Here is a 57671-nt window from a genome sequence, read left to right on the forward strand (position 1 = left end):
CGCAACTTCTTCACTTGCCGCTGGTTGAGGTTCTTCAGCAACTTCATTTAATAGCGCATCGATATCGTCTGGATCGGCAACTTCTTCACTTGCCGCTGGCTGAGTTTCTTCAGCAACTTCATTTAATAACGCATCGATATCGTCTGGATCCGCAACTTCTTCACTTGCCGCTGGTTGAGGTTCTTCAGCAACTTCATTTATTAGCGCATCGATATCGTCTGGGTCGGCAACTTCTTCATTTGCCGCTGGTTGAGGTTCTTCAGCAACTTCATTTAGTAGTGCATCGATATCATCTGGATCGGCAACTTCTTCACTTGCCGCTGGTTGAGTTTCTTCAGCAACTTCATTTAATAGCGCATCGATATCGTCTGGATCGGCAACTTCTTCACTTGCCTCTGGTTGAACTCGTCCTTCAACAACATCGTCAACCTCGTTGAGCAATGCATCAATATCATCATCACTGTTTGTTGGAGTTTCTTCTGGCGTTGAGTCTGTCTCGATACCACTTAATAAATCGTCCAACATATCTTGACCAAGCTCACCACCATCTAATGGTTCACCTTCATCATCTGCTGTTTGATCAAGTATGTCGTCAAGATCATCGTCTGCTAATTGTGTGTTATCGTCTAGTGGCTCATCACCTAAATCATCTAAGGAGATGTCTTCAAGATCGTCTAGATCGTCATCCAAATGAATAACATCGTCATCAAGTAATTCATCATCAAGATCGTCAAGGTCATCAGAGAACAATTCGTCACCGCCAAGTTCTGAATCATCTAATTCACTTAAATCGTCATCTTCGGTTAGATCAATTGCCAACTCATCATCTAACGATAACTCGCCGTCTAGTGAAAGATCATCTGTAGGCGTTTCAGGAACAGCTACTTCCGGTGTTTGCTCAGCTACAGGTGCTTTTTCCTCTGGCTCTGTCGCTGGTTCTGATTTCTTGCGTCGCATTAAAAAGAACGCGATTAAACCAACAAGCAATGATGCTGGGACGACGGAAACGAGTATGGTAAACCATAGGCTTGAAGTAAAACTGTTTGCCTCTAATGCTGCTTTTTCCTTTTCAAGCAAAAGCTCTTGCTCACGCGCGTTTTCTTTGTCGAGTAACTCTTGTAATGTTTTTTTGATATCACTATCAGATTGCGCGTTAGTTTCTTCAACATTCGCAACATCTTGTTGCATATTGTTAAGCTGTTCATCTAGTTTCGTTAAACGATTTTTCAGGTTTTCATTTTCTTGCAAAATCGCCTGTAAACCATCAATGGAATCTAAGACATCATTTTGAATCGTCTCTAATCGTTGTTCTTGATTCTTGCCAATATCTTCTAACTGTTGATTTATTTCAGTTTTGGCTTGCTCTAAATCCTTCTTTTGGACAACATTTGCCGGTACCGATTTGTTAGCAGCAACTTTCGGTTTACTCTTAACTTTCTTTTCCCAAATCGTATCATCACTATCTGATTTTGCTTGGGCTTGGACAGGATCAATAGCGGCTATTTCGTCATAGCTCGGCACCTTTAAATACTGGCCATTAACTAAATGATTTAAATTATTTTCTTTGAAAGCCTGAGGGTTCTTTAGATAAAGCGCTTGCATAACTTGATACACGGAAAATCGTGGATCTGGACGAACCATAAGGGCAACTTTCCATAATGTATCAGCATTCGTAATGGGACCATATTGCTTAATTGGAGAGGTATCTGTAGATTTTGGACCACGTATCTGAACCCCTGCTTCTTGCGATGCAACTGTGAAAGTTCCAAACGTGAATAAGCTGGCCATTAGCAGCAGCAATAAACGCAAACTAAATGTACGATGCATTAAGGCTTTCCTAACTCTTATTATATTCGCCAAATAATTGGCTTTATTGGTAAAATTTTAAACTAGCTGAAAATAAAGCAAAGCTTATACCACTTTGGAAACAACTATATCTAAAAAAAAGAAACCTGTTAAGCACAGCCTAACAGGTTTCTTGTTGTTTCTCACCGTCTTTTATGACGGCAAGCAAGCCTTAATTGTCGAATTTACTTATGATAAATACTCACGAATAAGTAGTTCGGCAATCTGAATACTGTTAGTTGCTGCACCCTTTCTAACGTTATCGGCAACAATCCACATATTTAAACCATTATTATGACTAATATCTTCACGGATACGTCCAACAAAGGTGTCATCGTTACCACTTGCTTCACCAATTTGTGTAGGGAAGTCTTCATCGTTTTCACAAACTACAAGGCCAGGAGCCTGTTTTAATAGCTCTTTTACTTCTTCAGCACTGATTGGCGAGCTTGTTTCTAAATGAATCGCTTCACCATGGCCAAAAAATACAGGAACACGAACTGCAGTTGGGTTTACAAGTACATTTTCGTCACCCAAAATTTTCTTCGTTTCCCAGACCATTTTCATTTCTTCTTTGGTGTAACCATTATCTAGGAATACATCAATTTGAGGGATTACATTAAATGCGATCTGACGAGAAAATGCTTTTGGTTCAATTGGCTTACCCGACAACAAATCAGCACATTGCTTGGCTAATTCATCCATGGCAGCTTTACCTGCACCCGACACCGACTGGTAAGTCGATACATTAACGCGCTCAATACCAACGGCATCATAAATCGGCTTCAAAGCGACCATCATTTGAATCGTTGAGCAATTCGGGTTGGCAATAATATTGCGATTACGGTACTCAGCTAATGCGTGAGGATTAACTTCTGGCACAACTAATGGGATGTCTGGGTCATAACGAAACTCAGATGTATTATCAATAACGATACAACCAGCGTCACCAGCTAATGGTGCGTATTGTTTCGACGTAGCTCCGCCCGCTGAAAAGAAACCTATTTGTGCAAGACTCCAGTCAAAGTTATCTGCATCAAGTACTTCAATGCTTTCACCATTGAACTCGATGAATTCACCAGCTGAGCGCGCACTTGCTAACGGATAGAGTTTATTAATCGGAAAATCACGTTGCTCTAGTATTTCAATAATCGTTTTACCAACTAAGCCTGTAGCCCCTAATACACAGACATCAAATTTTTGTGCCATTTATTCTTCCTCTTCTTGCACGTTCTGACTAAACCCGAGACGATACAGCGAATCATACTCGGAATTAATTGGCGTAGTTAATGACAATGATGAAAACTCCCTGCGAGCGGGGTAAGTTTTTCTAATATGATCAAAACCACGCGAATGAATTTGGTGACGGAAAATTGCATCATCACGCCTGACATCGTAAACCATTTTTACCACAGGGTTTAGCAAAATTTCACTCATTGGCTGATTTATTTTTACACACCCAAACATTGGCTCTGGCAAAAAAGTATTTAGTGTCTTTGAGCATGCTTTTCCAACATGTTGACATAATGCCTGATACAACATTTCACTGCCACGAGCTTTTCCTTCTAAGCTATAACCAGCAATATGTGCCGTCGCAATATCAGCGTAACCAATCAAATCGTGAAGAATATGAGGCTCATTTTCCCAAACATCGAGTACTAATTGGAATTTTGCACCGGCTTTCTTAATAGCAAGCAAGGCTTCGTTATCAATAACTTCGCCTCGACAAGCATTAATCAATATCTGGTTATCACGCAGGTTTTCTAACCGTAATTTATCGAGTAAGTGATAGGTTGCATGCTCACCCGTCATCGTTTTTGGCACATGCAGAGAAATCACATCACAATCTAATACTTCTTCAAGGCTGTGGAATGTGCGCGTATCACCATTATGTTCTAGTATCGGATCACATAACTTATAGTTGATACCAAGTGCTGATAATTTTTCACTAAGTCGACTGCCCGTGTTACCTGCGCCAATGATGCCGACTGTTTTATCAAATATTGAAAACTGACCCTTTTCAGACAAAACGATAAGAGAGCTGATAACATATTCAGCAACAGAAATAGCGTTACAGCCTGGCGCTGAGGTAAAGTAAATACCTCTGCTTGCAAGGTAGTCTTTATCAATATGGTCAAATCCTATCGTTGCTGAGCCAACAAAACTGAGCTTTTTATTGTGTTTTAACAGTTCATGGTTCACCTGCGTAATGGATCTCACCAATAAAACATCTGCATCGGCAACTACATCTGCAGTGACATCTCTGCCAGCAAAAGGAACAACTTCACCAAACTCTTCGAAAAACTCGCGAGCAAATGGCATATTTTCATCAAAATAAATTTTCAAACTGAGCTCTTAGACAAAAAAATAGGGTCAACGTAAATTTTACGCTGACCCTATCTCATTTTAAAAGAAATATTACTGATTTATGTTTATCAGTTATTTGTATTTTTGCATTACTAACGTTGAGTTAGTGCCACCAAAACCAAAGCTATTTGACATTACTGTGTTTAATTCAGCTTCACGTGGCGCTGTAACAATGTCCAAGCCTTGTGCTTGCTCATCCAGCGTATCAACGTTAATTGACGGTGCAATAAAGTTATTTTCCATCATCAAGATAGAGTAAATAGCTTCATGAACACCAGCAGCACCTAGTGCATGGCCTGACATAGCTTTAGTTGCACTAATCGCTGGAGAGTTGCCACCAAACACCTCTTGGATAGCGCCAAGTTCTTTAACGTCGCCTACTGGCGTTGAAGTACCGTGAGTGTTTAAGTAATCAATAGGAGCATCTACATCTTGCATTGCAAGCTTCATACAACGTACAGCGCCTTCACCAGATGGCGCTACCATGTCATAACCGTCAGACGTCGCACCGTAACCAACGATTTCAGCGTAAATGTGAGCACCACGCGCTAGTGCGTGTTCAAGTTCTTCAACAACAACCATACCGCCACCGCCAGAGATAACAAAACCATCACGGTCCGCATCATAAGTACGCGAGGCTTTTGCTGGAGTCTCATTGTATTTTGTTGATAAAGCACCCATGCCATCAAACATCATAGCTAATGACCAATCAACTTCTTCACCACCACCAGCGAAAACAACATCTTGTTTGCCTAGTTGGATTAACTCTGCAGCGTGACCAATACAGTGAGCACTTGTTGCACATGCCGAGCTAATAGAATAGTTAACACCTAAAATTTTAAAAGGTGTCGCTAAACAAGCAGAAATTGTGCTCGACATTGTTTTTGGTACAGCGTATGGACCAACACGTTTAACACCCTTCTCACGCAACGTATCAGCGGAAGCAATAACATTTGCTGATGATGCACCACCAGAACCAGCAACAATACCTGTACGAATGTTTGATACCTGCTCTGGCGATAATTTCGAATCTTTAATCGCTTGTTCCATTGCGATGTATGCGTAACCAGAAGCGTCACCCATAAAACGCATCGCTTTGCGATCAATATGATCTTTTAATTCAATATCAGGCTTGCCCCATACTTGGCTACGAAGACCTTTTTCTTCAAAACTCTCTGAGCGAGAAATACCTGAGCGACCTTCTTTCAAAGACGCTAATACTTCTTCGGTATCATTACCTAAACTTGAAACAATACCTAAACCTGTTATAACGACACGTTTCATTTATCTTGACCATCTAATTATTAAAATCGGCGATATGATAGCGAATTTCGCATAAAAACTGGTCTATCCAGTGTACACTTGTACACTGAATAACCAATTTAATCACCATGAAAATGTGAATTGGTAAAATAACATACTTTTTTACCAATAACTTACCCACTTAAAATTTTTCAAATGATTTTGACATGAAATTTTTTCATTAAGAATAATTTGTCGCCGTCACACGCAATTTATTGATGAGTGAGGTACAATTATCGCCATTAAAAACTCCAATGCCATGATCGCATGACAAAAAACCAAAACGTTAATCTAGACAATTCAGATCAACTTTCTGCCAACAAGCGCGTTATATTTCAAGAAGATGGATCTCCATTTTCACAACATTTCGATGACATCTACTTTGATACTCAAGCGGGCTATGGCCAGAGCGAAGACGTATTTGTCAAAGGCAACAATATTAGCGAAAGACTTGATCTAAACCTAGAGCCACTCGTTATAGGGGAAACTGGCTTCGGCACAGGGCTTAATTTTTTTATTACGTTGGCATATTACGAAAAAGCATTAGAGAAACATAAAGAAAAATTACTGCCACTGACGTTTATTAGCGTTGAAAAGTACCCGCTTAGCGGACAACAAATAAAACAATCGTTAGCTCAATGGACTGAATTTGATAGCTATGTAGAGGAATTTTGTCACCAATATAATGAGGTGGACTTTAGTGTACCTCTTGTAAAGCTGAGCTTTTTAAACGGACAAGTAACATTGATACTGGTATTCAATGATGCAAGTGACGGGTTAAGTACTCTTACGATAGCTAAAGGTAATGAAAATCAAAAGTTAATTGCACATATCCCTGCCATAAACGCATGGTATCTAGACGGGTTTTCACCTGCCAAAAACCCAGAAATGTGGAGCCCAAGGTTATTCAACCAACTAGCTCGTCTTTCCAAAGATGATGCAACTTTAGCCACCTTTACTGTCGCTGGTTTCGTTAAACGAGGCTTAGTGGCGGAAGGATTTAGATTACAAAAGAAAGCCACAACGGGAAGAAAAAACAAAAGTCTGGTAGCTAAATTTCAGCAGCCTCCTACCAAGGGAAAAGGCTATTTACTTAGACCTAAAAATGTCAAACCAACACGTGTGGCTATTATAGGTTCAGGCATCGCAGCAGCTTGTGTTGCATATAAACTCGTTCAGGAAAACGTCAAAGTCACGCTCTATTGCCAAGATGAAGAGCTGGCTAACGGAGGTTCAAGCAATGCGATAGGTGCAGTCTATCCATTACTTCACCAAGACAGAGATGATATTAGCGATTTCTATCATAAAGCATTTGTGACAGCGTTAGATTTTTATCATGAAATAATTAAACAAGGTGTCAGCTTTTCACACGACTGGTGTGGTGTACTTGACTTAGCATTTAAACCTGCGCTGGTAAAACGCCTAGATAAATTTGACGAAATAAACGCCTGGCCAAGCGATATTATCCATACCGTTAGCGCACAAGAAGCAAGTAAATTAGCAAGCATGCCATTGACACATGGAGGCTTGTTTATGCCACGCGCCGGATGGGTAGCACCACAAGAGTTAGTGAGGGCATTGTTTAATAAAGCACAAAGTACCGGCTACTTAAAAATAAAAACGTCATGCCAAATCACTGAACTTGAGCCGTCTAACGATGGCCATTGGTATTTGCACCATGAAAAAAAGATTGATAAAGCAACAACGGTTATCATGTGTGGAGGAGCTCAAACACCACTCATTGCGCCGTTTGATGAATTACCGGTCTACCCTGTGCGCGGCCAAGTATCATCAATGAAAACAAACCCAGAAATAGAGAAGCTCAACACGGTTATCTGTCACAAAGGCTACTTAACGCCACAGAACCAAGGACTTCATTGTATCGGCGCTACCTTCGACAAAGACGACTCAGATACATCTACGCGAGCACAAGATGATGAATACAATATGGCGATGTATCATCAATCGCTCGAACAATTTCCTAAATGGCAAAGTCAGGACATTGCGCGCTCGAAAGCAAGACTTCGTTGCATGTCTCCTGACCATATGCCTATGGCTGGCCCAATGCCAAAAACACAAGCGTATTACTCTTTATACCAACACCTTGAAAAGGACAAAAACTGGAAGGTAGATACGCCTGCGCCATACCATGAAAACCTCTACGTGCTCTCAGGGTTGGGCGCTCGTGGTTTGTGTTCTGCGCCACTTATGGCAGACATCATCACTGCAGATATTTGTGGAACACCCTACCCTGTAAATAGCAAAATGCTATATAACCTAGCGCCTAATCGCTTTATTTTAAAAGACATTATTAAAGGCAAATTCAAATCGAATAAAAAGTAATAAAAAAGGTTGGTAAATTTACCAACCTTTTTTATTACTTAAACATCTCTTGTAGTGATATCCAATAATTATTAACTATGGTTTGATCTTGAGGAGTAAGCTCAGTTTTATTTTCTGCAAGTGCTTTAGTAACTCGCTCAGCTAGTGCCTTTGAAGGTGTTTGCTGCTCATCACCAAAGTTGACAGCTTCTAACGCTATAAAGCCTTTGATGTAACTCGACGCAAACAAGATGTCTGCATCGGCATCGTTAAAAACAAGCTCATCAAAATGTTGGTACAACTCTGCAAGGGTATTCATAAATATACTTCTCTTTGATTATTCAGGGCTTGCTACTGGATATAGCACTTGATCATTGTACCCTGTGGTAATTTTCATTAGCCCGCTTAATTCTTGGTCTAAAGTCTGATCACCCGTATCGGCAATCAATGGTCTTTGCTCAAGCGCTGCTAGCTTTGTTTTGGTCGCGATGACAATAATATTTTCTTTGCCAATTTTTCTAATGATTCTTGGACTAAGTTGTTGATTACCGCGACCAAAGATATGGCCTTGACCGCCAATCAAGGTAATCACAAGTTTTACAGGTTGCTCACCATCTTGATCATCATAATTTTCGAGCACTTGCCATAACTGAGGTTCAGTTATATCACTGGCGATTAGCGCTTGTTCTTGCACTAAATCTACGCCAAGCAGCGTGTTATCTAAGCCTAGCTCTTCCATTAGGAAAGCGGTGGTAGAGCCAGAGCCGATAACATATAGCTGCTCTTCCATTTGATTTATAACGTCAGCAGCAATATCTTGGAGTACCAATTCATCGGACTCTTTTCCGCCAGATTTAACCGCTTGGACGTAGCGCAACTCACACGGCACGCTCATTTCACCATAACGTTTAGCCTTTACAACACCTTCACGAAATAGACTCTCGTCAATGTCCATTACATCTGCATCAGTTAATGTAACCAGCTCATTTGTCACCATTTTCTCTATGACACGCCCAGCCGCTTTTGGGGTAACCGCATAAACACCTGAATGTATTTTACAACCCGCAGGGATGCCTAAGACAGGAAAACTATCACCAACCTGACTACACACATTCCTGGCTGTTCCATCACCACCGGCAAAGAGTAAAATATCGATACCCTCATCAATTAGAGATTGTACTGCACTTTCCGTATCTTGAGCCGTAGTCACGCAGTCTGCTGACTTATAAACGACCTTGGTGTCAAACCCTAGTATTTTAGCTGTGCTTTCGCCCATCTCTTCGTTAGCGGTAAATACAGTAATTTTATCTAGATATGGCGATAATACTGATAAAGCTTGCTTTGCTCGATCATTTGATTTTGCCGTTGCGCCAAGTGCCATTGCCTGCGCAGCAATACCATCGCCATCGCTACCTTTTAGTGCCACACTGCCGCCTATTCCAGCAATAGGATTAACTAAAAAGCCTAATTTAAACTTCTGCATTATCTACCTCTAGGTCTTTTGTCATTTGCATGTGCACTAATTTATCCTGCTCAAACGGTGTCAGGAACTGTTCAAGTGTTAATGGCAGTTTGGTTTGGTAAAAACTCGCCAAAGCCTGAATAAACATCTCACCTCGCTCAGGGAAGCCATTCGCTAAGAAACTTTTGACTTGTTCAAATACCTTTAGCTTGAAGGCATTGGCATTCGGTTCAACATCACCGTTGAGGTTATCGACAGACACGTTGAACGATTTTTGGGCTGCAATACAAAACGCCCATTCAAGTGCCTGTGGCTTGATCTCGACCGATTCAAATAGGGCCTGCTGTGCTTGCGTGCGACCATCAGGCTCATACCAATACCCAAAGTCCACTTGTTTTCGTCGCGCTTCACCAGCAATACACCAATGAGAAATCTCATGCAAACCACTGGCAAAATAACCATGAGCAAAAACCACTTGGTTGTATGGGCAGTCAGTGCTTTCAGGTAAATAAATCGGTTCATCATCCCCTTTAATCAAACGAGTATTAAAACTTGAGAAAAAAATTTGATCAAATATCTTAATTAAATCCTGATATTGATGCATATGATGATTACGAGTGTTGAAAATTTGGCGCTATATTAACGAAAAACGGCGATGGTTGCATCGCCGATTTAATATTTATTTGCGCTTTAACTAACTTTATTCGTCTTTACTTTCGGGTAACGATTTAACTGATGACTTAATAATTAAGTACCCTAAAATACCCGAAATCAAAGAGCCAATAATTATCCCTAATCTATCTTGGAAAATAAGATTATCGCCCGTTTGTTCAAAGGCTAGCGATCCGATAAATAAACTCATCGTAAAACCAACGCCACACAGCAGTGAGGAGCCATACAACAAACGCCAGTTCATAGCGTCAGGTAATTTGGCAAACCCTAATTTAATCATTACCCAGCAAAAGCCAAATACGCCAATTTGTTTACCTACAAATAAACCTAAAATGATGCCAAGTGGCACTGGTGACAATACGGCATCAAGGCCAACACCCGATAAATTAATACCTGCATTGGCAAAAGCAAAGATTGGCAAGATAATGAAAGCGACCATTTCATGTAAATTGTGTTCAAGTGACTTTAACGGTGAGGGTTCATCTTGCTTACCATTAATCGGAATAAATAGAGCAAGAGCAACACCAGCTAACGTTGCATGCACACCTGACTTCAACACGGCAACCCAAAGCACCACGCCAAAGAACAAGTAAGGAGAAGTACTTGTCACCCCTCGTTTGTTCATACCAAATAAAATAACTAAGACGACTGCCGCAATGACAAGCGAAGTGATAGATAACTGTTCTGTATAAAACAGCGCGATAACGATAATCGCTCCTAAATCATCAAAAATAGCAAGTGATGTCAAAAATACTTTTAACTGAAGAGGTACGCGCGAGCCTATGATAGATAAAATACCTAACGCAAAGGCAATATCTGTGGCGGTTGGTATAGCCCAGCCATTAATCGCTTGTGGGTCTTGGTAGTTTAGTAATGCATAAATAGACGCTGGCACAACCATACCACCGACAGCACCAATTGCTGGTAACGTAATTTGACCAGGTTGTGATAAGTCGCCTTCTAAAAACTCTCGTTTAAGCTCTAGTCCTACTAGCAAGAAAAACATTGCCATCAAGCCGTCATTTATCCATAGCAGCAATGGTTTAGCGATTTCAAAATTACCAACTGCTACTTTTACAGGAACATCTAGTAAAAGATCGTAATAGATGTTGAGCGGTGAATTAGCAATAATCATCGCTAACACAGCAGCAAACATTAATAAAATACCACTGGCTGCTTCCAGCTTTAAAAATGACTGTAAGGTTTTTAATGCCATTTGATCCTTCCGTTGTTAATTATTATTGTCAAACATATTCAAGACATAATATGTCATTCTATCGTGAATTATCTGTTAAATATAGTGCTTGGACTCGAATTAATACAAAATATAAATCGGAAAAGTTCACATTTAGCGAAAATAATTCATCTATTTATGGTTAGATAGTCGTATAAAGGTTATTATCAAAGCCTAACATGGAGAAATAACAAGAATATGAAAAAGTTAGACGATATTGATTTACGCATTTTAACCATTCTTTTTGCCGATGCAGACATTACTAACAAAGAGCTAGCGGCTCAAATAGGCATTGCACCATCAACATGTTTAGAGCGTGTTAAACGCATGAAACAAAGTGGTGTGATAAAAAATGCTTTCGTCGACATCAACTTCAAAACCTTGGGTGGCAATATTGAAGCCATTGCAGCGATCAGACTACAGCCATATTCAGAGCAAATCGTTAATCAACTACGAGATGACTTGCTAAAACTTCCTGAAATAGTAAGTTTGTATCATATGGGCGGGAGTTACGATTATTTTATCCATATGTCAGTTAAAGATTCAGAGCATTTGCGTCGTTTTGTCTTCGAAGCCATTACTTCACGTGATGAAGTGCAGACTGTAGAAACATCACTCGTATTCGAACATAGTCGAAGTGGTGTGTTACCTAACTTTAGTGAAGAATGAACAGCAAGTTTAGTAAATGAAAAGCGCCTATTAGGCGCTTTTTTGTATCTACTTTTTCTCGAAGGTAATTGCTGTCGCCCAGCGGTTTTTAAAGCCCGGCCAAGGTTCATTTAGCTTACCATCAGCGCCTTTAATTTGTACGGCGTTTGTTCTTTTTGGTAACAATGCACATGCGCTAGATTCTTCTTTTACGTAACAATCTAAAAATGTTAAGGAGAAATGTTCATTCATTCTCGTAAGCTGTTCATTGTTCCATGCTGGCTCAAAATAGTGGCCTAAGTCGGCTTCATTTTCGTAAGCGACTTGAGGCGCAGGATGTGGTGCAATATTATGTCGCGCCCCTTGATACGTGAGTAAATAGTTCTCAACAGACGAGGTTTGCTCCCAGAGCTTTTTAACGCCGTGTTCATAACCTGAGATGTCATCATGATCGCCAGAAACGTATAAGGTTGGTATGCGAATTTGGCTAACATCATGCGCATTGATTTCCTGACCCCAAGGAGCAAAAGCAATCATCGCCTTCCAGCGTTCATCCATTTTGGTCAAACCGCCGTTACAAAAGTTAAATACAGGGAGTAATGCATTAGCTGCTTGTTCTGGAAAGCCTAAGCGTTGAAGCCCTTCACTAGACACTTGATAACAGCCACCAACCGTATTAATTGCGCCATAGCCCCCCATTGAATAACCGATAACGCTCGACTTGTTAGCATCGACATTTTTACCAAGAAAGCTTTTCGATGAGGCAAAATAATCTAAAACAAACTGCTGGTCTTTCGAACGATTGATTAAAGTACTTACAAAACCACTTGTCGGAGAATTAACAAAATCAATTTCTCCGGTCGTAGAATCAGTATGATCGATACCAACAACAACATACCCATGACTGGCTAAGTGCTCACCGAGATAAAACATAATTGTGCGATCACCAGTATAACCATGAGATAAAACAACTAATGGGTTACCCTGCTCGACATTTGCTGGAGTAGCATCGCGATACGCTTCACCTTGCAACAAAAAAGGTTTATGAAGACGAGTAACTCCGGCATAACTAGCCAGTTGATCGTTATTATTCACTTTCGCCGGATACCACACTTCCAACGTCAGCTCTCGAGTACTAAGCGATTTAAAGTCTTTTAAATTCAAGCTCTGATCATTGCTAACTTTAATGGTTTTAACACCAACAGGCATATCACCCCAAATGGCATTCTCTGGCATAACTGAAGATTGTGAAGTAAATAATTGTTCTGGTACTAAAACACTTTCTGGGTTCGCATTTACGGTCATAGACGTTAATGACATCGCCAGTAAAGCAGGCTTAATGATTATTCTCATAGTTTGTTAACTTATTATCTTGTTATTATTTGTATGATTAATAATAACAATAAGTTTTCAAATGGCAATCAGATCACTGAACAAAAAAAAGCCCCGCTTATGCGGGGCTTTAATATTTAGAAACTGCCAATAAAGTTCAATATGAAAAATTATGACTTGAGGTCGTCAAAGAATTTTTTGACACCGTCGAAAAAGCCTGTTTCACGAGGGCTGTGCTTAGCAGTGCTCTTACCCATTTTCTCGTCTAATTGACGCAATAGGTCAGCTTGGTCGCCTGATAAGTTAACAGGAGTCTCAACCACAACTTTACACATTAAGTCACCTGTTGAGCTTGAGCGTACAGACTTAACTCCTTTACCACGTAAACGGAACATTTTACCCGTTTGTGTTTCTTTAGGAATTTTAAGTTTAACCTTACCGCCTAAAGTCGGTACTTCAATCTCGCCACCTAATGCTGCTGTAGTAAAACTAATTGGCACTTCACAGTACAAGTGATTTTCATCGCGTACGAAAATTGGGTGCTCTTTAACATTTACTTGAACGTACAAGTCACCTGCTGGTGCGCCGTGTTCACCTGCTTCACCTTCACCTGTTAAACGAATTCTGTCACCAGTATCAACACCAGCCGGGATTTTCGCATTAAGAGTTTTAGTTTTCTGAACACGCCCTTCGCCGTGACATGAGTTACACGGGTCCGAAATAACCTTACCTTTACCATTACATGTAGGACAGGTTTGTTGAACAGCAAACAAGCCTTGACGCATTTGCACCTGGCCATGACCATGACATGTAGGACATGTTTTAGCTGAGGTACCTTTCTTAGCACCTGTGCCGTCACACGGTTCACAAGCTACGTATGTTGGTACTTTAATTTCAACCGACTTACCTTTTACAGCGTCTTCTAAGCTCATTTCTAAGTTGTAACGCAAGTCGCTACCACGACGGGCACGTGAGCCACCGCCGCCGCCACGACGACCACCACCAAAGATGTCACCGAATACGTCACCGAAAATATCACCGAAATCTTGACCGCCACCGAAGCCGCCGCCACCCATACCGCCTTGTTCAAAGGCAGCGTGGCCGTATTGGTCATAAGCGGCGCGCTTTTGCTCATCGCCTAAGACTTCATAAGCTTCTTTTACTTGCTTGAACGTTTCTTCTTTCTCTTTATCACCTTGAGTACGATCAGGGTGATACTTCATCGCTAAACGCTTATAAGCTTTTTTAATTTCACGGTCTGAAGCACCTTTTTGTACTCCAAGCGTTTCGTAATAATCACGTTTTGACATAGATATTTCTTACTTCACTTAAAAATGATGGATATCAATTTGGTTAAATATTTACGCTAAATAGCTAAACAAATTAAATCGATTCTTTATATCGTTTGACATAATAAAGCGCCGAAACCGACGCTTTATCAAAATTCCTGTATCTAAAGCTTTATGCACAAGGGCTTAAAACTTTAAGCTAGAGGGCTATAGTTCAAGGCGAAGGCGCGGAGCGTGGTTTACCACGTGAGCACCTTCAACGCTGAAATTTAACTCTCTAGCGATAAGGTTTAAGTTCGACTTATTTGTCGTCCTTTACTTCTTCAAATTCTGCGTCAACAACATCGTCGCCAGCAGGAGCTGCATCAGCTTCAGGAGCTGCACCTTCAGGAGCTGCACCACCTTGCGCTTGTGCTTTAGCTTGAGCAATTTCCATTAACTTAGCAGATGCTTCAATTAATGCTTGTTGCTTAGCGTCGATAGCGTCTTTGTCGTCACCTTTAATCGCTTCTTCTAATTCAGCAATTGCAGCTTCGATTTTCTCTTTGTCTTCAGCTGGTAAATCGTCACCTGCTTCAGTGATTTGAGTCTTAGTTGCGTGAACCATGCCATCAGCTTGGTTACGTGCAGTAACTAACTCTTCGAACTTAGCATCAGCATCAGCATTCGCTTCTGCGTCACGTACCATTTGCTCTACTTCATCATCTGATAAGCCTGAAGATGCTTTAATTGTGATCTTCTGCTCTTTACCAGTGTTCTTGTCTTTCGCAGACACGTGTAAGATACCATCAGCATCGATATCGAATGTTACTTCGATTTGTGGCATGCCACGTGGCGCTGGATCAATACCTTCTAAGTTGAACTGACCTAACGACTTGTTCGCCGCTGCTTGCTTACGCTCACCTTGGATAACGTGAACCGTTACTGCAGCTTGGTTATCTTCAGCTGTTGAGAACGTTTGTGATTGCTTAGTTGGAATCGTCGTGTTCTTCTCGATAACTTTAGTCATTACGCCACCCATTGTCTCAATACCTAGAGATAATGGCGTTACGTCTAATAATAATACGTCTGTTACGTCACCAGATAATACACCTGCTTGTACAGCGGCACCTGAAGCAACAGCTTCATCTGGGTTTACGTCTTTACGTGGCTCTTTACCGAAGAAGTCAGTCACTACTTGCTGAACTAATGGCATACGTGTTTGACCACCAACTAAGATAACGTCTGTTACGTCTGAAGTTGATAAGTCAGCATCAGCTAGTGCAGTTTTTAACGGCTCTAATGTTGCTTTAACCATGTCTTCAACTAGTGCTTCTAATTTCGCACGAGTCACTTTGATGTTCATGTGCTTTGGACCAGTCGCATCAGCAGTTACGTATGGTAAGTTAACATCTGTTTGTTGTGCAGAAGATAACTCACATTTTGCTTTCTCAGCAGCTTCTTTAACACGTTGCATTGCAAGTGGGTCGTTTTTAAGGTCAAGACCTTGTTCTTTCTTGAACTCATCTACTAAGTAGTTGATTAAGCGGTTGTCAAAGTCTTCACCACCTAAGTGCGTGTCACCGTTTGTCGCTAATACTTCAAACGTGTGCTCGCCGTCCATCTCATCAATTTCGATGATTGAAATATCGAACGTACCACCACCTAAATCATATACAGCAACAACTTTGTCGCCTTTTTGCTTGTCCATACCGTATGCTAATGCAGCAGCAGTTGGCTCATTGATGATACGCTTAACTTCTAAACCAGCGATACGGCCAGCATCTTTTGTTGCTTGACGTTGTGAGTCATTGAAGTATGCAGGAACAGTGATTACCGCTTCAGTTACTTCTTCACCTAAGAAGTCTTCTGCAGTTTTCTTCATCTTCTTCAATACTTCAGCAGAAACCTGTGGTGGCGCCATTTTTTCGCCTTTAGCTTCTACCCATGCATCGCCGTTGTCTGCCTTAGCAATACCAAATGGCATGATGTCGATATCACGTTGAACTTCTTTATCTTCGAAACGACGACCAATTAAACGCTTAATTGCGAATAATGTATTTTTTGGGTTTGTCACCGCTTGGCGTTTTGCCGGCTGACCTACTAATGTTTCGCCTTCTTCTGTGTAAGCGATAATTGAAGGAGTTGTACGGTCGCCTTCTGCGTTTTCAATTACACGTACGTTGTCGCCGTCTAAAACAGCAACACAAGAGTTAGTTGTCCCTAGGTCAATACCAATAATTTTGCCCATCTTGAGGATCTCCGAATTTCTTTAAAAAAGTTAAATTGCTTAGTTGATTTAGTAAGTGGGGATTGGCCAAATGCTTTTCAACAATTTTTTTAAAAATTTTGTAATTTTTCGTAAATCTATTGTGCTTTTCATACCACTGTTACGTAAATTACAGGTTTGCCTTGCAATCAAGGCATTAAAAAACCGAGCGATGCTCGGCTTTTTTCAATACAATCTTATTAAGCCAGAAGACTGAATAAGTTAAGCTTGTGTATCTACAGCTGGTGCTTTAGATACCATTACCATTGCAGGACGAATTAAACGACCGTTTAATTCGTAACCTTTTTGCATTACTGCGATGACTGTATTTGGTGCTACGCCCGGTACTTCTTGCATTGACATTGCTTGATGTAATTCAGGGTTAAATGGTTGGTCTTGTGGATCAACAGCGCTGATGCCAGACTTCTCTAAAGATGACAATAAGCCTTGATAGGTAAGTTCCACACCTTCATACATTGCTTTTTGCGCTTCATCGTCTTTATCAATGCTTTGCAAGGCGCGCTCTAAGTTATCAACCGTTGTTAACATTTCACCAGCAAATTTTTCCAATGCAAATTTACGTGCTTTTTCCACGTCTTGCGCAGCTCGGCGACGAATATTATCGACTTCAGCTTTTGCTCGAATCACGCTATCTTTTTGATCTGCAACAGTGCTTTGCGCTGTCGCTAATGCTAATTCAAGCTCGTTAATTTTTTCTTGTTCAGGGCTTAATACTTCGCCTTCAACTTGACCTTCAACAGCTTGTTCTTCAACAACCTGTTCAGTTTCATTTACTACTTCTTCGTTTGCAACGTCTTGTGCTGCTTCGTTTTGCGTTGACTCGTTAGTCATGGATAACTCCAAGAAAAATATTGTTAGCGCTAATTATGGGGATCAGAATTTGGGTTTCAAGCAAGATTTTAAATTATTTTTCTCGACAAGTCTGCTTTACAAGCGATTGAATTGGAGCGACACTGCTCACATTAGGCAACTAATTGATCCACATGTAAAAGATGACAGCACAATATAAAACTATCGGCCTGATTGGTAAACCTCATCACGAAGGCGCAGAAAAAACTATTAATAGTTTATATGAGTTTTTAACCGAAGAAGGCTACCAAGTCCTGATTGAAGAGTCGGTAGCAAATACTATTGCGTTGGAAAATATTGTCACAGCATCACTTGTAGATATTGGCGAACGCGCTGATTTAGCGATTGTGGTTGGGGGCGACGGCTATATGCTTGGCGCGGCACGTGTTCTTTCGTGTTATAACATTGGTGTTATTGGTGTTAACCGAGGTAATTTAGGCTTTCTTACTGATTTATCTCCAGACAACCTTATTGAACCACTTAAGAAAATTTTAGCGGGTAAATCATATTCTGAACAACGCTTTTTGATTGAAGCAGAAGTCTATCGACATGGTAAATTAAAAAGCTCTAATTCGGCCATGAACGAAGCCGTATTGCACGCTGGTAAAGTTGCCAATATGATTGAATTTGAAGTCTATATAGATAACAAGTTTATGTTCAGCCAACGATCTGATGGTCTGATTATATCTACACCTACAGGCTCAACCGCCTATTCAATGTCTGCTGGTGGGCCAATATTAACACCAAACCTAAATGCCCTATCGCTCGTGCCAATGTTTCCTCATACCTTAACATCACGTCCAATTGTTGTTGATGGTGACAGTGAATTAAAGCTTATTCTTGCAAACGAAAATTACGAAAACTTACAAGTGAGCTGTGACGGACATGTCATTCTTGCTGTCATGCCGGGCGATGAAGTTCATATTCGTAAAAGTCCAAACACGCTACGTTTAATCCATCCAATAGACCACGATTATCTCAAGGTACTTCGTTCAAAGTTAAGTTGGGGTAATAAGCTTTATTAACAATAGGTTATTATAAACTTGCTCATTTTTTGATAACAAATTAACTAAACACTATTGCCAAAAAACAAATTACTGTATAAATTATCAGTATATTTATTTAACTATTGGTGTTTGTATCTATGTTGACCCAATTAACCATTGCAAATTTTGCTATCGTTAAACAATTAGAATTAGACTGGCGCTCAGGCATGACAACGATTACCGGCGAAACAGGTGCTGGTAAATCGATTGCTATTGATGCCTTAGGTTTGTGTTTGGGTGACAGAGCCACAACTAATGTTGTTCGCCCAAACACCCCAAAAGCAGACTTAAGCGCTACTTTTGATATTAAGGGTAATTTAGCTGCAAATAATTGGTTAACTCAACATGATTTGTTGAGCGATGATGAATGCATTTTACGCCGAGTTATTTCAAGTGAAGGACGCTCCAAGGCATACATTAATGGTTCGCCTGTACCATTAACGCAATTACGTGAAATTGGCAGGTTATTAATCAATATCCATGGGCAACATGATCATCAACTCATCGTTAAAGCATCAGAACAACGAAAATTGCTTGACGATTACGCCAAACACCACAATCTTCTTGATGACACAGCCTATTACGCCAAGAAATGGTCTGCGTTAAATAGCGAACTCAATGAACTGAAAACGAGCCAAGCCCAGCGCGAAGCAGAGCAACAATTGCTTCAATATCAGGTAAAAGAATTAGACGAGTTTGCAATATGTGAAGGCGAATTTGAAACACTTGAAAACGATTACAAGAAGTTTAGTAACTCACAAAACATCTTAGAAGATAGCTTATTTGTGCTTGAGGGGACTAGTGAGAATGATCAGTTCAATGTACTCGATACCCTTAGACACTGCGTAGATAGGCTATCTCAGTATGCCGACATTGATGCTGATATTTCAAACATCTCTAAAACATATCAAGATGCGTTGATTCAGTTAGAAGATGCCTGCCAAGACTTGAGACATTTTCATGATAGGTTAGAGCTCGATCCTGAGCAGTTCCAAATCATTGAAGAACGTTATTCAAATGCGATAAACCTTGCACGTAAACACCAAGTAGCACCGGAAGATTTGCATATCAAACACTGTGAGTTACAACAAGCTTTAGCAAATATTTCAAGTGACGATTCACGCCAAGAGCAAATCTATACAGAATTGGATCAAACAAAAGCTGACTATGAAGAAGCCGCTAAGCTATTACATGAATCAAGGCAGCAAGCAGCAACTGAGCTAAGTGGCTTAATTACGCATAGTATCCAAGAATTAAACATGCCTCACGGAGAGTTTAAAGTAGAGGTGAGCAACAAAGAAAGCGCTTCATTAAACGCGCAAGGTAGTGATGACATTGTGTTCTTGGTAAGTATAAACCCAGGACAGGCACTCGAAGCAATGCACAAAGTAGCATCAGGTGGTGAATTATCTCGTATTAGTTTAGCCATGCAAGTTATTTTGGCCGACAAAGTAACTTCACCTGCACTCATTTTTGACGAAGTAGATGTCGGTATTAGTGGTCCAACAGCGTCAATGGTTGGCGAGAAGTTAAAGCAACTTGCCAATAACACTCAAGTTATATGTGTGACTCACTTGCCGCAGGTCGCCTGTAAAGGACACCAGCAGTACTTTGTTGCTAAGTTAACGGATGGTGAGCATACCGAAACAACAGTAACTGAACTATGTGAACAAGCACGAGTCAAAGAAATTGCCCGTCTACTCGCGGGCGATAAGATATCTGAGCATAGTTTGGCCAACGCAACTGAGCTACTCGCAAGTTAAACCAGCGTTAGCTAGCCTTGTAGTAAAAAAGTTTTGTAACCTGCAGCATGCTTGGGTATGATGCCAAGCTAAATAATAAAGGATAAGACGTATTCATGCTGTTAAGAGTATCAATTATTGCGCTTTCATTATCACTAAGCGCTTGTTCTAATTGGATTTATCGTATTGACATTCCACAGGGTAACTACCTAGAACAAAAAGCAATCGACCAATTGCAAGTGGGCATGACAAAAGAGCAAGTTAAATTTGTATTAGGTAGTCCAGTGATTGTTGATACCTTCAAGCCTGATATATGGCACTATGTATACGAGTTTAACTCAGGAAAAGATAAAGACTTAAACTTCAAGAAGAAGTTTATTTTAACCTTCGAAGATGAAAAACTAAAATCAGCTGAAGGTGACTTTGAAGTTCCAGAGTCATTTTATACACCAATTCAAAATGACGCATAGAATTAGCAAATAAAAAAAACGACGCTCATGCGTCGTTTTTTTATGTCTGTATACAAATAATGATTAATCTTTACTTCCACCACGAAGCGGGTTAACTCTACCACCCGTTACTTTATCTGCTCGACCATCAGCCTTTGCTTTTTCAGCGCGACGTTTCCTCACTTCTTTAGGATCTGCAATCAAAGGTCGGTATATTTCTATTCGGTCGAGATCATTTACTGGCTCTGAAAGCTTCACACTTCTATTCCAGATACCAACTTTATTGACCTTCAAATCAATTTCAGGAAAGATTTGTAAAATCCCTGATTCGTTAATCGCCTGTTCAACATCGATTCCTGGCTCCACCGTGACCGTTAATAGTTCTTGTTTGGTCGGCGTACCATAGACAACTTCAACCTGAATATTTGTCGTTTCCACTTAGCTGTATACCTCTTTTGCTCTTTTTGTAAAAGCATGAACCATATTGTTAGTGATATGATTGAATATCTTACCAAATGCGATATCCATTACTTTACTAGAAAACTCATACTCTAAATCAAGGCTCACTTTACACGCATCTTCCGTAAGCTTTTCTAATCGCCAATAACCTACCAGATTAGTAAATGGTCCATCGACTAATTCGAGTTTTACCACTTCATTTTTAGTCAACGTATTTTGCGTCGTAAACCACTTCTTTATGCCTCCTTTGGAGATCATCAAAGAAGCCGTCATTGAATCATCAGTCTGCTCTAACAACTTACTATCAGCACAGTCTGGTACAAATTGCGGATAAGATAAGACATCATTAATCAAGTTATACATTTGCTCAGCACTAAACATGACTAATGCACTGCGATTTACCTTTGGCATTTAATTCCCCTAACACGATTAAGCCCTTATCATACCAAAGCTACTGATAAAGCTCATTATCTATCTTACTTTGCGCGCCCAAAAGATAAAAACAAACACAGGAAGATTCATCAGTATCCCGTACATTAATGGGATAGTTGCTAATTCAGGCATTTGAAGCACAGTATGAGCCACCATCATTGCCGTACCTGCATTTTGCACACCAACCTCTAGACATATTGTTTTGATATCGGAACGTTGAGTGAGCAGTTGCTTAGCAATCAGCAAAGAACAAGTTAAAGCACTACATACCAATAGCATAACGGCAAGTGTACCTATGCCTACTTTTTGCGTGAATAAGTTGATATTCGCTAAAATCAAACCAATAACCACTAAAAGCATTAAAGCGCTAGAGGCTAGTTTAACGTTGGCAATGCGATTTTCAGTAAGACTAGGCAATAGTTGTTTGATGCACATCCCCAATATTACTGGCACTAAAGTGACCAATATAAGTTGGGCCATCATTAAACCAACAGGTAAATCAAAGCCTTGCTGTTGTTGCTCCCAAAAGCTGACGAAAAATATGAATATAACAGGCAAAGTGAAAGGCACAATTAAGCTTGTTATCGCCGTTAGCGAAATACTTAATGCCACATTACCTTTTGCTAAATAACTAAAAAAGTTTGACGTAGCACCGCCTGGGCATAGAGATAAGAGAAATAGACCTGCCGCCTCTACAAACGAAAGCTGACAAATGTAGATAATGGCTATCGCGAGTACAGGCAAAAATAGTAGTTGAAGTCCCAATCCTAGAATTACCGCTTTTGGATAATGAACGATCCGCTTAAAATCATCCAATGATAGGCTCATTCCCATCGAAAACATCACAAATGCCAAAGACAAGGGCAACAAAGCTTGTGGTATAGATTCGAACATGACTAACTCAATGGCGGAAAACTAGCATTTTAAAGAAAAGCATTGTAATTAGGTACCTGTAAGGTGTTATTTTCTTTATCATAAACAGCAAGTTTTTATCAATTGTAATAAACAAGGTGTAACGAATGTTGAGTATTTGGTGGCAAGCTTCTCGCCCTAAAACACTACTTGCCAGTATTAGCCCAGTTACATTAGGGGCGTTATCAGCGTTACCAATTTACAATCTCAACATTGCTATTTTTATTACCACATTATTTTGCGCACTGTCTTTACAAGTGGCCGTGAATTTTGCCAACGATTACTTTGATGCCAAATCGGGTGTCGATACTGATCGGCGGTTGGGCCCAGTTCGCGCAGTTCAGGCCGGATTGATACCAGAAAGTAAAATGAAAACAGCACTCATACTTATGACGTGTTTAGCCATTGCCTCTGGATTATTCTTAGTTTACCAAGGAGGCTGTTTTTTTTTATTGCTAGGGGTGCTTAGTGTATTGGGAGTTTTTCTCTACAGTGCAGGGCCAGCTCCCATTGCTTCAGCTGGTTTAGGCGAAGTTGTTGTTTTCATATTTTTTGGATTGATCGCATTACTTGGTAGCCACTATTTACAGAGCAACACAATAACGCCATATGCCTGGATTTTCGCGATCAACACTGGCCTATTCGCGAGTGCTGTTATGCTAGCCAACAATATTAGAGACATTCCAACAGATCGAGCGGCCAATAAGCTCACGCTTGCCTGTAGGATTGGTGATCCAAGGTCACGCAATTTATTGATTAGCTTTATAACCTTGCCATTTATTATTCATTGCCTGTTGACGCCAATTAGCATGTTGATGGTGCTGCCAATAATGATTTGTTTAGTTCCTGCAATACTTATTGTTAAAAACACGAAAATATATGATGGCAGACAGCTAAATAAGTTGCTTGGTCAAATAGCCACGCTCAACTTTATATACTGTATTTCGTCGAGTGTTTTTTGGCAGTTACACCTATCACAATAAGTGACTAGTCAAAGCTGTTAAATTATTTACGTTTTATTTCAATTAGACGATTTAATTCAAAAACATTTCACCGTATAATTCGGCCACTATGGCAAAGAAAAAATCAAAAAAATCGAATAGCAACACGATCGCGCTGAATAAAAAAGCTCGCCACAACTATAGCCTGACAGATAAGTTTGAAGCAGGGATGAGTTTACAAGGTTGGGAAATAAAGAGTATTCGCGATGGTAAAGTCAATATCTCAGATTGCTACGTTCACATCAAAGACAGAGAAGCATATTTAGTTGGCGCGGAAATAATGCCACTAAAAATGGCTTCATCTCACGTGGTGTGCGATCCAACACGTGCACGTAAATTATTATTAAACCGCCGCGAACTAGATAGAATAGCTGGCGCTGTTGAGCGTGAAGGATACTCACTTATTGCTACATCCATGTACTGGAAGCAATGCTGGGTTAAGCTTGAGTTTTACCTAGGTAAAGGTAAAAAAGCGCATGATAAACGTGCTGATGTTAAAGATAGAGAATGGGCAGTTGATAAAGGCCGCCTCATGAAAAACAAAAATCTTAATCGAGATTAATATCTGTCTTGATACTGTCGCAGAGCTCCCCCCTCTCTGCGACAACATCTATGCTTCCACGATTACTTATTCTGTAACAACATAAACAAATGAGCTGCACTCCAGCTAAAATTAGTTGCTCCTTGCATTTGACCTGTTTGCGGATTGTAATTTTCCCTGATGGGATCAGCAGTTAATAGACCACTTGCATTAGTCAAAAACTTATTTATTAACACATTGGCATCATCTTCATAGCCGTAATTGTTCATTGCTTCGATAGCAAAGTAAAACTGATCAAGCCAGACCCTGCCACGCCAATAAATATCAGGATCGTATGCAGGGCTCATTTTGGATAACGTAGGAATTGGTACTTTGGTATTGAACTCTTGCTTATTCATAATGTGTGTCACAACCTTTTTTGCACGTTCGGTTGATGCCACATTAGCCCATAACGGTGCCCATCCCTCGGGCCCTTTCCCTCGATGAACTAACAGTTGCCCATGACAAACACCTGTACGTTTTTTTTCGGTTGAGAGTTTCAAATCATAGTAGAACTCGGTCAACTCGTCATAAAAACACTGTTCGATTTTCTTAGCTAACTCATCCGCATCAGCTATGTACGCTTTTGCCTGAGCTTGTTTTCCAATTGCACGGTACATTTTTGCAATAAGTCGTTTTTCAAGCACCAGATAACTATTGAGCTCGACAGATTCTTGTGCAATCGAAAAACCCAAGATATTACCTTCTATGTCGGTATTTTCTATAAACTCGACATGCCAGTCACGTTTTGCTTTGCGTATATCGCCTTGATAATAACGATGACTATATGCTGATAATTGTTCGTTGGATATAAAACCAAAACGAGCCGCATTATCCATACCTGATTCCCAACCTGTGCCATGCTGAACCCCAATATCAATCGCCAAATAATCTATGCTATGGATGACTTCTTTGTAGCTCGAGATGCCAGTACATTGATACCAGTTGTCTTGCAATGATTTGCATTGAGACTTCAATTGACTGGGTAAGCTATGTTCAACCTGAAGATTGAACACCATATTATTGTGGTTATCGTTATGGAAGCGATGAAGTGTTGCGCCATATTCCACAAGACCATTCTTATTATGGTCTCGATTTCGATACCACCATTGGTGGTAGTTAACCAGTTTTGGCAACATTTCCTTGAGATATTGCTGACTGTTGTTCGCTTTAAATACTTTCCATACAGCCCAACTCGCTAGGGGTGGTTTAGTATTGCGCTCGTTCCAATTACCTCCATCGCCACCACGATCACTGTCTTTATTGTAAAAAATAGCATCAATAACCATGCCCGCATCTTGAGGGCGAATGTTATCATCAACCTGAACCTGATAATCAAACATGCTATTAATCACATTTTTAGCTAAGTCGGTATCAATATCTGCCAACGCAGCGGCATGCTTCCAACTATCCCAGGCCCAAAAACCGTTAAACCACCTGGCTGTGACAGAGGGAGAGACACCGTGGCTCTTAATGGCACCAGCAGGGCTTCGCCAGTTACCAATTAAGGTTTCAATAGATTTTACCTGGATTACTGAATAAGGTGTGTGTGCCCTATTCACTGCGTCTAAATAATGCCGCCAACGCTGCTCACTTTGCTTCCAAAATGACTTAGGCTGCTTAAGTATTTTTGATAATGAAGCCTGTGAGGCAATTTTTTCGGTCGCATTATGAAAATAGCTATGAGCGGTGAACAGCTCAACTGTTGCTTTAGGCGCGATTTTTATGGAATGTTCACTGCGGTATTGACTTTGGTTATCTTCAATATGAGTCTTTGAAGGTACATTGCGCTGTATCGTATAACTTGCGCCATCGCTAAATAATAGGTTCCACTTATCTCGAATCTCAGGTAGCACAACAGAAACACCACTATTGTCCTTGCTGAGCCTTGGCTGCCATTTTGTAAACTTATCTGTAATTAATTCAGATTCTTGCCAGTGTTGGTTTAGCGCACCATGCCAAACTAACGTTAATGGCAAAGATGCTGTCGATAAGTTTTGAATATTCGTTTTGACTAAAGCAAATCGCTCACCAACAAATCTTAACCTTAATTCAACAAGTAGATCTTCGCGACGATACTGTTGGACAAGCTCTCCTGGCAATGCATAGATTTCTCGATTAAAACTGCGCCAGTCAATGATTGAATTGTTTTGTGAATTAATAAGCAAGAGCTGCTCAAATTGTTTAGCAATGAAAACACCGTACTCTTGCGCGATAACCATAGGCCCGGTAAAGCCACCCAACAGCTCATCACTCTGAGGGAGTAGAAAGCCATGCCAGCTTCCTGCATCAAAAAACGGGTTGAATTGTTGATTGCCATACTTATCAAAAACACGATATTGCTCAGGCTCGCCATATCGGTCAATGATATTTTTATATGATGAAGCAAAACTGTGGGAAGAAATGAAAATAGTGAGGAATGTAATGAAGCCTACAAACCTCAGGTATTTTGTAGGCTTATCAGAATATCGGCTACAAATCGTTGTCTCTAAGTAGTTGTTTAATATCATCTTTGGCACTTATTATATGCTCTCTTAAATAAGCTTGCGCTTGTTCTGACTGTTTTTCTGCGCAAAGCCTCAACAACTCTTTATGCTCATCTTGGGCGGTGCTTTCACCACCAGCAAGTAACAAGTGCATTCGCACATAACGCAATGAATTTTTAATCAATGCATCAGCAAGCTCAGCCGTATGAGGTCGATTGGCCCTGCAATACAGAATATTGTGGAATCGATAATTTAACTCGCCCTGCGCATTATCTAGGTGGCCCGTTGCCTCCTCCATTTGTTGGATAAGCGCTTCTGCCTCGGCAATATCTTCATCCGTTAAATCGTCGATTGAGTATTTCAATAGCTCACATTCAAGTAGCGCACGTAATTCAAAAATCTCATCAACCTGATCCGCAGATAGTTCAGTAGCTGTAGCTCCCTTGTGCGGCTCGAAATTAACTAAACCTTCTGCCTCCAGTTGCAATAATGCTTCTCGAACCGGTATCCGTGAAACGTTGAGCTCTTCAGCTAAAGCCGCTTGTCTTAGCGACTCACCTGCCGCTATTTCACCTGATAAAATTTTATTCCGTAACACTTCAACAACGAGTTGCGTGCGAGTCTTGTGTACAATTGCCATAAATCTTCTCGATATTGCATTTTGTATACGATTATATGCACTTCGTAAGCTCGTTGCTATAAGCTGTTAGAATTATTCACTAAGTTTTCTATTTTCTGCTCACCCCATTAGGTAGTACGTCCCTGTACTGGGCAAAATGTTATATTACCTTTGATAACAAATGGGCCTCAAAAACCTGTCTTTTGCATGTAAACCAACTGACGTTGTTCTGACATCAGTCGACGAAGGGAATGGACCGCCGTGGTTCATCGTGGCACACACTTCAACTCCTGTTGGCATTTGATTTAGAATCAGTCGCCCAACACTAAATGATAAAGCTTCAACAATCTCAGCTTGCTCATCAATCTCTTGTGATAAGCCATGAATAGAAGCCGTTAATTGCCCTTGAAGTTGCTCAATTAGTGACATCAACTCTGTAACACCGTCGTACTCAACAATAATAGCGCTAGGGCCAAATGTTTCCTCATGCAAAATACGATGCTCCAAGAACGCTTTAACATTTGTCCTGACGATTTGTGCTTGCGGATGAAATGGCGCTGATGGACTATTTTGGCCAACTAAAGACACATCGCGAATATCACGTATTTGCTGTATTGACGCTTGGTAATTAGCCAAGATACCCGGCGTGAGTAACGGTGCACTTGATGCTGTCGATAATGCCTGTGCAGTGGCCGTCAAAAACTTTTCATTATTGGCTGGTAGCAACCAGACCCCAGGACTGGTGCAAAATTGCCCTTGGCCCATCATCAAAGAACCAACTAAAGCTTGGGCTAATGATTCAGCGTCACAAGCCACCTTTTTTGGGAGGATAACTTGTGGGTTGATGCTACCCAATTCACCGTATAATGGAATAACTTCCTGACGTTGATGAATACTCTTTTGAAGAGAAGAAGCCACATTAAACGAACCAGTGAAACCCACCGCCTTAATTTCGGTACACTTTACTAATTGATGACTTGGTTCCGGCCTTGATGTTTGCAATAACGCAAACACGCCAAGTGGCATATCCAGATCCTTTATCGCCTTTAATATCGCGTTAGCCATTAACTCACTGGTTGCAGGGTGTGCAGGATGCCCTTTAACAACAACGGTACAACCAGCCGCTAATGCCGATGCAGTATCCCCACCCAACGTAGAGAATGCATAAGGAAAGTTTGAGGCACCAAAAACGGCAACAGGCCCAACAGGTATATAAGTAAGCTCAGTTTCTGGTTTAGGTAGCGGAGCTCGCTCTGGTTGTTCGTCCTCAATCGTTGAAGTGACTAGGTTTGCACGTAAATCATTGGCGAAAAACCTTAATTGATTGACCGTTCGCATTCTCTCACCTTCAAGACGTTGCTCTGGTAATCCTGTTTCACGCATGGTGGTATGGATTAAGTCATTACCTAATGCCAGTATATTTTCTGCAATAGCATCAAGAAAGTCAGCGCGTTGCTCTGGTGTTGTTTTACGGTAACGTTTGAACGCTTGCTCAGCCGCCGCTGAAGCTGACTCCACTAAGTGCTGACTAACCTCATAAAAAGGTAGATCATCATAACGGTTTTCTTGAGGAACAAAGGCGAAAAAGGTATCAACACCCTCTCCCACTTGCCACGTACCGTTGATTAAACTTTTACCTGTGATATTCATACTTTTACCTAACAATTAAATAACTTGAAAGCCCGCAAAGTACGGGTCGTCCGTATCAACGGTGATACAATTACTGCCAAACACCTTTGCCCAACCTTTTATACTCGGCATGATGGCGGCATACTCGCCAACCATACAGGTACTTTCTATGCGGCCAACAAATTGACTGCCAATAAAGCTTTCATGAACAAAGTCTGCACCTGGTTGGAGTTTGCCTTTCGCAAAAAGTTGAGCCATGCGAGCACTGGTGCCGGTTCCACATGGCGATCGGTCAATCGCTTTATCACCATAAAAGACAGCGTTTGCCGCATCGGATTCACTATTTTTGGGTATACCAGTCCATAATAAATGAGAGGCACCACATACCGTACTGTCTTCAGGGTGAATACAGCTGACTTGTTGATTAACGAGTTCACGAACCATTGGACTAAACCTCAATACATCTTCAGCATTCCAATGCTCTATTCCTGGGAAATTCTCTTGTGGTTCAACAATAATGTAAAAATTCCCACCGTAAGCGACATCAACTGTTAATGTGCCAAGATCAGGAACATCAATGACGATGCCTTCGTGAGCGAGATAAGACGCAATGTTGAATATCTTAACCCACTCAACTTTGCCGTTCGTCATGTGGTATTCAACATCAATAATTCCTGCCGGTACCTCAACTTTAAGCTGGCCCGGTATTTTAGGCTTTATCAATCCAGCCTCTATTCCAGCCGTTATCGTACCTATTGTCCCATGGCCACACATCGGCAGGCAGCCTGAGGTTTCAATAAACAAAATAGCAACATCATTTTCTTTATTAATAGGTGGGTACAAAAAGGCACCAGACATCATATCGTGGCCGCGTGGTTCAAACATTAGTGACTGTCTGATCCAATCATGGTGAGTAAGAAAGTCTGCCCTTTTCTCACTCATGGTCTGTCCATTAAGATCAGGATGCCCACTCGTCACTAGCCGTACAGGGTTACCACATGTATGTGAATCGATACAATAAAAGGTGCCTTTTTGCATATAACTACTCCCCTAGCTTGAATTTACTAAGGTCAATTCGATTTGCCATGGCAGTATCAAATAGCTGTTTTACATACTGCTTCTCTTGTTCAGGTAGCGATAGGCGTGGTGCTCGAGTTAGTTCAGAGCCTCGGCCAGCAAGGAACTCGGCATACTTAATACATTGAACAAGCGTAGGAATCGTGTCGAGTCTCAATAAAGGCAAGAACCATCGCCAAATTTCGAGGGCTTCTTGATAACGGCCTTGTTCCGCTAATTCAAAAATCGCGACTGATTCGCGCGGGAATACATTGGTTAATCCAGAAATCCAACCAGTTGCACCCAGCATTAAACTTTCCAACGCAATATCATCAACACCACCAAAAACCGTGTATCTATCGCCAAAAGCACTGAAGAGTTCAGAAATTCTTCGGGTATCTTCAGTCGCTTCTTTTACCGCAACAATATTTTGCTCTTCTGCTAGTGTTTTCATTCCCTCAATTGAAACATCAACACCATAAGTAATTGGGTTGTTGTATACCATGATGGGTAACGCCGTGTTCCGCGCAACCTGCTGGTAATGATGAATAGCTTCACGCTCCGTCGAACGGTACACCATACCTGGTAAAACCATTAGGCCATCAATGCCCATTTTTTCAGCATCTTGGCTAAACTCGACGGCAAACTGTGTTGTTGTCTCTGCAACACCTGATATTACAGGTACTCGACCAGCCACAACCTCTTTTGCAGCAGCCATGACCTTTCTCTTTTCTTCTGGTCTTAATGAGCAATTCTCACCCACAGTACCATTCACAATAATGCCGTGAACACCTTCATTAATGAGGTTATCTAGCATTTGTTGTGTTGTTTCATAATTAACAGAAAAATCTTCATTAAATTGTGTAGTAACGGCTGGATATACGCCTCTCCAGTTAACTGACATCGGTCAACTCCATAATTAGTTATCAATTGCTTGCCATCATAAGTATATTGTATACAATATTCAATAAATAATTTAACTGAGTGTTAAAAAGATGGATTTCAATTTAAAAAACCTAAATCAATTTCAGCAGTTAACTACGCTAGATATGCACACAGAGGGAGAACCATTGCGCATTGTGACAAGTGGTTACCCTCAAATTATTGGCGATACAATTTTAGAAAAGCGTCGTTTTGTAGAGCGGGAATTGGATCATTTACGCAAAGCATTGATGTTTGAACCACGTGGTCATGCAGATATGTACGGCGCACTCATTACAGAGCCATGCACTGAAGATGGTGACTTTGGTATTTTGTTTATGCACAACGAAGGTTACTCAAGCATGTGTGGTCACGGGATCATAGCCACAGTAACTGCTGCGATTGAATGTAATGACATTCAGGTATATGAAAACGATGTTGCCACGATAAATATCGATTCACCTGCGGGCCGTATTGTTGCCTATGGCCAACTTATCGAGGGGAAACCACAAGTTAGCTTCGATTGTGTTTCCTCTTTTGTCGAAGTCACCGACCAGCAAGTCACTATCGAAGGTTTAGGTAAGGTTGACTACGATATCGCGTTTGGTGGAGCTTATTATGCTTACGTCGATGCCGATAAGCTGGGTTTAAGTTGCGATCCAAATAATGTCGAAAACTTAATTCATTTTGGTAGAGCAATCAAAAAAGCAGTTATCGCTGATTATCAACTTCATCACCCGGAACATGACGACCTTTCCTTTTTATACGGAACGATATTTACGTCAAGTAAAGTAACCAACCCGACGAGTCATTCTCGCCACGTCTGTATATTTGCGGATGGAGAAGTTGATCGTTCACCAACAGGAACTGGCGTTAGTGGCCGAATAGCCCTACTTATGCATAAAGAAAATATCGCGATAAATGAAGCGGTAACGATTGAAAGTATACTCTCTACGTCGATGACGGTTTATGGACATAAACCACACGAATACTTTAACAAACAGGCGGTTATTCCAAACGTTTCAGGCTCAGCATTCGTTACAGGTCAGCACAGGTTTTTCATAGATAAAACGGATCCTGTCAATCCCGGCTTCATTTTAAGGTAGAAATCAGGATGAAAGGAAATCAGCATGTCGGTGTCATCGGTGGTGGAATTATTGGTCTTTGCACTGCGCTCAATCTTCAAAAAGAAGGCTTTAAGGTAAGCATTATCGATCGTAAAGGTATTGCAAAAGAATGCTCAAAAGGTAATGCAGGACATTTTGCAACGGAGCAGGTGTTTCCGTTAGCAGACAAACACCTGCTGCCAAAGATCCCTAAGATGCTGTTGGATCCACTGGGGCCATTTCGTATCAGGCCTAGATATTTTCTAAAGGCATTGCCGTGGTTTTTACGATTTATTTGGCAAATGCGTAAACAACCATACGCGCAAAGTACAAAGCAGTTAACCCTATTAAATGAACACTCGATAAACGCATATCAAACACTTTTACGTGAATTCGATCTGACGCACTTAATACACTTAAAAGGCAGTTTATTAGTCTTTGAGTCAACATGTCAGGATGAAATTGAACAAATAAAATCTCGCTTTGTTGCTCACGGGGTGCCAGCTACGGTGTTAAATAAATCACAGCTAAACGCACTTGAGCCTAATCTATCGGACAACATAACAGCAGCAATACACTTTGAAACAGGTGGGCATACTACGGATCCAGAAGCACTATGTATTGCCCTAGCACAAGTTTTCATCGAACAAGGAGGTCAGCTAATCATTGATGATGTCTCGCGAATTAACACGGGTAATAAGCTGTTGATTAAGACTGAGAGAAGTCACTACGAATTTGACAAACTAGTCATTGCCACTGGCGCTTGGTCAAAAACACTTGCGAACCAACTAGGCTATAACGTTCCCCTCGATACCGAACGGGGTTATCACCTAATGCTGCCACAAACTAACCTATTAAATCGACCTGTTACCTCTGCTGAGCGAAAGTTCATTATGACTCCAATGGCATCAGGCTTGAGACTTGCAGGTACAGTAGAGTTCGCCGGCCTACAGGCGCCCATGAATAATCAACGTGCAGAAATACTGCTGCCACATGCTCGAGCGATATTAAAGGAGCATATTCATCCTCCATCAAAAAGTGCGTGGATGGGCTTTAGGCCATCATTGCCTGATTCATTACCTGTCATTGGTCAAGCACCGAAGCATAGCAATATATTCTTCGCATTTGGTCATCACCATTTAGGCTTAACCCATGGAGCAATTACTGGGGAGCTAATCACTCAACAGATAACACAGCAACCAACCACTATTGATTTATCACCCTTTTGTATTAGCAGATTTAACTAGAGAGAGATTATGACACTATACACGCAACATCTAGAACAACTCCGAACGACATTTAATGAGGGACTAAAACGTGCAAATGTGGATGGCGTTTTAATTTATGCCGGCGAGCAAAAATACCCGTTTCAAGATGACAATGGTCAAAGAGTTAATATCAACCCATATTTTAAATACTGGCTCCCTTTAACGAGCCAAGTAAAAAGCTTTGTTTATTATGAAGCAAATGAAAAACCTCGATTATTCCTCTACCAAATCAGTGATTATTGGCACGCTCAGCCAGAAACACCACCTGGTGAATGGCAAGAACACTTTGACCTCACGATCATTTCAGATCCTCTGGAAGTGAGTAAGCACCTCAACCAACGACTTTCCAATACAGCATTTATTGGTGAAGAAACTGAACTAGCCACCGAGCTTGGTATTAATAATGTTAATCCGAGTGCTCTTTTAAATTACATCAACTATCAACGGGCGTATAAATCAGCTTATGAAATTAACAATATGCGTAACGCCAATCAACTTTCGGCTAAGGCTCATTTAGCGGCAAAAACGGCGTTTTACAATGGTGCTTCAGAACTGGAAATTCATCAGGCCTATTTGGCGGCAATTAATATTCGTGAAAGTGAGCTACCATACAACAATATCATTGCACTGAATCAACACGGTGCCATATTGCATTACGACCATTACCAAACAACCAAGCCAACGCATTTTAAGTCATTTTTAATAGACGCGGGTGCCAGCTTTAATGGTTATCACGCAGATATCAGTAGAACCTATATTGGTGAACAATATGCAAACCATGAGTTCAGTGAGCTCTATCAAGCCTATCAACAGGAATATGCAGAACTCCTAGGTGAAATTTCGCTAGATAAGTCATACCTAGCGTTTCATGACTCTTCACATCGCCGCATGGCTAAATTATTAAGTCAATTTGGTTTACTCAACTGCAGTGCCGAAAAAGCTTACGAACATGGTTATAGCCGCGTATTTTTCCCTTGTGGAACGGGTCACTATATTGGCTTGCAAGTCCACGATATCGGCGGATATTTATCTGAAAATGGTTTGAATGAATCCGTTCGAGATCCGCGTTATCCATTTCTGCGTTTGAATAGACCGATGGAAAATAATGTTGTTTTTACTGTAGAGCCAGGTATCTATTTTATCGACATGTTACTTGAACAACATAAGGATAACCCTGACTTTAATTGGTCTAGGATTAATCACTTTAAATCTTTTGGTGGCTTTAGAATGGAAGACAGTATTGCAATGGTAAATGGCAAGCCTGAAAACCTAAGTCAGCAGGCTTTTGATGAATTAGCCTAACAATAAAAAAGAGCGATAAGTCGCTCTTTTTTTTATCAGTTTAAAGCGTTTCTAACCAACGATGAAAATCATCGTCCATCGACGTCCCCCACTCTAGTATCAACGCTTGATACCGAGGAAAGTCACCTTGTCGGGTAAAGAATAACATTTGCTCAACTTTATCTCGTTGTTGCTCCATCATGTAACGCGCGGCTAGATAGCCCCAGCGATAAACTTTATCGACATTCCAACCATCACCAGAGTTATACAAAAGCTCACTCAATGAATAGGTTTTATCCTTGGCCAATGCAATCGCTTTTGGGTTATCTTCCATATGTGCAACATATTCGGCGATTCCTTCCGTCCACCAGGTTAAATAAGGTGGCTTAGGCGCTGGTTTTAAACAATATTCAGGCCCCGCATGGTTGTCATGCAAACCCGCACAAAAGTCACCGTAGTTGTTGTAACGCCCATCTAAGTAATGAACAAATTCATGATTTAGATTCCAGACTTCACCATTTCTCAAGTAAGCGACATATTCTGCGCTGTTATCTTCTAAATGTGGCAAGCCCTCTAAGTACATTCCACCATTGTTTGAAGGTACATCAAAGTGTTTTGTGACATAGGCTACATAGTCGTCTTTACTGGCGTAGATATTCGCACGAAGTACCGTGTTATGGTCATGCAACACTGGTTTATTTTGGCGCTCAAACAGGCGGTGAAATCGCTGTTCAGTGGACAGCAATAAACGACAAGAATCCGCAATATTTTGCTCCGTCATTTGCTGATAACGTAGGCTTAAGTTGTCGGCACATTGGTGAGTTCCTGACAGTATTTTATCAATTTCAGGTTTGTTGCGAACCCACGCGGGCTGATACGTCTCGCCCTCTCTTACAACATTGCCCGTCGCAAGTACTATATTCTCAGATACCGGCGACGCGGCTTTCTCTTCTACGGTTGTTTGAACTGAGTCATCACACGCCATTACACCTAATGGTAATGCCAACATTACTAACTTTTTCATTATTATTGTTTCTCCGAATTAACCTAACAAATGGGCTTCCTTGCTCATTTATTAGAGGGAAGGTTAGGTTTGCATAAAAGTTTCAATCTGCGAGATTGTTCTAGGTAAGCTAATCGACAGGTTTTCATGACCTGTATCGGTAACTAAAATATCGTCTTCTAATCGGATGCCCATGCCACGAAAGTGCTTTTGTACATTCATACAACTTTCCGGAAAATAAAGCCCAGGTTCGATGGTGAAAATCATATTTTTCTCTAGCTCGACCCATTGGCCATGTTCATCGTGATAACTACCAACATCATGAACATCTAAACCAAGCCAATGTCCTGTTTTGTGCAGTGAATACTGCTGAAATAGCGATTTTTCGAAAATCTCATCAACACTTGCATCAATCACCTTAAGATCATGAAGGCCTATCGCTAGCTCACGCATGGCTGCAGGATAAATATCCCCCCAGCTGGCTCCAGGTTTCACTTTGCTGATACCTGCTTCTAACGCGTTAAGTACAACTTGATAAAGCTCTTTTTGAGGTGTAGAAAATTGTCCGTTTACCGGGTATGTTCTGGTGATATCGGCCGTGTAATATTGATAATCAGCGCCAGCGTCTATCAACAATAATTCACCATCTTTAAGACGTGCCGTGTTTTGGGAGTAATGCAAACAACACGCATTGTTACCTGCAGCAACGATTGATGGATAGCCAACATCTTGACAACCAAACACACTGGCCTGTTGCATAAATAACGCGGCCAATTCGTTTTCTGTTATTCCCGGCTTTGTTGCTCGCATAACCGCTTGATGCGCCACAACTGAGGCATCAACAGCCTGACGAATTAACGCTATCTCATGCTCATCTTTAACTCTTCGCTTTTGCTGAATATACGGGAGTGCACTGTGGAGTTGCTTGAATATTTTTGGCTCATCGAACTTCGCCTGCTTCCTTTGACCATCAAGCCAATGGAAAATATGTTCATGAAACCTGCCTTGCTCGTCGGACAAATAGATATGCTTTCGATGACCCAACAATCGTGGCAACTCTTGATGGAGTGCTGCAATATCAAAGGCGGCGTCAGCACCATATTGTTCAATTGCTCCTTGTTGGCCTGCTCTCGCGGCAAACCATACCTCTTGAAATTCATCTTTAGGTTGATTGAACATCACAAAGGGTTGATCACTATTGGGGCGTAATACAGCGACAGCATCAGGCTCCGCATACCCGGTAAGGTAGTAAAAGTCATGATCTTGTCGAAATGGAAAAAGAATATTCTTATTTCTCACTTTTTCTGTATTGCCAACCAATATAACAACTGCATCTTGTTCAATTGATGCGAGAAATTGGTTACGACGTTGTTGATAAATATTCATGAATTGCCCTCTAATTTCGAGACAAGTAGTTGGGCGGCTGCAAGGTCTTCAAGCGCATGCCCAACGGATTTGAAAAAAGTGATGTCAGTTGGTTGCCTTAAAAAGTGCGTATCTTTTCGAGCTAACGCGAATAAATCGGCTTCTATATCTTCAGGTTTAATGATTTGCTTACTTAGCGGAATTGCTAAATCGCCCGTTTCTTTTAATGCGCCTTGTAAGTTATCAACCACGATTCGGCTTCGTAATAAGCATTCATCATCTGCTTCACGCATATCAGGGCGATATGCACCAACCATATCAAGGTGTTGACCCGGCTTTAGCCATGTGCCACTTATTAGTGGCTCAATGCTCATCGTTGCACAGGAGACAATATCAACAAACGCTATCGCCTCACTGATGTCTTCAACCACCGTTGCTTGCACCGGTAAATGGCTGATTTTCTTTAATACCTGTTTAGCTTTTTGAATGTCTCGGCCCCAAACAAAGATCTGCTCTATCGGCCGAACCGAGCAATGCGCTTCGATCAGCTCACTAGACAAAGTTCCTGTGCCTATCATCAATAACGATCGACTGTTTTCACGCGATAAAAAGCGACTCGCCAATGCCGAAGCAGCTGCAGTGCGCTTTGCAGTTAAGCTGGGTGCGTCAATCGTGGCTTTCACTTCGCCTGTGACAGCATTGATTAATACATAGATCCCCTTTATCGAGGGTAAATCAAATTTATAGCTTTCAGGAACCACCGTAACTAGCTTAACGCCAATATCTTCACCGACTTGCCATGAAGGCATCATTAGCAAGGTCGTTTCTCGTTCACTCACAGGGTTTGGTATATCAAAATGCTGACGTAGAGGTGTTTCAATGTCACTGGCAAATGCGTGTTCAAGTTTATTGATCAGTTCTACATAGCCCAATTGGCTACGGACCTGTTGTGCAGAAATAATATTACTCATGTTTAACTACCTGTATCAGAAACAGCGCCTTTGATTTCAAAAGCATTCGATTGGACATAGCGACGATTAAACCAAATCAGCCCTATGCTTGTAACAACACCGACAATGGCAAATAGCGCCCACATGAGTTCAGGCCTATTCATAGATTTAGCGAGCTCACCATAAGCCCAACCTGAGATTAAACCTGCAAACAGAAAGCCTAACGCCATTGAGACAAAGTAATACCCCATGTACAGCGCTGACTGTGATTTAGGCGCTATGCTGGCAACATATTCCTGGCTTTTAGGTGAAGTGATCATTTCGCCAAATGCCATCATTAACACAGCTAACACAACGACAGCTCCACCCACAGGCGCACTATCAGCTAAAATGGCAACAACACAACCAAGACTAAAAACAATCACACCAGCAAATAGCACATTGATCTCTTTGAATTTCTGACACACGTAGCTCACGGCTATTTGACAAATCACAATAGCCAAAAAGTCTAAATTAATAATGTACTCAGGATTAATTTGACGGTATTGGCTTATCCACTTGTCTGCCAGTGTTGATACTGCCTGAGGATCTGGCTGAGGTCCGAGTAATAGCAATCCTTGTTGAATTTCAGCGATAGGCACTCTGACTTTTAAGTGAATAAGTTCATCAAAAGCAACGCTCGCGCTCGTACCAGAGACCGCAAGTTGTTGAATGTGTTCAACAAGCGCCTCTTTATTTACGAATGCAAGAAAACTGACTAAGCCCTCACCTAATGGCGCAATCGCGTTAACCAAATCCGTCGTATCAACAAAGTCCCGGATATATAAAGGCATGGTATAAAACAGCTGCATGTAGATGGTCCAAAAACCCGTTAAAATCACCAAATAAAGCGCAAATGGTGCATTACTGACCTTGACAGGTTGTCGATACCATAATGTTGACTGGTTAACGAATAGCTTTTCCCAGATGGCATTGATAACTAACCAAGCAGCAACAAATGCAACCGCCTGGCCATAACTAATAAAGCTAGAACCTGCTAACATCAGCAACACAATGCACGGGAAGATCAACAAGGCAAATCGCGCATTCCCTAATATTTGCTGAGCTTGCTTTAAGGTTTTTGCAAAACTGCCACTTGCCTTCGATTGGCTGGTTGGTGAGCGATAGAAAAAAACAGCTGGCAATAAGTTAATTAAGATCCATAACGCAGACATCATAAACACCGCGTCCCAACTGATTGCTCTGACATAACCTGCGACAAGTGGTCCAATAAAACCACCGATATTTACCATGGTGTAGAAAATACCAAATCCTAACCCCCTATTTTTGTCATTTGTACAGTGGCTAATCGTACCGACAACAACAGGTTTAAAGCATGCCGCGCCAATAGCTACCGCTGAAAACGCGATAAAAAAGCTACTAAAACTCGACGCTTGTCCGAGCAAATAATAGCTGGGAGCCATGATCAGGAACGAAATAATAAACATTTTCCTGTAGCCATAACGGTCGGCTAATGCCCCTGTAATTACAGGAAGTAAGTAAAGAAAGAATGGAATGATCCCCTGCAGCGCGCCGCGTTGCTCTTCCGTAAAACCAACCCCACCTTGCGCAACCGGCGTTGTCATATACAAAGAAGATAAAGTGAAAAAGCCATACCATGCCAAACGTTCAAATATCTCCATGGTATTGGCAACATAAAACGCACTCGGAAAAGACCAAACTGATTTACTCATTTTTGTTTATTTTTTATTAGTAAATGATGGAAACAGATTATTGTATACAATATACCAAAGTGTCAAATTGTATTTTAACACCCGTACACCGATTTTTTCGTGATCAACAATTGCAACTAAAACGATCACTTACCGTGTATTTAATGAACTTCTGTTGGAAATTTAGTCTGTTACACCATTTGATACGATTTATTACTTGCTGAAATGTTATTCAGGGCATAGAATGCCGATCTGCACTAGTGATACTAGTGGCACTTGGGGCTGATTCAGGATTCGACAAGATTCACGAAACCCAAGGTGCATGCCCAGGGGCGGTTGGCCTGGTAAAAAGCCGCAAAACTATAATTGCAAACGACGAAACGTTCGCACTAGCAGCTTAATGCTAGCCATCCTCTCGAAGATTCGCCTATAGTCTTGAGATGCCGATGGTCACCCCATGTAGGCTAGCGAGGGAAGCTTGCTTGAGGCTGAACCGCGAAACCGTATCAAGCTCACCATGAAGAAGCCTGTCGATTGGCGTCTAATTGGCTAAATAAAAAATCGACTAAGCATGTAGGACCGAGGATGTAGGTTTTTTGGACGCGGGTTCAACTCCCGCCAGCTCCACCACATTAAAAAAAGACGCTCTAGGGCGTCTTTTTTGTTTTTTGTTCAATAAAAATCACATTAGGGCTTAAGGTTTAGCCATGCGAGCGAATTTGTTGACATCATATATTGTTTTTCACTCGCCGTAATCACCTGGTCTTTTTCAAGCTCATCGAGTAAAACACCCGGGTAGCAGCCAGGAACCGTTTCCATTTCGCCTAACGGATAAGGATCATCAACACCCCATAGAATTTGGCTCGAACCAACACGTTTGATCATCATTTCCAACGTTAGCGGATCGTGTACCAAGCTATCAAAATAGACATTTTTTGCGCCTATAGTGTCTTTAACGTCATGAGTATTTGGAAAAAGGTCTGGTCGCCCCACCATCCCTTGGTTTACGCGGGCCACGTTAGCCTGAGCCAACATGGCGCCATGGGCGAAACACGTGCGAACATTGGGATATTTTTGTGCGAAGCCATTGAGTGCAAACATTAAGAATGTGTCTGCCGTTTGAGCCATCATCCAAACCAAATGATTACGCCAGAAAATATCATTTAGATTGACCATTTTTCCAGCATCGTATGGGTGAAGCTCTACCGCTAAGCCATAATGATCAGCTAATTGCCAAATAGGCTCGACTGTTTTATCTGCAACACTCAACCATTCTCCGCTACTTGATAGGTAATGGGTGCTAAGGCACAGCAAACGCATGTTGTGTTGTTCAACGCATCGCTCTATTTCTTTGAGGGCTTGATCAATATACGCGGGTTGGACAACAAAGCCTGTCGTGAATCTGCGGGCATGTTCATATTGAACTTGTGCGTTAAAATCGTTTTGGAACTGCAAAATATCAAAGGTATCCTGCTCACCTATCCCGTTGCAGTAGAGTTGAGACAGGTTGAGAATCACTTCGTGATCGATGCCATGCTTTGCCATCCACTCAAGCTTTTCATTTAAGAAAAAGCTCGCATCCGTAATCGGTCTTCGCCAATCATTTTGATGCATGAACTTCTTCTGTTCATCCACCCAAAAGTACTTTTTTTCACGCATAAAATCAGGTACTTGATCCGGATAGGGTAACAAGTGACCATGTGCGTTTATTTTGCTATACGATGCTTTTTTGTCCATCTTGGTCTTTTTATAATTCAGGCTTTACTAAGATGACAAATTGGTTAATTTTTAGCAAGTTGCATTTGTACTAACGAACCGCTTTACAGCTCACTACTTAGCCATTTTTGCCAGCATTGCTTCAACCGCCTTTAAATGTGCTTCATCATGATGACACATGCCCTGAAATGCTGCACACATTGATAAGAAATCCGGCAGTTCAGTACGTTGTGCCATTTTCATTAAACGTTTTGTCATGCGCATTGAAGCCGTTGGATTAGCGGCTATTTGCTCAGCTAGCGCATTGGTTTCAGTCAATAGGTTATCGGGTTCAACAACGTTTAATACAATACCCAATGACTTCGCTTCTTCTGCATCAATAACGCGTCCAGTAAATGTCAGCTCCGCCGCCTGTTGATACCCGATAATTCGCTGTAAAAACCATGCACCACCGTCTCCAGGGATCAAACCTAAGCTTGAAAACGTTTCACCAAACTTGGCTTTAGTACTTGCCAGACGAATATCACACATATTAGCCAGATCAAAGCCTGCACCTATTGCAGGACCATTTACCGCCGCAATAACTGGTACTTCAAGACTTTGCATTGCAAGTGGGATATTTTGGATTCCTTGACGATACTTATCCATTAATGTTTTGACATCACCGCCAAAGTCACCCGTTTGATTTGCCATGTCTTTAACGTTTCCACCAGCGGAAAAAGCGGAGCCAGCTCCGGTAATAATTAATACGGCAATGTCTTGGTTTTGATTAATCCATTGGGCAGTTGAGACAATATCTTCAATGAGATGAGTGCCTGTTAAAGCGTTTCTCACGTCATGTCGATTTAATGTTAGTGTCGCTATATTGTTGGTAATTTCTAACTGTGCGTCAGTTAAGTGAGGGATAGATGTCATCATAATCTTCTATGTGTAAGCTTTGATGACACCTTAGCGTATATTAATCAACTTTTGCGTTTTTTCTTCGCTTTTTTTACATAGGGTTGAATAAACAAATACATTCCCGTCAACCAAAGGACGAAAAGAATGACACCACTAGGCAACATTAACCAAAGGTGTGCATTTTCAAAAAAGAATGTCCCATCATGTAGGCTTTCCAAGAAGTCAGAACGACGGTATGCAACCTGCAAAATTTCGCCTGTTTCGTTGTCTATTTGTACTTCCCACTGGCTCTTAGCTCTAACTTTAGTAATACCTTTTGAGGGTCTGACATCCAACCTATCAATGTCTTCCCAGCTTTGTATTTCTGCTTCCTTTACGGTTTTGACTTGAGCAAGAATTTGCTCAAACGCAATGCTTGGCGTTGCTGATTGACCTTTTTGACTCGGAGGCTGAAGGTAATCAAACTCTTTACGCACCAATAATAAAATGCCACTTATAATGACAATAAGAATAGGTAACGCGACAACAATGCTGCCCCATTTATGGATTTTTCTATTAGTTTTGTTGAAAGACTTCATTTAACGTTCACAAAATTTTTTACTTAGTGCTGATAATAAATACTCAATGCAACGCTTCTCTCAGGTTGCCATGGTGCATCTTCGTCGGCGGTTGCTTTATAAAGCTCATTGGTTAGATTATGCAAAAACAGCTTAATTTGCCATTTTGGCGACACCTGATATTGAGCATTTATGTGCCAAAGTAGCGTATCATCCAAAGGAATTTCTGCATCACCGACTCTATTTTTTTCAAATCGATAGCTCAATTCATTGCTAAATTGCCACTGATTCAGATGCCATACACTGGTCAACGACAACATATCAGGGTTTAAATCATCAATTGCTTGACCGTTGTCATTTTCTCCACGGTTATATTGATAAGTAACGTGGTGTTTTACATCATCGGTTTGCTGCCACTCGACAGACGCTTCAACGCCATAAATATCAGCGTTGTCTTGATTTCGATAGCTCAGCGTTTCTTCATCAATCCGATAACGTTCAATATAGTTATTAACGTTATATTGATATGCTGTCAGATGTACTGTTGCCGTGCTAGCTAGCAAATATTCCAAGGAAAATTGGCCGCCTAAACTCCTCTCAGGATCTAGCGCTTCGTTGCCAACGGTTGTGCCACGTGGCGTCTCACCTGTAAAGTAACGCTCTGATAAGGTCGCAAACCTAAAGGCATTGCCAATTTCTGCTTTAACATTGAAACGTGTCGATACTTCATGCTCCACAGATAAACTAAAGCTTGCAAAAGTGTCAGACACTTCGTCGTTAAGTGTATTTTGTATCTGCTCAATGTGATCAAATCGTCCAGAAAGTCCCCAGCGCCAATCGTCAATTAAGCCGTACTGATGAACAAAAATAGCGGTATTTGTTTGCTCTGCATCGAGTAATTGAGCTTCATAATTGAGCTGTTGATTCAACGAGTATTCTTGCTCGGAGATATCGACGCCAGCTCGTCGAATCCACTCTACTCCCCATCGTCCACCAGTTTCAGCGCGTCGCTCACCAATCCCCAAAAAACCGTCAAAGTCATTTTGCCAGAGAAGATTAATCGTCTGTGCATCATAGTCTGTAACATTGGTTCTCTCACCAACTCTTGTAATGCTAGATTGCCACGATTGATTATGAAGGCCTATATTCATCTCACCAAAACGTTGATGGGTAATTGCGAGGCTAGCGAGAAGGTGTTCATCATAAGGATATATTGTGATCCTTTCTGACGGATATTGCGCAGAACTCTTTCCAATATCGCTAGCATGGCTAACCAGTAAATCGGTATCAAAAGTAAACCCATCGAACGTATGCTGCATTGAAGCGATGCCAAAGAATTTATCAAATGCAGTATTAAGTGTTTCCCCATTTGCTGCTGTCGAATTATTTGCCCTTTGGTAGCCAGCACCAACACTATAAGTGTCATCACCATATCCCATGGCGATACTCTTTGCGTCGTTACTTGGTTGAATGTTGACTTGTGCTTGCGCACCGTCAAAATGTCTTAGACGCGCACTAATCACCCCCCCCATAGCATCTGAGCCATAATAGGCGGCGCTTGGGCCTTTTCTTACATCTACAGCTTCAATAAATTCATTGGGTAGAAACGCCGCAGAGTTACCTGCTCGCCTATCGGTGAGAATAGGCACTCCATTAACCTCTGTTTTAATTCGAGACTTACTAAACCCGCGGATACTATAACTCTGGAATTGACCACCCTGGCCAGATAAAGTCACACCAGGTATCGACTCCAACCAGTCCGCTAAGGTAATTGGATTTGAAACTAACTGCTCAGTTACAACTTGTTGATTTTGTGTTGTCACTAATTGGTGTTGATAGCGGTTTCCCTTGACTTCGATTCTCTCTATATCGTCTTCAGCATTCGCCACTAAAGAGATAGAAGCTAAAATGCTAGACAAAATTACCGGCGAGTAAAACAAGAACGGGGTTTTCAAGGGGGGTTCCACAATCATAAATCAAAAGCCGGAACACTATAGCAGAAAATACAACAACTATTTGGTCGTTTGACTTAAAAACTTAGCTGTTAATCGGCAATTTCGATACGAACCTTAATATGTTGCTAGCAATAGCAACTCAAGCTGTAATACACTAAACCTTATTATAATGATTTACTGACAAGACATGGATTTAAAACGACTTTTATCATTAAGTATTTCGCTTGCATTGACGCCAATGGCAGTATCTTTCTCTCCAGTAACATACAGCCAGAGTGCGACCACTATATCTGCTGGTGGATTTTCCAACTCACTCTATGAAAAAGCACGTTCAGCTTATGATTCTGGTGACGTAAACGAAGCTGTCATTCATGTGAAAAATGCCTTAAAACAAGACTCAAACAACTTGCCAGCGAGACTGCTATTCGGCCAAATTTTGTTAGAGTATGGAGAACTTGCCGCTGCTGAAGATCAATATCGTGTAGCACTATCGCTTAATGTCGATAAGTCACTTGTTATTCTTCCACTTGCACAATCTTTATTACTACAGAGCAAATTCTCAAATATTCTAGAAGATGTCGAAATTGGTCCTTATCCTCGAGACATCAACACCCTGGTATATATCTATCGAGCTAAGGCACAATCCGGCTTAGCAAGCTTTGATGAAGCTAAATTCAATTATGAGCAAGCATTGAATTTAGACGAAGGCAATATCGATGCCCTGCTCGGTTTATCAACGATTGCGAAGAAACAAAACGACACCATCAAAGCAAAACAGTATCTAACGCAAGCAAAAGCGTTGGCACCTAATGAACCTTATGTTGCTTTTTTTAGGGCGAGCAATTCCGTCACGAATTAAAACTTGCCGAAGCGTTAGATGCATACAACCGTGCGATCGAAATAAACCCTAACTACACTGACGCAAGACGCGCTAGAGCGACAATTTATCTTGATGAAAATAACCTATCTGATGCGCAAAAAGATATCGAATTTTTATTAGAAGAAATGCCTGATGATCCGTTTTCTCAGCTATTGCATGGTATTTATTTAGCTAAGACCAATCAAAGTACTGAAGCTAAAAACCTAATTGCGAAAACTTCAGAGCGCTATAGTCAATTAGACCCTGAAACGATTGACCAGTTTGCACCTCTGGCGCTTGTTTATGGTTTTTCGCAATTTTTGCAGGGCAACCTCCAGAATGCGACAACAAGCCTTAATAACTATCTGCAAAAAAATCCAAGTAGTAAACAAGCAAGAGAAATCTTAGCTGAAATTGCCATCGAACGCCGACAATATGATTTAGCAAGTGACTTATTACAACCTATTTCAGTTAGTCAGTTATCAAAGCGAAGTGCACACATTATGCTACGTTCGCTTATTGAAACACAGCGTTTCAACCGAGCACTTGAATTAATTACCGAGTTACCCACTGATATTACGCAAACACCAGAAATGGTAAATCTTCATGCCGTTGTCTTAGTTAAATCAGGTAAACCAAATCAGGCAATCTCATTATTGACCCAGCAAAACGTTGCTGAGCAAGGTTTAGCAAAACAACAAACATTACTGATACTTGGCTACAACTATCTTAATTTGGGTTTTAATAACGAAGCGTTAGACATTGCTAATCAGTTAGTTAGCCCAAGCAATGACAATACAATTGCCGAACTTAATTACATTGCATCGGCATACTTAGTTAATCAAGATGATAAAAATGCAGAGCGTTATTTCTATAAAGCATTGCAGTTAGATAAAGACGATGAAGTGGTGAAACGCAATTTAGCCCAGTTACACCTGAAAAATGGGCAGTATGCAAAATCGCAAGCACTGATTGAAGAGATGCTTGCATTAAACCCTGATAACTTGAATGTTTTACCGATCTACGGGGAGCTTTTAAAACGTCAGAACGACACAGTTGGTTCCTTGAGTGTGTTTGAGCAAATTAACGAACTTGCACCACAAAACCTCAAGAATAAGTACCAGCTAGCAAATGCCTACCTTGCAAGCCAACAAGCTGATAAAGCAATTGACACGGCAAATGATATTAATCGATTAGAGTCTTTATCGCCCTTCGCACTTATCGTGAAAGCAAAAGCAAATCTATTAAAAAATGATAACGCTCAAGCGGCAAGGTCGCTACGTATCGCCTTCGGTTTATTTACAGAAGATGCAGATAAGCTAGCTGAAATAGCGAAATTGCAATTAGCCGCAGCCGATTTTCTATCGGTCGAAAAAGCTATTGTAGAAATTGAAAAGCTGTCGCCAAATCACAAAGACCTTCACCACATACGCGTCCGTCTTCTTGAAGCAACGGGTGACTTAAACGGCGCCTTAGCACTCCTTCAAAAACAACGTAAGAAAACGGCGGCATTTTATGCGCTCCAAGCAAACTTAATGTTGAAGCTATACCAAGATCCGAGTGCTCTAGCGTCAGCAAAAAGTGCTTATGAGATGGAGCCAACTATAGAGCACCATGAACTTCTGATCCGAACACTACTAATAAATCGTGACAATGTAGGCGCATATCAGCAGTTTGATGCTTGGTTAACGAATAATCCAAATGATTGGCAAACATGGCGTAAAGTTGCAAATTTATATGAGCAGCACGATAAATTAGACGATGCTGTAGAGCATTATGAGCGCGCTATTGCGATCAACAATAAAGATACGTTTAGTTTAAACAATTTGTCATTATTACTTATTGAGAAAAAACGTTATGCAGAGGCATTAACGTACGCGCAACAGGCACATCAATTTGCGCCATTAGAGGCCAAGATTAACGACACATTAGGTTGGGCTTTAGTACATGAAAACCGAGAGCAGGAAGCCATCAATTACTTCAGAGAAAGTTTGGCTCGTGATCACAACAATGCAACCACTCGTTTTCATTTAGGTATGGCACTAAAGCGCTTAAACCGAAATGATGAGGCGTTAACTGAGCTCTATCAGGCGTTAACCGCGTCTCCAAATGATGAAATGAAAGCGCTCATTCAACAAGCCATTGATAACTAACTCTCACTAATAAAAGCGAAACGGAAAGCGCCTGATATGTTCAAATCCAGATTGATACAACAACACATTAACTGGCTTGATGATACAGGCGTAAAAATTTATTCAATCTCAGCGACCAATCAGCCTGTCGACCAAACTGAGTATTTACCGATGCTTGCCAAGGCAAAAGCAGCTATTGACATAAACTGGGAGACGACACCTTCATTTGCGATTTTTCATGATGGAGCTCAGTACCCCTATTTAATTCTTTGCTGGTGGCAAAATGACAACGAGCTCTTTAATCGTGTCTTTGTCAAAGATACACAGACTTGGTCACAAGATCCGGATAAATACTCGTTTTGTTTGTATGATTTAGAAGTCATTTGGATAGAGCGCAATATTTTCATCGACACGATTGATAACGCATCCCCTTCCATACAAGATTATCAAAATACTCGAAAAGCGCTTAAATAGCGGTAGGTTTTATTTGAGGCAAAAAAAAGGTCGGCATAGCCGACCTTTTTCATTTAACAATCTTTATTTACGATGTAGCACGTTGACGGTAAATCAACAATAACGCTAAACCGAACAATGCAACAGTCGCTGGTTCAGGAACTTGTGCAACGTTTGATTTTTCAAACGATAAGTTTTTGAAACCACCTGAACCTTGCATGCGGATAACTAAGTAAGAGATAGTTTCCGATAATGAGAAGTTCTGTGTTACGTAACCTTTGTTACCTGTAACTGTCATCATCTCTACGCCATCAATCATGTTTCCAGCCGAACCATAGAAGCTAAAAGAACCGCGTTGGTTAGGGCCATCTTCCATGTCAGCTAAGTCGATTGACTTTAAGCTTACCGCTTCGCTGAATTCTACAAAAATAAAACCGCCGTGAGGGTTGTCACCTGAATAGCGATCATCAGGATCTTTACATAAGCCCTTACCGTTGTTCCATTTTAACTTACATTGCTCGTTACGCTCATGAATAATAGCTACGTTACCTTGACCAACTTTCAAGTCTTCGTCTTGCGTTGCCCAAGTTGCGTCAGTGTTGAACAATGTTAAAAATAAATCAGAATTTGCATTGTCAAACGCATTTGGATCACCTGACACATCTGAGCTACCCCAGTTGTCCCAGCTAGTTTGTGCCCAAAATGTTACGTCGACACCACCAAGCGAACCGATGTGACCTGTCGATGTAAACTCTTCATCAATGATTTGACCTTTGTTGTACTTGTACTTCTTGCTACAAGAACCAGTACATTGGTTACCACCCGTAGGGGCACGTAAACCGTCTTCATCAAATGAAATTGTGTATGAGTCGGCATTTGCACTTAATGCTGTTAAAAACAACACTGAGGCGAACGACTTCATTAATATCCTTTTAATCATTTGCAATACTCGTTAAAAAACTACTGAATTACCGCTTAATAAGCAAATAACATACCAGAAAACAAAAAGCCTTTAAAATCAACAACTTAGAAGAAAAGTGTTAGAGAAGATCCTATAAGCTGTAAAAAAACCTAACAGATCTTACCTGATATTATTTTACGCGAAACGGACAAAAAAATACCGGCTGATTTAGCCGGCATTTATAGCACAAATTTTACAGTTATTTCAAGCTAATTGTAGTGTGTACGGCACTTCCGTCTTGATGATCAGGTTCAAACCAACGAGCAGTTACCGACTTAGTTTGCGTCCAGAAACTAATCACTTGCTTACCATTTGGCCCTAAATCACCCAACTTAGATGCGCGCGATCCTGTAAAGCTAAAGTATGCTACAGGTACTGGAATTGGGACATTAATACCGACTTGTCCAACATCGATGTCATTTTCAAATTTACGTGCAGCCCAGCCACTTGAAGTAAAGATAGAGGTACCATTACCATTAGGGTTTGCGTTAATAATTGCAATAGCTTCTTCTAATGTATCTGCTTCTAACACACACAGTGCAGGACCAAAGATTTCTTGCGTGTAGATGTCCATATCCGTTTTTACGTTCGAAAACATCGTAGGACCAACAAAGTTACCTTTCTCGTAGCCTTCAACAACACAGTTTCGACCATCAACAAGTAATGTCGCACCTTGCTCTACACCGCTATCAAGGATAGATAAAATACGAGCTTTAGCTTGCGGTGATACCACTGGACCTAAGTCTGCTTCACGATCTGTACCTGGGCCTACTTTCATTTGCTTCGCACGTTCTGCGATTTCAGGCAACCAGTTGCGAGCTTCACCAACTAAAATTGTTACAGGGTTAGCCATACAGCGCTGACCCGCAGCACCAAACGCAGAGCCTAATAAATCATTAATCGCACGATCTTTGTTTGCGTCAGGCATGATAACCATGTGGTTTTTTGCACCCATCATAGATTGCGCACGTTTACCATGCTTACTCGCATGATTGTATACATGAGTACCAACATGCGTTGAACCAATAAATGACACCGCTTTTACGTCGTCATGCTCACAAAGTTGGTTAACGGCATCAGGGCCACCATGAACAACGTTTAACACACCCGCTGGAATACCAGCTTCTAGTGCAAGTTCAACGAAACGAATTGTTGATGATGGATCTTGCTCCGATGGTTTTAAAACGAATGTGTTACCACATGCCACTGCTGGTGGGAACATAAATGCAGGCAACATTACAGGGAAGTTAAACGCAGTAATACCAACACCAACACCTAGCGGTTTATTCAATGTATAAACATCAACGCCTGTGGCCGCATTATTTGCCATTTCACCTAATTGCAAACGAGTAATTGAACACGCATTTTCTACAGCTTCCAATGCACGACCAACTTCACCTTCTGCATCGGGTAATGTCTTACCATGCTCTTGTGTAATAAGCTCTGCAATTTCGCTTGTGTGCTGACGAACAAGCTCTTGAAATTTAAGCATTATGCGCATGCGGTTAGTCAATGACACTTTAGACCATGACTTAAATGCTTCTTGCGCTGACGCCACAGCTGCATCAACTTCTTCTTTGGTCGCCATAGGAACTTTTGCAACGACTTCTTGTGTCGCAGGGTTTAGTACATCTAACCAAGTATCAGTTTTTGAGCGAACTTTCTCGCCATTGATAATTAGGGGAATTTCTTTAATGGTCATCACGAAACCTTATTGCTTGTCATCATTATATTGGGGGTAAAGGTATGCTTTTATGATTTACTAAGCAACATGCACAATTGCAAACCAATTTGTAATTATGCAAAACCAATAAAAAACAGTATACTGGCGAAATGAATTGGGAAGATATCAAGATATTTTTAGAAGTTGCGCGAGCTGAGAAGCTGGCCCAAGCAGCGAAACGGCTTGGCAAGGATACCTCGACGGTATCACGTCGCGTTCACAAACTAGAAGAGCAGCTCTCTACTAAACTGTTTGAGCGCACTGTTGATGGCCATGAACTTACGTCCGACGGCGAATCACTCTTAGCAACTGCCCGACATATGGAGCAGCAAGCAGCAAACGCCTTTAATCAAATTGTGCTGGAAAATAGTGATCAGACAGGCTTGGTGAGAATAGGACTGACCGAAGCATTTGCGAGTTATTTCTTAACACCAAACCTAACCGCCTTTTATCACGAACACCCTAATATCGAGCTCGATTTATTGCACTTTACGCGCGATGTGAAGATAAGTAGAAACGAAGCAGATATAGCTATTTCGCTGGAAAAGCCAAAAAACACATCAATGATCGTGACAAAGTTATGTGACTATCAATTAAAACTATACGTTAATCATACCAGCGACGTCGGACAACGTATCACCAAAGACGATATGTCAATTAATGAGCTTCCTTGGGTAAGTTATGTCGACTCACTTTTATACACGGAGCAATTAGCCTACTTTAATGAACTCACAAACGATATTGTGCCAGTGTTTCGATCTAATAGTGTGATCAGTCAATATCAAGCAATAAAAAGCGGCCTTGGTGTCGGAATATTACCGTGTTTTCTGGCCGAGCAAGATCCTGATCTAACCGCTATTTTTGAGCAAGAAATTAAAATATCGAGATCCTTCTATCTTGTCACTCACCCTGAGTGTAAGCGACTTGCGAGAGTTGCCAGTGTCTGGGAGTATTTAAAAACGCTCTGCGCAGAGCAACACAGTATATTAATGCCTGCTACTAAGGCCTAGGCAATAGACGGGCTAACGATTGCTAGCCCGAGCACCCTATTATTGTTTATCAAAATGAATTGAATCAGCGATCTATTCGAAAAACTTTAGAATCGCCCCACCCTTTGTATACACCAGGGTATTCAACAAATCCTAAAGACATCAGCAAATTGTTTGACGCAATATTTTCTGGATCTGTAACAGCTAACACGGACGGCTCTTGTGTGTAATGTGCCAGAACAGCAGCACACGCTTCCTTCGTAAAACCTTTTTGATAGTGCTGTTCATCAACAGCGTAACCTAAATCAGGAAACGGTAAATCTTCTCGTTGAAGCAAGCCACAAACACCAATTGGTGTATCATCGTGTAAACTCACTAACAGCAAACCAAAACCGTGTTCCTTATAGCTTTGTGTTGGACCCGTTTTAATATAATCAACTGCTGAATCAAGGTCCTCTATCCCTTTGTCACCGATATACTTTATAAAATCTGCTTGGTTATATAATTTATGGATAAATGGTGCATCACTATCTCGCATTTCACGCAGATAAAGCCTAGGTGTATTAATCATACTCATTTTTACTTCCTTGATAAGTTAACCCATGGGTTTGAATAAATTGACGATAGTCTTCGAGGCATTGTGCCGAACCTTTGGCCGTTTGGCAGACACTTTTTTGATACTGCCATGAGAATACATCAAACCAAAGATCTAGTAATGTCCCTGATAACACTTCCCCCTGTTGGCTCAATACTTTAGCCGCAACCTCTGCCGTTGCTAGGTGGTTATTAATCTTAGCATTGCGTAACGCAAACCTAGAATCATGCTCATCTGAAGTAGTACCAGTTGGCAATGTCACTATCGGAAGCTTGGTCAAGTAAGGACTTTTTCGAAACATTCTTCTTGCATCACGCCAACTCGCATCAAGCAAAATAAATAGCGGCTTTTGATTTGATTGCAGCGTAACTTTTTCGGTAATTACCTGTTGCTCTGGCATTGCATACTGCTCAGGGAATACAAGCATAGGAAACCAGCTCGGATCATTTAGTAACTTTATTAACTCAGGATCAACTTCAGTACGGGACCAGATAAATGGAAAAAAGTTGTCACAGACATCACCAACGAGCCGACCAGTGTTACTTGGTTTGAGGATTTCAATGTCATGTAGGATCAATACAAAGCCCGCATCACAGGAGTAATCAACCTTTAAATCACAGATACAATGCTCTACGGATACTTGACAAGAAAAGCAGCGATTAACCCCTTTCCCTCGCGCATTAAATGGCTTGGTAGATTGTAGCAAGCGCTTGTGATGTAGCTGTTGAAATGCGTTCATAAATAATCCAATACAAGTTTGGCCGAAGTTGTACCAGTTATCGCTATTATTGCAAGTAATTAATCCAGATAAATAAAAAAAACGGGTTAATACCTTTTGGTATAAACCCGTAAAACACATGGAGTCGTGTAACGTATATGAACTATAAAATATTAAATATCTTTATGACGAGATGCATGCACATGAAGAACGTCAATGTTATTCAATTCTGGCACTGCATCTTTTAATTCTTCCTCTAATTCATCGATTTCTTTCATGCTGTAGCACAATTCATTTGCTGCCTCTTCAAGACTCTCGGCGCGCGCTTCCATTTGACTTTCGATATCATTACCAAAGTCTTCCATGCGCGCTTCAAACGCTTCCATATCGCCACCAGAGAATAACATTTCACGGCCTACAGCAATTAGTAGGCTGCCCATTGAACGTTCAATTGCACTTTCCAATACTTGTTCGAAGCGTTGCTCAAAATCTTCACCAAAAATATCTTCCGCCATTTCATGACCATCACCAATGTAGATACCTGATTCAGCATCAAACTTAGTCGCTAATTGATCACGAACTTCATTAAGCTCAAAAGTCAGCTCTTCACCAATATCATTGCCTTCACCAAGTAACCCATTGAAAGCAAGATTTACTCCTTCAATAGCTAGGTTAACTCCTTCAAGCGCAATGCTTCTTACTTGAGGTACGCTATCGCGAATACTCGATGCGTAAGCATTAACAGAAGCCTGTTGAGAAGCTGATAAGTCTAATGTTTTTCCTTCGATCACTAACTCATTTGATTTGGTAATTCGATACAACTCACGATCATCATTTGAAAAAGTAATTTGATCATTTTTTAAGGCAAAGTTCGCATCTAAGTTTACGTCGCAGCTATTACCTGCCAATGCGAAGGTAGACGTTGAAGCTAATGCCAATGTAAAAATTGCTGGTAAAGTTTTCATCATAATTCCTTGTGTTCAATCCTGTTGAATGTGACTTGCGTCGTTTGATATTTACATAACAAAACTAATGCCAAAAATATTTAATAACTTAAAAACAATAACTTAAATAAAAATACAGGATTATTCTGAGCGAATTAAAAATAACTTAGATAGTGAAAATAACTAAAAAATTGTGTATCTTGCTAAAATTAAACTAATAACAAAACACACAAATGATGAAAAAATACATACCAATAATTGTCGCAAGTGCATTATTTGCAAATCAGGCTCAAGCAGAGTTAGCCGAGGAACAGCAAGCGTTTTTTGATAAAATTTCTCAATACTGTGGGAAAGCGTTTGAAGGTAAAGTAACGGTTGACGTTCCTAAAAGTGATGGTTTCAAAGGTCGTTTGGTTATGCATGTTCGTCACTGTGATGAGAATCAAATCCAGATTCCATTTCATGTCGGTGAAGACGCTTCTCGCACATGGATTATCACTAAAAAAGATGGTGGCCTAGAGTTAAAACATGATCATCGTCACAAAGATGGCTCAGAGGATAAACTGACCATGTATGGCGGTTTAACCCAAGATAAGGGATATTCTCAAGTACAGTCATTTCCTGCCGACGATTTCACAAAATCACTATTTGTTGACCAAGCAATCCCTCAATCAAATGATAATACCTGGCAATTTTTCATTTACCCTGAAACTTTCACTTATCGAATGATTAGGCCAGCGAGAGAGTTTAGAGTTGACTTTGATTTAACGAAACCTGTTACGCCTCCAGCAGCTCCATGGGGCTATAAAGACTAAGCTTAATACTTAAATTACAAAGCTGATTTTAGGTTGCTGATTATTTTTGCGTCGATCAGGTTGTTGGCGCGACTCTATCCAACGCTTTCTTGCTTTATGTCCATCCTTGCGGCGCTCATCACCGGAGCGTCGCTCGACAAAATCTTCGTCTGCATTATTGCGTGAATCTTCTACATCATCACGTTTTTCATCTTTAGGCTGTTTTTTCGCTTTACCGTATGCCGTCTGGTGTTGATCGTTTTTTAAGTTTTTGAACGTTACAGACGTGGAAGAAGACTCTACTGGTACCGCTTGCCCTAATGAATTTAACTGACGCAAAATTTTATCTCAACACTATCCTTACTACCCACTGATCATTTTATCGGCACTTTTATGACAAACTTTAATCAAAATTTTATTTTGACAGGTGTCAGTCAATAAATCGTAAACAATAATTTATTTTGATCAAACAAATATTCTAACCACATGAATATAATAAAGAATTATACATTGAGATTAATATATGCTGCGTTAATAAGCCAAATAAAAGCGCTTTTTACTAGCAAAATAGCGAGGAATTAGGGTATCTTAGCCTTAACAAGATATTAACCATGTTTTTATAAGAAAAATGTATAACACCTATATTGCTCGACAAGCCATTTTTGATGCCAAAAATAACACCATAGGATATGAGTTATTATTCAGAGATAGTCCGGAAAATAAATTCCCTGCGATAGATAAAAACATTGCAACCGCAAAACTGATCATTCAAAACCATATTCATGGCGATATCCAAGCCATTTGTATGGACAAAAAAGCGTTTATCAACTTTACAGAGCACTGTCTGATCAACAAATACCCATTAATGTTCGACAACAAAAGCATCGTTATCGAGATAGTCGGCCATCAGACAGCTTCAGATAGACTGATTAAAATCGTCAAGTTTTACCATAATAAGGGCTATAAAATTGCGCTTAATGATTATGACCTTGACGAAAAATGGGACGTATTATTCCCATACATATCAATCCTGAAAATAGATATCGAACAACAAAACCCTAAGCAAGTCTTCAAAGCGTTGTCGCGCATGCGACCTTTTAATATAAAATTGGCCGCAGAAAAAGTTGAAACGGTATTCCAAAGGCAATCACTTGCAGAAGTTGGCTTCAATTTTTTCCAAGGTTACTTTTACCATGTGCCTGAGATAATTGAAGGCCAAACATTAGCGCCAATGAAAGCGCAAATGCTTAACCTTATCAGTGAAACATTTAAAGAACCATTCAGCTTTAATGCCGTGGCAACGATTATTGGCCATGACGTCAACTTAAGTGTTGGTTTGCTTAAAATGGTCAACAACGTAGCCGTTGGTACTCGTGTTGAGATAACCTCATTAAAGCAAGCTGCCGCCTACTTAGGTGAAGATAGTTTAAAGCAGTTTGTTTCAATATTAGCATTATCAAAACTAACTTCTGATAACACTGACGAAATTGCGAAACAATCATTGATAACAGGTAAATTAATGGCGTCAATGGCTGCTCATGAGCAATTTAAAGAAGTTAGAGAGTATGCTTTTATCACGGGCTTATTAAGCTTGATGGAAGTTCTCCTTAGCATGCCAATGGATGAAATTATGGCGACTATGCCGCTGGCTGAACAAATCCAAATGGCGTTAATTAGTCGCGACGGACTTTTGGGTGAGTTGCTTGTGTTAGCAACCAACTTTATTGAAGGCCATGAGACTGTAAATGAAGCGTTGGCAAACTTCTCACTTGAAAAAGATATGGTGTCACAAGAATTTGTTAAAGCAAGTAAATGGGTTTCTAGCTTAGATATCTAGATTGCTCATATGAAATTAATAATGCGTTCAGAATTCGATGACTTGCGGGAAAACCCCAATCATCAGTATGACGTCGATAAAAATGGCGATAAGCAGGTTGTAAAAATTTACTGTAACGACTTGCTTATCGCAAAGAAAGTGACTCATAAAAAGTCAATCCGCTATTTCGGAATTAAGCAATACAAAGACTTTTTAACTAGCTAAAGATAATAATAACAATGCCACAAGAGCAAGCCACATTGACGCACTGCAAGTTCCTTATTTCTGCAGTTGAAGAAACATTTAACACCATTAACCAACCGAGAGTTACCGCCGACTTAGAATGGCAATGGGATGAAAAGAACCAAATATTGCTAACCCATTTTGCGCGTAATTTTGCAGAGCCAATACAGCAGGTCGTGAAAGAACAACTCCCAGAGCATTGGCAATCAAATAACATTAACAAAGCACCTTCCTCACTCTATAAACAATTGAAGAGCTACGGTAAGTTGACTAAAGATCAATGCATTTTCACAAGAGCCCAAACAGACGAATCACCCGCGTTAATTGCAGTATGGTGGCCATGGGGGCACGGTAGTACCTTTTCTCTGAGAATTGGAATTCTCGATGAAGATTACGAAGTAAATGATATTGGCGCAGAGGGGTTTTGGGGTAACGTTAAAAATAAATTGGGTCTATAAGCCCAACTTGATGCTGTAAACACCTGCTTTCTCAGGTATGCTTCGCGCCATGAACGACCAAACAAAAATATATATCACAGGGCTTCCACGCACCGGCACCACTAGTATTTGTGCGGCAATGCTAGATATCGGCTACCGAGTGGCACATACTGCCTATACCGATAAAGCACTGCAACAAGCGCAAGTAATCGCAGATACTCCGATATTTTGTGATTTTGAAACATTAGCGTTATCTCAACCGTCAGCAAAA

Annotated in this window: 53 protein-coding genes and 1 other RNA gene (1 of these 54 running past the window's edge); 20 read left to right on the forward strand and 34 right to left on the reverse strand. The window is 40.8% G+C overall.

From position 1 onward, the window contains the following. The 4 genes from QQK05_RS05105 to fabB all read right to left on the reverse strand — a co-directional run. On the reverse strand, nt 1-1827 hold a 1827-nt coding region (locus tag QQK05_RS05105), incomplete at its 3' end, for a FimV/HubP family polar landmark protein (protein WP_284296459.1). Nucleotides 1828-2034: 207 nt separating this feature from the next. Further along, nucleotides 2035-3054, reverse strand: a complete 1020-nt coding sequence (locus QQK05_RS05110; protein WP_284296460.1) for an aspartate-semialdehyde dehydrogenase — start codon at nt 3052-3054, stop codon at nt 2035-2037. Beyond that, nucleotides 3055-4191, reverse strand: a complete 1137-nt coding sequence (locus tag QQK05_RS05115; RefSeq protein ID WP_284296461.1) for a 4-phosphoerythronate dehydrogenase — start codon at nt 4189-4191, stop codon at nt 3055-3057. It abuts the gene before it with no gap. A 93-nt stretch (nt 4192-4284) separates the two neighbouring features. After that, nucleotides 4285-5496 (reverse strand): beta-ketoacyl-ACP synthase I, encoded by a 1212-nt coding sequence (gene fabB, locus QQK05_RS05120; protein ID WP_284296463.1) that lies wholly within the window; start codon nt 5494-5496, stop codon nt 4285-4287. Nucleotides 5497-5781: 285 nt separating this feature from the next. Here fabB and mnmC point away from each other — a divergent pair, with 285 nt between their 5' ends. Continuing rightward, nucleotides 5782-7857: a bifunctional tRNA (5-methylaminomethyl-2-thiouridine)(34)-methyltransferase MnmD/FAD-dependent 5-carboxymethylaminomethyl-2-thiouridine(34) oxidoreductase MnmC gene (gene mnmC, locus QQK05_RS05125; protein ID WP_284296464.1), complete on the forward strand. Its 2076-nt coding sequence runs from the start codon at nt 5782-5784 to the stop codon at nt 7855-7857. Nucleotides 7858-7891: 34 nt separating this feature from the next. Here the strand turns inward: mnmC and QQK05_RS05130 are convergent, their stop codons facing one another. The 4 genes from QQK05_RS05130 to nhaA all read right to left on the reverse strand — a co-directional run bounded on the left by QQK05_RS05130 (nt 7892) and on the right by nhaA (nt 11186). After that, the gene (locus QQK05_RS05130; RefSeq protein ID WP_284296466.1) at nt 7892-8155 is read right to left on the reverse strand and encodes a YfcL family protein; all 264 of its coding nucleotides are present in this window, start codon (nt 8153-8155) and stop codon (nt 7892-7894) included. An 18-nt stretch (nt 8156-8173) separates the two neighbouring features. Beyond that, a complete protein-coding gene (locus tag QQK05_RS05135) occupies nt 8174-9319 on the reverse strand; it encodes an ATP-NAD kinase family protein (RefSeq protein ID WP_284296467.1) in 1146 nt (381 codons plus the stop codon). Beyond that, complete coding sequence (locus QQK05_RS05140) at nt 9306-9902, reverse strand: elongation factor P hydroxylase (RefSeq protein ID WP_284296468.1); 597 nt, start codon at nt 9900-9902, stop codon at nt 9306-9308. The genes QQK05_RS05135 and QQK05_RS05140 overlap by 14 nt, the downstream gene beginning before the upstream one ends. 96 nt (nt 9903-9998) lie before the next feature. After that, nucleotides 9999-11186: a Na+/H+ antiporter NhaA gene (nhaA, locus tag QQK05_RS05145; RefSeq protein WP_284296470.1), complete on the reverse strand. Its 1188-nt coding sequence runs from the start codon at nt 11184-11186 to the stop codon at nt 9999-10001. A gap of 216 nt (nt 11187-11402) precedes the next feature. Between nhaA and QQK05_RS05150 the strand changes: the two genes are divergently transcribed. Continuing rightward, nucleotides 11403-11873 (forward strand): Lrp/AsnC family transcriptional regulator, encoded by a 471-nt coding sequence (locus QQK05_RS05150; protein ID WP_284296471.1) that lies wholly within the window; start codon nt 11403-11405, stop codon nt 11871-11873. A 48-nt stretch (nt 11874-11921) separates the two neighbouring features. Here QQK05_RS05150 and QQK05_RS05155 read toward each other — a convergent pair whose 3' ends face one another. From QQK05_RS05155 to grpE, 4 genes are all read right to left on the reverse strand, one after another. Next, the gene (locus QQK05_RS05155; protein WP_284296472.1) at nt 11922-13205 is read right to left on the reverse strand and encodes an alpha/beta hydrolase family protein; all 1284 of its coding nucleotides are present in this window, start codon (nt 13203-13205) and stop codon (nt 11922-11924) included. Between the two features lie 149 nt (nt 13206-13354). Continuing rightward, entirely contained in the window at nt 13355-14494 is a 1140-nt protein-coding gene (dnaJ, locus tag QQK05_RS05160; RefSeq protein WP_284296473.1) for a molecular chaperone DnaJ, read from the reverse strand. A gap of 280 nt (nt 14495-14774) precedes the next feature. After that, on the reverse strand, nt 14775-16703 hold the full coding sequence (gene dnaK, locus QQK05_RS05165; protein ID WP_284296474.1) for a molecular chaperone DnaK: 1929 nt from the start codon (nt 16701-16703) through the stop codon (nt 14775-14777). A gap of 240 nt (nt 16704-16943) precedes the next feature. Then, complete coding sequence (grpE, locus tag QQK05_RS05170) at nt 16944-17573, reverse strand: nucleotide exchange factor GrpE (protein WP_284296475.1); 630 nt, start codon at nt 17571-17573, stop codon at nt 16944-16946. 161 nt (nt 17574-17734) lie between these two features. Here grpE and nadK point away from each other — a divergent pair, with 161 nt between their 5' ends. The 3 genes from nadK (at nt 17735) to QQK05_RS05185 (ending at nt 20849) form a co-directional block, all read left to right on the forward strand. Beyond that, nucleotides 17735-18616 carry an NAD(+) kinase gene (nadK, locus tag QQK05_RS05175; protein WP_284296476.1) on the forward strand — a complete coding sequence of 294 codons (882 nt, stop codon included), beginning with the start codon at nt 17735-17737 and terminating at the stop codon, nt 18614-18616. A 119-nt stretch (nt 18617-18735) separates the two neighbouring features. Beyond that, a complete protein-coding gene (gene recN / locus QQK05_RS05180) occupies nt 18736-20400 on the forward strand; it encodes a DNA repair protein RecN (protein ID WP_284296477.1) in 1665 nt (554 codons plus the stop codon). A gap of 95 nt (nt 20401-20495) precedes the next feature. Continuing rightward, on the forward strand, nt 20496-20849 hold the full coding sequence (locus QQK05_RS05185; protein WP_284296478.1) for an outer membrane protein assembly factor BamE: 354 nt from the start codon (nt 20496-20498) through the stop codon (nt 20847-20849). Between the two features lie 63 nt (nt 20850-20912). Here QQK05_RS05185 and QQK05_RS05190 read toward each other — a convergent pair whose 3' ends face one another. Genes QQK05_RS05190 through QQK05_RS05200 form a run of 3 tightly spaced genes read right to left on the reverse strand, consistent with a single transcriptional unit; the run spans nt 20913 to nt 22613 of the window. Continuing rightward, nucleotides 20913-21266 carry an RnfH family protein gene (locus QQK05_RS05190; RefSeq protein ID WP_284296479.1) on the reverse strand — a complete coding sequence of 118 codons (354 nt, stop codon included), beginning with the start codon at nt 21264-21266 and terminating at the stop codon, nt 20913-20915. Beyond that, entirely contained in the window at nt 21267-21698 is a 432-nt protein-coding gene (locus QQK05_RS05195; protein WP_284296480.1) for a type II toxin-antitoxin system RatA family toxin, read from the reverse strand. Between the two features lie 60 nt (nt 21699-21758). Further along, nucleotides 21759-22613 (reverse strand): bile acid:sodium symporter family protein, encoded by an 855-nt coding sequence (locus QQK05_RS05200; protein ID WP_284296481.1) that lies wholly within the window; start codon nt 22611-22613, stop codon nt 21759-21761. A 125-nt stretch (nt 22614-22738) separates the two neighbouring features. Between QQK05_RS05200 and menA the strand changes: the two genes are divergently transcribed. Both menA and smpB read left to right on the forward strand, forming a co-directional pair. Beyond that, nucleotides 22739-23614, forward strand: coding sequence for a 1,4-dihydroxy-2-naphthoate octaprenyltransferase (menA, locus tag QQK05_RS05205; protein WP_284296482.1), 876 nt, complete (start codon nt 22739-22741; stop codon nt 23612-23614). 88 nt (nt 23615-23702) lie between these two features. Then, complete coding sequence (smpB, locus tag QQK05_RS05210) at nt 23703-24194, forward strand: SsrA-binding protein SmpB (protein WP_284296483.1); 492 nt, start codon at nt 23703-23705, stop codon at nt 24192-24194. Nucleotides 24195-24256: 62 nt separating this feature from the next. Here the strand turns inward: smpB and ygjK are convergent, their stop codons facing one another. The 5 genes from ygjK to QQK05_RS05235 all read right to left on the reverse strand — a co-directional run bounded on the left by ygjK (nt 24257) and on the right by QQK05_RS05235 (nt 30906). Beyond that, complete coding sequence (gene ygjK / locus QQK05_RS05215) at nt 24257-26722, reverse strand: alpha-glucosidase (protein WP_284296484.1); 2466 nt, start codon at nt 26720-26722, stop codon at nt 24257-24259. Then, nucleotides 26685-27338, reverse strand: coding sequence for a GntR family transcriptional regulator (locus tag QQK05_RS05220; protein ID WP_284296485.1), 654 nt, complete (start codon nt 27336-27338; stop codon nt 26685-26687). Before QQK05_RS05220 ends, ygjK begins: the two co-directional genes overlap by 38 nt. A gap of 144 nt (nt 27339-27482) precedes the next feature. Next, nucleotides 27483-28967, reverse strand: a complete 1485-nt coding sequence (locus QQK05_RS05225; RefSeq protein ID WP_284296486.1) for an aldehyde dehydrogenase (NADP(+)) — start codon at nt 28965-28967, stop codon at nt 27483-27485. Nucleotides 28968-28982: 15 nt separating this feature from the next. Then, on the reverse strand, nt 28983-29984 hold the full coding sequence (locus QQK05_RS05230; RefSeq protein ID WP_284296487.1) for a 4-hydroxyproline epimerase: 1002 nt from the start codon (nt 29982-29984) through the stop codon (nt 28983-28985). A 4-nt stretch (nt 29985-29988) separates the two neighbouring features. Further along, nucleotides 29989-30906, reverse strand: coding sequence for a dihydrodipicolinate synthase family protein (locus QQK05_RS05235; protein ID WP_284296488.1), 918 nt, complete (start codon nt 30904-30906; stop codon nt 29989-29991). Nucleotides 30907-30997: 91 nt separating this feature from the next. Here QQK05_RS05235 and QQK05_RS05240 point away from each other — a divergent pair, with 91 nt between their 5' ends. Genes QQK05_RS05240 through pepQ form a run of 3 tightly spaced genes read left to right on the forward strand, consistent with a single transcriptional unit; the run spans nt 30998 to nt 34599 of the window. Next, a complete protein-coding gene (locus QQK05_RS05240) occupies nt 30998-32029 on the forward strand; it encodes a proline racemase family protein (RefSeq protein WP_284296489.1) in 1032 nt (343 codons plus the stop codon). A gap of 8 nt (nt 32030-32037) precedes the next feature. Next, nucleotides 32038-33276: an NAD(P)/FAD-dependent oxidoreductase gene (locus QQK05_RS05245; RefSeq protein ID WP_284296490.1), complete on the forward strand. Its 1239-nt coding sequence runs from the start codon at nt 32038-32040 to the stop codon at nt 33274-33276. A gap of 9 nt (nt 33277-33285) precedes the next feature. Beyond that, nucleotides 33286-34599, forward strand: a complete 1314-nt coding sequence (gene pepQ / locus QQK05_RS05250; protein ID WP_284296492.1) for a Xaa-Pro dipeptidase — start codon at nt 33286-33288, stop codon at nt 34597-34599. 40 nt (nt 34600-34639) lie between these two features. Here the strand turns inward: pepQ and QQK05_RS05255 are convergent, their stop codons facing one another. The 4 genes from QQK05_RS05255 to QQK05_RS05270 all read right to left on the reverse strand — a co-directional run bounded on the left by QQK05_RS05255 (nt 34640) and on the right by QQK05_RS05270 (nt 39629). Continuing rightward, nucleotides 34640-35602 carry a collagenase gene (locus QQK05_RS05255; protein ID WP_284296493.1) on the reverse strand — a complete coding sequence of 321 codons (963 nt, stop codon included), beginning with the start codon at nt 35600-35602 and terminating at the stop codon, nt 34640-34642. A gap of 63 nt (nt 35603-35665) precedes the next feature. Further along, entirely contained in the window at nt 35666-36967 is a 1302-nt protein-coding gene (locus QQK05_RS05260) for an aminopeptidase P family protein (RefSeq protein ID WP_284296494.1), read from the reverse strand. After that, complete coding sequence (gene lhpI, locus QQK05_RS05265) at nt 36964-37917, reverse strand: bifunctional Delta(1)-pyrroline-2-carboxylate/Delta(1)-piperideine-2-carboxylate reductase (RefSeq protein WP_284296495.1); 954 nt, start codon at nt 37915-37917, stop codon at nt 36964-36966. The genes QQK05_RS05260 and lhpI overlap by 4 nt, the downstream gene beginning before the upstream one ends. Nucleotides 37918-37919: 2 nt before the next feature. Further along, nucleotides 37920-39629 carry an MFS transporter gene (locus tag QQK05_RS05270; protein ID WP_284296496.1) on the reverse strand — a complete coding sequence of 570 codons (1710 nt, stop codon included), beginning with the start codon at nt 39627-39629 and terminating at the stop codon, nt 37920-37922. A 257-nt stretch (nt 39630-39886) separates the two neighbouring features. On the opposite strand from QQK05_RS05270, the gene ssrA reads away from it, so the two are divergent. Then, nucleotides 39887-40238, forward strand: a transfer-messenger RNA (tmRNA) gene (gene ssrA / locus QQK05_RS05275). A 57-nt stretch (nt 40239-40295) separates the two neighbouring features. Here the strand turns inward: ssrA and QQK05_RS05280 are convergent. From QQK05_RS05280 to QQK05_RS05295, 4 genes are all read right to left on the reverse strand, one after another. After that, nucleotides 40296-41345: an amidohydrolase family protein gene (locus QQK05_RS05280; protein WP_284296498.1), complete on the reverse strand. Its 1050-nt coding sequence runs from the start codon at nt 41343-41345 to the stop codon at nt 40296-40298. Nucleotides 41346-41438: 93 nt separating this feature from the next. Continuing rightward, nucleotides 41439-42242, reverse strand: a complete 804-nt coding sequence (locus tag QQK05_RS05285) for an enoyl-CoA hydratase-related protein (RefSeq protein WP_284296499.1) — start codon at nt 42240-42242, stop codon at nt 41439-41441. 44 nt (nt 42243-42286) lie between these two features. Beyond that, nucleotides 42287-42802: a PepSY-associated TM helix domain-containing protein gene (locus QQK05_RS05290; protein ID WP_284296500.1), complete on the reverse strand. Its 516-nt coding sequence runs from the start codon at nt 42800-42802 to the stop codon at nt 42287-42289. A gap of 23 nt (nt 42803-42825) precedes the next feature. Continuing rightward, nucleotides 42826-44736 carry a TonB-dependent receptor plug domain-containing protein gene (locus tag QQK05_RS05295; RefSeq protein WP_284296501.1) on the reverse strand — a complete coding sequence of 637 codons (1911 nt, stop codon included), beginning with the start codon at nt 44734-44736 and terminating at the stop codon, nt 42826-42828. Nucleotides 44737-44923: 187 nt separating this feature from the next. On the opposite strand from QQK05_RS05295, the gene QQK05_RS05300 reads away from it, so the two are divergent. The 3 genes from QQK05_RS05300 (at nt 44924) to QQK05_RS05310 (ending at nt 48201) form a co-directional block, all read left to right on the forward strand. Continuing rightward, a complete protein-coding gene (locus QQK05_RS05300; protein WP_284296502.1) occupies nt 44924-45595 on the forward strand; it encodes a tetratricopeptide repeat protein in 672 nt (223 codons plus the stop codon). A gap of 146 nt (nt 45596-45741) precedes the next feature. Then, nucleotides 45742-47748: a tetratricopeptide repeat protein gene (locus QQK05_RS05305; protein ID WP_284296503.1), complete on the forward strand. Its 2007-nt coding sequence runs from the start codon at nt 45742-45744 to the stop codon at nt 47746-47748. Between the two features lie 36 nt (nt 47749-47784). Further along, entirely contained in the window at nt 47785-48201 is a 417-nt protein-coding gene (locus QQK05_RS05310) for a hypothetical protein (RefSeq protein WP_284296504.1), read from the forward strand. Nucleotides 48202-48268: 67 nt separating this feature from the next. Here the strand turns inward: QQK05_RS05310 and QQK05_RS05315 are convergent, their stop codons facing one another. Beyond that, entirely contained in the window at nt 48269-49102 is an 834-nt protein-coding gene (locus QQK05_RS05315) for a PEP-CTERM sorting domain-containing protein (protein WP_284296505.1), read from the reverse strand. Between the two features lie 238 nt (nt 49103-49340). Further along, the gene (locus tag QQK05_RS05320) at nt 49341-50843 is read right to left on the reverse strand and encodes a CoA-acylating methylmalonate-semialdehyde dehydrogenase (protein ID WP_284296506.1); all 1503 of its coding nucleotides are present in this window, start codon (nt 50841-50843) and stop codon (nt 49341-49343) included. A 131-nt stretch (nt 50844-50974) separates the two neighbouring features. Here QQK05_RS05320 and QQK05_RS05325 point away from each other — a divergent pair, with 131 nt between their 5' ends. Then, complete coding sequence (locus tag QQK05_RS05325; protein ID WP_284296507.1) at nt 50975-51874, forward strand: LysR family transcriptional regulator; 900 nt, start codon at nt 50975-50977, stop codon at nt 51872-51874. Between the two features lie 64 nt (nt 51875-51938). Here QQK05_RS05325 and QQK05_RS05330 read toward each other — a convergent pair whose 3' ends face one another. From QQK05_RS05330 to QQK05_RS05340, 3 genes are all read right to left on the reverse strand, one after another. Continuing rightward, a complete protein-coding gene (locus tag QQK05_RS05330) occupies nt 51939-52430 on the reverse strand; it encodes a GNAT family N-acetyltransferase (RefSeq protein WP_284296508.1) in 492 nt (163 codons plus the stop codon). Next, the gene (locus QQK05_RS05335; RefSeq protein ID WP_284296509.1) at nt 52417-53187 is read right to left on the reverse strand and encodes a tRNA-uridine aminocarboxypropyltransferase; all 771 of its coding nucleotides are present in this window, start codon (nt 53185-53187) and stop codon (nt 52417-52419) included. The genes QQK05_RS05330 and QQK05_RS05335 overlap by 14 nt, the downstream gene beginning before the upstream one ends. Before the next feature lie 152 nt (nt 53188-53339). After that, a complete protein-coding gene (locus QQK05_RS05340) occupies nt 53340-54134 on the reverse strand; it encodes a DUF2884 family protein (protein ID WP_284296510.1) in 795 nt (264 codons plus the stop codon). A 209-nt stretch (nt 54135-54343) separates the two neighbouring features. On the opposite strand from QQK05_RS05340, the gene QQK05_RS05345 reads away from it, so the two are divergent. After that, nucleotides 54344-54925: a hypothetical protein gene (locus tag QQK05_RS05345; RefSeq protein WP_284296511.1), complete on the forward strand. Its 582-nt coding sequence runs from the start codon at nt 54344-54346 to the stop codon at nt 54923-54925. A gap of 9 nt (nt 54926-54934) precedes the next feature. Here the strand turns inward: QQK05_RS05345 and QQK05_RS05350 are convergent, their stop codons facing one another. Next, nucleotides 54935-55243, reverse strand: a complete 309-nt coding sequence (locus QQK05_RS05350) for a hypothetical protein (RefSeq protein ID WP_284296512.1) — start codon at nt 55241-55243, stop codon at nt 54935-54937. Nucleotides 55244-55532: 289 nt separating this feature from the next. On the opposite strand from QQK05_RS05350, the gene QQK05_RS05355 reads away from it, so the two are divergent. The 4 genes in view from QQK05_RS05355 to QQK05_RS05370 are tightly spaced (at most 49 nt apart) and all read left to right on the forward strand, a layout consistent with a single transcriptional unit that may run on beyond the window. Next, a complete protein-coding gene (locus QQK05_RS05355) occupies nt 55533-56741 on the forward strand; it encodes an EAL and HDOD domain-containing protein (protein ID WP_284296513.1) in 1209 nt (402 codons plus the stop codon). 21 nt (nt 56742-56762) lie between these two features. Then, on the forward strand, nt 56763-56945 hold the full coding sequence (locus tag QQK05_RS05360; protein WP_284296514.1) for a hypothetical protein: 183 nt from the start codon (nt 56763-56765) through the stop codon (nt 56943-56945). A gap of 14 nt (nt 56946-56959) precedes the next feature. After that, the gene (locus QQK05_RS05365) at nt 56960-57421 is read left to right on the forward strand and encodes a hypothetical protein (protein ID WP_284296515.1); all 462 of its coding nucleotides are present in this window, start codon (nt 56960-56962) and stop codon (nt 57419-57421) included. A gap of 49 nt (nt 57422-57470) precedes the next feature. Further along, nucleotides 57471-57671, forward strand: the start of a protein-coding gene (locus tag QQK05_RS05370) for a sulfotransferase (protein ID WP_284296516.1). 408 nt of this gene lie beyond the right edge of the window; the window shows 201 of its 609 coding nt (coding positions 1-201); its start codon is at nt 57471-57473; the stop codon falls past the right edge of the window.

The organism is Thalassotalea loyana (assembly GCF_030161435.1).
Lineage (GTDB): Bacteria > Pseudomonadota > Gammaproteobacteria > Enterobacterales > Alteromonadaceae > Thalassotalea_G > Thalassotalea_G loyana.

Excerpts from the sequence above, each read along its gene's own strand:
- QQK05_RS05110 (WP_284296460.1), bottom strand. The coding sequence starts at position 3,054 with ATGGCACAAAAATTTGATGTCTGTGTATTAGGGGCTACAGGCTTAGTT.
- fabB (WP_284296463.1), bottom strand. The coding sequence starts at position 5,496 with ATGAAACGTGTCGTTATAACAGGTTTAGGTATTGTTTCAAGTTTAGGT.
- mnmC (WP_284296464.1), top strand. The coding sequence starts at position 5,782 with ATGACAAAAAACCAAAACGTTAATCTAGACAATTCAGATCAACTTTCT.
- QQK05_RS05130 (WP_284296466.1), bottom strand. The coding sequence starts at position 8,155 with ATGAATACCCTTGCAGAGTTGTACCAACATTTTGATGAGCTTGTTTTT.
- QQK05_RS05135 (WP_284296467.1), bottom strand. The coding sequence starts at position 9,319 with ATGCAGAAGTTTAAATTAGGCTTTTTAGTTAATCCTATTGCTGGAATA.
- QQK05_RS05140 (WP_284296468.1), bottom strand. The coding sequence starts at position 9,902 with ATGCATCAATATCAGGATTTAATTAAGATATTTGATCAAATTTTTTTC.
- nhaA (WP_284296470.1), bottom strand. The coding sequence starts at position 11,186 with ATGGCATTAAAAACCTTACAGTCATTTTTAAAGCTGGAAGCAGCCAGT.
- QQK05_RS05150 (WP_284296471.1), top strand. The coding sequence starts at position 11,403 with ATGAAAAAGTTAGACGATATTGATTTACGCATTTTAACCATTCTTTTT.
- QQK05_RS05155 (WP_284296472.1), bottom strand. The coding sequence starts at position 13,205 with ATGAGAATAATCATTAAGCCTGCTTTACTGGCGATGTCATTAACGTCT.
- dnaJ (WP_284296473.1), bottom strand. The coding sequence starts at position 14,494 with ATGTCAAAACGTGATTATTACGAAACGCTTGGAGTACAAAAAGGTGCT.
- dnaK (WP_284296474.1), bottom strand. The coding sequence starts at position 16,703 with ATGGGCAAAATTATTGGTATTGACCTAGGGACAACTAACTCTTGTGTT.
- grpE (WP_284296475.1), bottom strand. The coding sequence starts at position 17,573 with ATGACTAACGAGTCAACGCAAAACGAAGCAGCACAAGACGTTGCAAAC.
- nadK (WP_284296476.1), top strand. The coding sequence starts at position 17,735 with ATGACAGCACAATATAAAACTATCGGCCTGATTGGTAAACCTCATCAC.
- recN (WP_284296477.1), top strand. The coding sequence starts at position 18,736 with ATGTTGACCCAATTAACCATTGCAAATTTTGCTATCGTTAAACAATTA.
- QQK05_RS05185 (WP_284296478.1), top strand. The coding sequence starts at position 20,496 with ATGCTGTTAAGAGTATCAATTATTGCGCTTTCATTATCACTAAGCGCT.
- QQK05_RS05195 (WP_284296480.1), bottom strand. The coding sequence starts at position 21,698 with ATGCCAAAGGTAAATCGCAGTGCATTAGTCATGTTTAGTGCTGAGCAA.
- QQK05_RS05200 (WP_284296481.1), bottom strand. The coding sequence starts at position 22,613 with ATGTTCGAATCTATACCACAAGCTTTGTTGCCCTTGTCTTTGGCATTT.
- menA (WP_284296482.1), top strand. The coding sequence starts at position 22,739 with ATGTTGAGTATTTGGTGGCAAGCTTCTCGCCCTAAAACACTACTTGCC.
- smpB (WP_284296483.1), top strand. The coding sequence starts at position 23,703 with ATGGCAAAGAAAAAATCAAAAAAATCGAATAGCAACACGATCGCGCTG.
- ygjK (WP_284296484.1), bottom strand. The coding sequence starts at position 26,722 with ATGATATTAAACAACTACTTAGAGACAACGATTTGTAGCCGATATTCT.
- QQK05_RS05220 (WP_284296485.1), bottom strand. The coding sequence starts at position 27,338 with ATGGCAATTGTACACAAGACTCGCACGCAACTCGTTGTTGAAGTGTTA.
- QQK05_RS05225 (WP_284296486.1), bottom strand. The coding sequence starts at position 28,967 with ATGAATATCACAGGTAAAAGTTTAATCAACGGTACGTGGCAAGTGGGA.
- QQK05_RS05230 (WP_284296487.1), bottom strand. The coding sequence starts at position 29,984 with ATGCAAAAAGGCACCTTTTATTGTATCGATTCACATACATGTGGTAAC.
- QQK05_RS05235 (WP_284296488.1), bottom strand. The coding sequence starts at position 30,906 with ATGTCAGTTAACTGGAGAGGCGTATATCCAGCCGTTACTACACAATTT.
- QQK05_RS05240 (WP_284296489.1), top strand. The coding sequence starts at position 30,998 with ATGGATTTCAATTTAAAAAACCTAAATCAATTTCAGCAGTTAACTACG.
- QQK05_RS05245 (WP_284296490.1), top strand. The coding sequence starts at position 32,038 with ATGAAAGGAAATCAGCATGTCGGTGTCATCGGTGGTGGAATTATTGGT.
- pepQ (WP_284296492.1), top strand. The coding sequence starts at position 33,286 with ATGACACTATACACGCAACATCTAGAACAACTCCGAACGACATTTAAT.
- QQK05_RS05255 (WP_284296493.1), bottom strand. The coding sequence starts at position 35,602 with ATGAAAAAGTTAGTAATGTTGGCATTACCATTAGGTGTAATGGCGTGT.
- QQK05_RS05260 (WP_284296494.1), bottom strand. The coding sequence starts at position 36,967 with ATGAATATTTATCAACAACGTCGTAACCAATTTCTCGCATCAATTGAA.
- lhpI (WP_284296495.1), bottom strand. The coding sequence starts at position 37,917 with ATGAGTAATATTATTTCTGCACAACAGGTCCGTAGCCAATTGGGCTAT.
- QQK05_RS05270 (WP_284296496.1), bottom strand. The coding sequence starts at position 39,629 with ATGAGTAAATCAGTTTGGTCTTTTCCGAGTGCGTTTTATGTTGCCAAT.
- QQK05_RS05280 (WP_284296498.1), bottom strand. The coding sequence starts at position 41,345 with ATGGACAAAAAAGCATCGTATAGCAAAATAAACGCACATGGTCACTTG.
- QQK05_RS05285 (WP_284296499.1), bottom strand. The coding sequence starts at position 42,242 with ATGATGACATCTATCCCTCACTTAACTGACGCACAGTTAGAAATTACC.
- QQK05_RS05290 (WP_284296500.1), bottom strand. The coding sequence starts at position 42,802 with ATGAAGTCTTTCAACAAAACTAATAGAAAAATCCATAAATGGGGCAGC.
- QQK05_RS05300 (WP_284296502.1), top strand. The coding sequence starts at position 44,924 with ATGGATTTAAAACGACTTTTATCATTAAGTATTTCGCTTGCATTGACG.
- QQK05_RS05305 (WP_284296503.1), top strand. The coding sequence starts at position 45,742 with ATGCCTGATGATCCGTTTTCTCAGCTATTGCATGGTATTTATTTAGCT.
- QQK05_RS05310 (WP_284296504.1), top strand. The coding sequence starts at position 47,785 with ATGTTCAAATCCAGATTGATACAACAACACATTAACTGGCTTGATGAT.
- QQK05_RS05315 (WP_284296505.1), bottom strand. The coding sequence starts at position 49,102 with ATGAAGTCGTTCGCCTCAGTGTTGTTTTTAACAGCATTAAGTGCAAAT.
- QQK05_RS05320 (WP_284296506.1), bottom strand. The coding sequence starts at position 50,843 with ATGACCATTAAAGAAATTCCCCTAATTATCAATGGCGAGAAAGTTCGC.
- QQK05_RS05325 (WP_284296507.1), top strand. The coding sequence starts at position 50,975 with ATGAATTGGGAAGATATCAAGATATTTTTAGAAGTTGCGCGAGCTGAG.
- QQK05_RS05330 (WP_284296508.1), bottom strand. The coding sequence starts at position 52,430 with ATGAGTATGATTAATACACCTAGGCTTTATCTGCGTGAAATGCGAGAT.
- QQK05_RS05335 (WP_284296509.1), bottom strand. The coding sequence starts at position 53,187 with ATGAACGCATTTCAACAGCTACATCACAAGCGCTTGCTACAATCTACC.
- QQK05_RS05340 (WP_284296510.1), bottom strand. The coding sequence starts at position 54,134 with ATGATGAAAACTTTACCAGCAATTTTTACATTGGCATTAGCTTCAACG.
- QQK05_RS05345 (WP_284296511.1), top strand. The coding sequence starts at position 54,344 with ATGATGAAAAAATACATACCAATAATTGTCGCAAGTGCATTATTTGCA.
- QQK05_RS05355 (WP_284296513.1), top strand. The coding sequence starts at position 55,533 with ATGTATAACACCTATATTGCTCGACAAGCCATTTTTGATGCCAAAAAT.
- QQK05_RS05360 (WP_284296514.1), top strand. The coding sequence starts at position 56,763 with ATGCGTTCAGAATTCGATGACTTGCGGGAAAACCCCAATCATCAGTAT.
- QQK05_RS05365 (WP_284296515.1), top strand. The coding sequence starts at position 56,960 with ATGCCACAAGAGCAAGCCACATTGACGCACTGCAAGTTCCTTATTTCT.